Raw genomic sequence first — 42,837 nt, forward strand, 5'->3', positions numbered from 1 at the left:
CGAGCCCCACAAATCGCGTGAAAATCTCGGCCCTCTGTCGGATGTTCATATCGACACACTATCACTCATTTTGGACAATTCAAGTGTTCAAAGCGATAAACGATTGAACTTGACACTTGCCGCGATGAGTAATTAGATTGCTCATATGAACAATCCGGTCATCGAGTGGAGCGCCAGGGCAGTGCGAGACGCAATTGCCGATGCGGGGCGTTCCAAGCGTTCCGTCTCTGATGAGACGGGCATTCCATATCCGACCCTCAACCGCAAATTGGCTGCGAAGTCCGAGTTCAGCTTCACGGAACTACTGATGCTCGCCGATGCGCTCGGCGTGGCCCCAAAACAGTTCACGCCACCCGTATTCGCCTAGCCGCTGAGCGCGCGGACGCCCATCAGGGGCGCTATTTGTCGCGCCTAGAAAAGAGAGGAACAGCAATGACAGCCGGCACCAGTCTCGTCGCCATGAACGACGGTGAGCTAACCACCACCTCGCAGATCATCGCGGACGGGACGGGCATAGAGCACGCCTCCGTGCTCCGCACGATCGACGGCAACCGAGCCGATTTCGAGGATTTCGGCCCACTCCGATTTGAAATCCGAGAGGGTGCGCGTCTTCCACAAGGCGGTTTCGCGAAGGGGACGCGGATAGCGCTACTATCCGAGTCCCAGGCGACGCTTCTTATGACGTTCATGCGGAACATTGGCCCCGTAAAGGCCTTCAAGAAGGCGCTGGTGAAGGCATTCTATGAGCTCGCACGCCACGGGATGGCGCTTCCGCAGACGCGGGCCGAAGCACTCCGCGAACTGGCTTCCCAGATCGAAGCCAACGAGGCCCTCGAAGCCAAGGCAGCGCTTGACGCACCGAAGGTGCTATTCGCAGATGCGGTCGCAACGTCCAAGACCACAGTCCTTGTCGGCGAGTTGGCGAAAGTGCTTCGCGGCAACGGCATCGAACTCGGTCAGAACCGACTGTTCGAACGGCTCCGCGAGGACGGATACCTGATCCGTCGAGCAGGCTCCGACTGGAACATGCCGACGCAGCGTGCGATGGAACTCGGCCTGTTCGAGATCAAGGAGACCGCTGTAACCCACTCCGATGGTCACGTGACCGTGAACAAGACCCCGAAGGTCACGGGCAAGGGGCAGGCGTACTTCGTGAACAGGTACTCCGCATGAGCGGGGGAGTGGTTTGGATGACCGAGTTTGAGGCATCCGAGCACTGCAATATCCCCGTCAACACCTTGCGTGCGTGGCGGCAAAAGGAAGCCAAGGAGGCGGGATCGAGCCCGCTGCGCTTCCACCGAATTGGCCGGCTCGTCCGGTACGTCCAGTCCGAGCTGGACCACGACATGGCGCACGGACGTCGTGCGGCTTAGGCGAACAAAAGGAAACGCCTCGGGGGCAACCGAGGCGAATCAAGAGAAAGGCACCAGTAATGCCCGAAGCAATTGTACCCAAGACGTCGGGAGGTCGGCCGAGCACCTTCGCCGACCTCGACGACTACACCGTTGCGCCGCACGAATTCATCAAGGCTGACTCGCAGTTCCTCATGCGTGACATCGCGGTGGGCCACGCATTCCTCGCGCTTCTCGAAGCACTTCGCGCGTCGGCGGAGTTCGACCTCACCGAGGACGGCGAAATCAAAGCGACCGTCGCGCTCGCGGAGGAAGAGAAGACGGCCAGGCTCCGTTCGGCCCAGTCTTCGTGGGATGTGTCCAAAGCCTGGTATGAGGAGGCGGAGGAGAAAGTCATCGAATCGTGGAAGCGCTATTCGGTCAACGCGTGGGCTAGGCGCGAGGGTCGCGAGCCCATCGATTGGGAACAGCACGACGCGCAGCACGAGCGGGTGTCCGCATGAGCGCCGACATTGTCCCGTTCGCGTTCGAGGGGGTGGAAGTACGCACCCTCACCATCAACGGTGAGACATGGTTCGTACTTGCTGACCTGTGCAACTACCTCGGGATCTCGAATCCGTCCAACGTCGCGGCGAGGCTCGACCCGACCACAACGGATACCCTCCGCCTGACAGAGGGTAATCGCGGCAACCCGAACGTGACCATCGTCAACGAGTCGGGCATGTACGAAGCGGTCATCAGATCGGACAAGCCGGAAGCGGTCAGATTCCGCCATTGGCTCACAGGCACGGTTCTTCCCGAGATCAGGAGAACTGGATCGTACGGTCACCCGGCCGACGATCTCGCGCTCCCCACCGACTACCTGTCCGCGCTGAAAGCGTTGGTGCAGCGTGAAGAGCAGAACGTCGAACTCGCGCAGCAGAACGCCGAGCTCACGCCGCGTGCGATCGCGTGGGATGCGATCGCTTCGGCTGAGGGTGACTACTCGGTCGGTGAGGCGGCGAAGATGCTCGCCCACGCAGGCATCTCGAACATGGGTCCGCAGCGGTTGTTTTCCCGGCTGGCGGACATTGGTTGGACTTTCCGTGCTGGCGCGGCATGGCAGGCGAAAGCAGACCGGGTGGAGAAGGGGTTCCTCTCGATCAAGCCGCAGTTCCACTACCACCCGGGCACCGGAGCGCGCGTAGTTGACCCGCCTCAGGTGCGGGTGACGCTCAAGGGTGTCGAGCAACTGCGGCGGCGGCTCGGTGGCGGCAACGGCGCCATTCAGGTGGTGCCGTCGTGAGCCGTCATGCCGCGGTGGTGCTGCCCCTCAACCACCGGAAGTCGTTCATCATCCCGATCCCGGCCGAACCGGTGGAGGATCCCGAGGTTCTGGAGGTGACGTGCTGATGCACCCGGACACGTTCGATTACGAGTCGCATATGGACTGGGCGGAACGTGTGCCCGATCCGGTGCGACGTGAGCCGAAACGTCCGAATGGTGCAGCAGTCGCCGCGACGATCGTCGTCCTCGTGATCGGTGCCGTCGCCGCCTCATGGCTTGTCCTTGCGGTTGCGGGGGTGACGTTCCGATGAAACCGGTTCGCGTGTTCTTCATCGTCTGCCTCATCGCCGCGATCTTCGTCGGCTACTCCGCCGGTACCGCACACAACGACGACCTTCTCCGCCTTGCTGCGGTCCTCTCCATCATCTTCTTCGCTGGCGCCTGTCTCGCATGGGACATCGACCAGCCCACCAACCCGAAAGGCAACACCCATGAGTGAACTCCACGCGTTCAAAGGCTTCAACGAGGACCTGACATGCCGGGGCTTCCAATACGTCGAAGGTGAGACGTACGAACAGGATGCGCCCGCCCGTCTCTGCAGCACAGGTTTCCACGCTGTGACCAGCCCTCTCGACGTGTTCTCCTACTACCCGCCAGCGGGTTCGGTGTATCACGCCGTGACGTTGGATGATGTCGACGGCAAGCGCGAGGACGATTCGAAGGTTGCTGGACGTCGCATCAAGGTCGGTGCACGCCTTTCCATCCCAGCATTGGTGAAGGCTCACATCGACTTCGTGTGGGAGAACGTCAAGAAGGATGACGTTCCGGCGGCGTCCAACACCGGCTACCGGTCGGCGGCGTCCAACACCGGCGACTACTCGGCGGCGTCCAACACCGGCTACCGGTCGGCGGCGTCCAACACCGGCAACTACTCGGCGGCGTCCAACACCGGCAACTACTCGGCGGCGTCCAACACCGGCGACCGGTCGGCGGCGTCCAACACCGGCGACCGGTCGGCGGCGTCCAACACCGGCGACTACTCGGCGGCGTCCAACACCGGCTACCGGTCGGCGGCGTCCAACACCGGCGACCGGTCGGCGGCGTCCAACACCGGCGACTACTCGGCGGCGTCCAACACCGGCTACCGGTCGGCGGCGTCCAACACCGGCAACTACTCGGCGGCGTCCAACACCGGCAACTACTCGGCGGCGTCCAACACCGGCTACCAGTCGGCGGCGTCCAACACCGGCTACCAGTCGGCGGCGTCGGTCGAAGGTGCCGAGTCTGTCGCGATCGTCACCGGCAAAGACTCCAAAGCCTCCGGGGCGCTCGGCTGCTGGCTGGTCCTCACAGAGCGTGACGACGACTACCGCATCGTCTCCGTCCAGTCGGTGAAGGTCGACGGCAAGAAGGTCAAGGCGGGCGTGTTCTACACCCTCCGCGACGGGAAGGTCGTGACCGCATGAGCGACCCGATGCCCACTGTCAGAGACATCCTCTACCCGGACTTCTCCGGAAACGTCACCCCGATCAGACCCCCGGCACCGTCGACCCCGACGCTCGTGCAGTTCACCGCCCCCGACCCACTCGAGGGAAACCCCTACGACCTGATCGAGGGCGAAGACTACGAGGTCGACCTGTGACCGCCACACTTGCCGGGATCATCCCGGACCTTCCCGACGATGAGTATCACCGTCGCCCTGAGCTCAGCAGCACCGGCGTCCGGAAGATCCTCGAAGCGCCAGCGATCTACCGGCACTACATGGACACCACGCAGCCGGGAAAGAGGGCGTTCGATGTTGGCCATGTTGCTCACGCGAAAGTCCTCGGAGTCGGAACCGGTGTGATCGAGTACCCGCCCGAGCACCTGACGCCAAGCGGCAACGTGTCCACCAAGAAGGCGACCGAAGAGTGGGCTGCCGCGCAGCGCGCCCTGGGCTTCGCACCTGTCAGCCCTGACGACGTTGGCAAGGTCGACGCCATGGCGGAAGCCGTGCTTGCTCATCCTGACGCTCGGTCGGTTCTTGAGACTGTCGCCGGCCGCGAGGTGAGCTTGTTCGCCACCATCGACGGCGTACCAATGCGTGCCCGGTTCGACATCTACGACGGGATCAACGGCGGCGACCTGAAAACAGCCCGAGATGCGTCCCCGAGGGGGTTCAACGCTGCGGTCGGACGGCTCGGCTACCACATCCAGGACCGCTGGTATGCGGAGGCGCACACGGCGATCACTGGCACCGAGCTTGAGTCGTTCAAGTTCATCGTCGTGGAAACGGCGGCCCCTCACCTGGTGGGTGTGTATGACCTCGACTTCATGTGGGAAGACCTCGCCAAAGAACGAACCAAGCGAGCGCGCGAACTGTACGCGCGCTGCACCGAAACGAACACATGGCCCGGCTATCAGAGCGCAACGCTGACACCGCCGACCTGGGCCCTGTACGAGAACGAGGAAGAGGAGATCCAGGTCTGATGAATATCGCATCGACAACAGAACCAAAATCGGACCAGCAGAACTACGACGACTACATCGACGGCCCCAAAACAGTCACCGTCAGCCAGGTCAAGGCCGGGTCTGCTGAGCAGCCTGTGGAGGTTCACCTGGTCGAGTTCCCCGGGCGGCCCTTCAAGCCCTCCAAGTCCATGAGACGCGTCCTCGTCACCTGCTGGGGCAGCGACTCGTCCGCCTACGCCGGCCGCAAGTTGACCCTATTCGGCGACCCGGGTGTGACGTTCGGCGGGCAGGCTGTCGGTGGCATCAGGATCAGCGCCCTGTCGCACCTCGAAAACCCGGTCACAGTGTCTCTCACCGTCACCCGGGGGAAACGGGCACCGTTCGTCGTGCAGCCCATCGAAACACCCAGACCGAAGGACACGTCCGGGCGGGACTGGTTGACCGAGCTCGCAGACACCAACGGCGACCGCGGCCTGATCGAAGCGCTTGGACATGCAGCCAGCGAAGCCAACGCGCTACCCACCGTCCTCACGATCATCCGTCAGGCATACCAGGACGCGAAGGCCGGGGCTGTCACGGTCACACAGACAGACGGTGACGACGCATGAGCGCGTCATCGTACACCGAGTTCCTTGCGCGCAAGGCTCAGTTGGTGAACGCCGGTGGGTTCGAGCCCGTGGTGATGCCCGACCATCTGTTCGACTATCAGCGGTCCCTGGTCGAGTGGGCGGTGCGCATCGGGCGCGGAGGCATCTTCGCTGACTGCGGCCTCGGGAAGACACCCATGGAGCTCGCCTGGGCGCAGAACGTATTCGAGCACACCGGTAAGCCTGTGCTGCTGGTGACACCTCTGGCAGTGGGATTCCAAATCGTTACCGAAGCGGAGAAGTTCGGCCACGACGCCGCCCTGTCCCGTGAAGGCAAGGTGACGGCGCCGATCACCGTGACGAACTACGAGCAGCTGAACAAGTTCGACTGGTCCCGGTTCGGTGGCGTCGTCTGCGACGAGTCCTCAGCGATCAAGTCATTCGACGGCGCACGCCGAGCAGAGGTCACGGAGTTCATGCGGCGGGTGCAATACCGGCTTCTCGGCACGGCGACAGCGGCGCCGAATGACTACATCGAGCTGGGCACCTCCTCGGAAGCGCTCGGTGATCTCGGGTACATGGACATGTTGACCCGGTTCTTTGTGAACGACAACCGCACTAGTACGAGCCGTGCCAAATTCGCGGCCGCGAGCCGTGAGGTGGGGTGGCGGCTGAAGGGGCATGCCTCGGGACCGTTCTGGCAGTGGGTCGCGACCTGGGCTCGAGCTATTCGCCGGCCTTCGGACTTCGGCTTCTCGGACGCCGGCCACATACTCCCCGAACTCATCGAGCGCGTGTCTGTCGTTGAGGCTCGGGAAGCTCGCCCGGACACTCTCTTTGATATGCCGGCCGTGGGGCTGCAGGAAGAACGCGAAGAGAACCGGCGCACGCTCGTGGAGCGCTGCGAAGCGGCGGCCTCCGCCGTGGCGGACGCCGAGCACGCCGTGTCCTGGTGCCATCTGAACGACGAATCTGCCCTACTCACCCGCCTGATCGATGGAGCGGTGGAAGTGTCCGGCTCAGATTCCCCCGATGCGAAGGAAGAGAAGCTCGCCGCGTTTACCCGCGGAGAGATTCGCGTGCTCGTCACCAAGCCCTCGATCGGTGCCTGGGGACTCAACTGGCAGCACTGCAACCGGATGACCTACTTCCCCTCCCACTCGTACGAGCAGATGTACCAGGCCGTCCGGAGGGTGTGGAGGTTCGGCCAGAAGCTGCCCGTGACTGTCGATCTGATCACCACCGAAGGCGGCCTCAACGTCTTGGCGAACCTGCAGCGGAAGGCTGCCCAGGCCGACGAAATGTTCAGCGAGCTGGTCACCCATATGAACGCTGCGCGCGCCGTCGACCGGCACGTGTACGACAAAGAACTGGAGGTGCCGGCATGGCTGGCGTCCTGAATCAGCAGATCACCGACCGGTGGGCGATCTACAACGCCGACTCGATGGATGTCATGGCAGCCATGCCAGACGAGTCCATTCACGCATCGATCTACTCGCCCCCATTCGCTGGCCTGTACATCTACTCGTCCAACGACCGCGACGTTTCGAACGCTCGCAGCTACGACGAGTTCGCAGAGCACTACGGGCTCTTCATCGATGAGCTCTACCGGATCACCAAGCCGGGCCGCCTCACAGCCGTGCATGCCGCACCGGTCCCGTCCGGCAACAGCGGCAAGGACTCATACCGAGACTTCCCTGGCGACGTGATCCGTTGGCACCAGGCGCGCGGCTGGGAGTGGGTATCGCGACACGTGATCTGGAAGGAACCCCTTGCGGTTCGTAACCGAACCATGGCGAAGAACCTCGCGCACAAGACCATCGTCACGGATGCCGCATATGGCGGCGTCGCGTCCGCCGATGAACTGCTCGTGTTCCGCAAGCCCGGAGAATCGGTCGAGCCGATCACCCACCCCGTGGGTCTCACCTCGAACTACGCAGGCTCAGAACGGATGCCCGCCGAATTGTTGAGATTCAGAGGGTGGGACGGCGACCAGAAACTCAATCGGTACTCACACTGGATCTGGCGCCGCTACGCATCGTCGGTTTGGGACGACGTTCGCATCGACCGCGTACTTCCCTTCCGCGATGCGAAAGACGAAGACGACGAGAAGCACGTTCACCCGCTGCAACTCGATGTCATCGAACGGTTCATCGACCTCCGCACCAAGCCCGGCGAGACAGTGTTCACCCCGTTCATGGGCGTTGGCTCGGAAGTATTCGCCGCTGTTCAAATGGACCGCTATGGGATCGGCTCCGAACTCAAGCCGTCGTATTTCGAGCAGGCTCTGCGCAACATGGCTGCGGTCGACTCCGAGAATGTCGACGACGAAGCACTCGACTTCGACTCCATCTCCTCAGATCCAGCAGACGCGGACTGGGACGGTGCGGCGTGACCCGGCAGGAGCACGCCGCCGCAGCGCGTCTCGCCCGCCAACCTCGGCCCGGTTCGGCTGCGGAGTATCGCGCGAGGTTCAACGGGAACGCTGCGTTCACGTACCCGTCTGAAGTGTTGGCGTTCGAGGCTGCTGTAGGACCGGAGAACCCTCTGAAGGAACAGCTGATCAGGACCACGTTCAACGTGGATGCCACCCGCTACTTCCAACGTCTGTCGTTCCTGATCACTGAGGACTTGGAGAACTCGTTGAAGATCGACCCGGTTCTGGTGCATCGTCTCGTGGATCGTGCGCAGAGGAAAGCCTCCGCCCGTGTTGCACGCGGCACCTCGGAGTGGGGTGAGTTCTGATGGGTCGCACGTACAAGGACGGCCGGATGAGTCCGGCGGAGGTTCTCGAGGAGGTGCGTTGGTTCCTCGATGGCGGCATCAACCCGCGCATGATCACAACCCAGTTGGGGCGTACCGCTGAGGCGATCAGTACTGCTGCACACCGTGCGGGAGATCGTGGACGCGTTCAAGCCGTATGTGACCGAGGAACGGTGGGAGCGGGAACAAGCCCACGGCACCCGCCCACACCGACGCCCACTCAAAGCGGCGAGCGCAGCATGAGCGCCGCCAAGCGCTACAGGGTTCGTTCCTACGCGGATGATGTGGCTGAGACCACGGTGGATCTCGACGAGGCCCAGCTTGCCGCCGTCATGGGAGTTCTCAACGGGCTCGGCAATCAGGGCAGCTACACGGCGAGCTTCACCGTGTACGAGGTCGACTCACAGGGCAACGAGATCGCGGGAGTGATGCCGCTGTGAACGCGCTACTCACGAAATCAGTCGGCTACAAGCACCCGGACATCGCATGGAACGGCCTCACCGTAACAGACCTATTCTGCGGCGCTGGCGGATCATCCTCCGGCCTGGTAGCCGCAGGCTATCGCGTCGTGATCGCCGCGAACCACTGGGCGCGCGCGATCGAGTCGCACCAGCTCAACCACCCGGAGACCGATCACAGCTCGGCGGACATCTCGCAGGTGAACCCGGCCTACTTCCCGCGCACGGACGTCCTGTGGGCGTCGCCGGAGTGCACGAACCATTCGGTCGCGAAGGGCGTCAAACGGCAACGAGCCGAGAACGCCGCCCTCTTCGACCTCGACGGTACCCGACCGCTCTCCGACGACGCCGCAAACCGGTCCCGCGCGACCATGTGGGACGTGCCCCGGTTCGCCGAGCACCACCAGTACCGGGCGATCATCATCGAGAACGTCGTCGACGCCTACCGGTGGGTTCAATTCCCCGCCTGGCTGCTGGCAATGGAGCTCCTCGGCTACAAGCACGAGATCGTCTGGCTGAACTCGATGCACGCGCAGGGCGGCGGGCTGCCGGCCCCACAGTCGCGTGACCGGATGTACATCGTCTTCTGGCGCAAGGACCTCGCGACGGCGAAGAACCCGCGCCCCCGCCTCGAACGGTGGACGCGCCCGCACGCGGTCTGCGCCGAACACGGCGAGATCCGCGCGGTGCAGGCGTTCAAGAAGGCCGAGCCGTGGGGCCGCTACCGCGCCCAGTACGTCTACCGCTGCCCGAAGTGCGCCCTCGTTGTGGAGCCTGCGTGGCTGCCGGCGGCGTCCGCGATCGACTGGTCCATCCGCGGTGAACGGATCGGCGACCGGAAGAAGCCGCTGGCGGAGAAGACGCGCCTGCGGATCGAGAAGGGCATCGAGCGGTACTGGAAGCCGCTCGTCGTCGCGGCAGCCGGGAACACGTACGACTCGGCGTCGGGCAAGGGCGGCAGCTACATCCGCGCCTACCCCGCCGACGAGACGATGCCGACCCAATCGACCACTGTGCAGCACGGCGTCGCGGTCCCTCCGCTCGTCGTCAACAACGTGTCAGGTGCCGACAACTCGCGGTCGACCACCGTCGGCGAAGTTCTGCCCGCGCTGGTCGCCGGCGGCACGCACGCCTCGCTGCTGATCCCAGTGGAAGGCCGCGAGGGCAAGGCTGCGGCGTCGGTGATGGACCCTATGCGGACGCAGTCGACGCGCGCCGAGACCGCCCTCATGGTCCCCGCCGGCGGCACCTGGCGCACGGATGCGACGCCCGTCTCAGCCGTCATGGCCACGCGCACGACAACGGAGACTGATGCCCTCGTGATCCCGCTGCGCAACCACGGCGTCGCGAAGAGCGCCGCCCACCCGATCGACACCGTCGCGGCGAACGGCAACCACCACGCACTCGTGATGCGCAACAACCAGGGCGGCGCCGAGATGAGCACGCCCGTCGCCGAACCGCTGCGGACGCTGACCACAGGCGGCCACCAGTCACTCCTTGTGCCCTACTACGGGACGGGAACGGCGAGCACAACGAGTGAGCCCGTCGGCACGTTGACGACAACCGACCGCTTCGGGTTCGCCGAGGGTATCTCGCTCGACGTCGATGACGTCGAGTTCCGGATGCTCGAGCCCGACGAGATCAAGCGCGGCATGGCGTTCCCGGACGACTACGTGCTCCTCGGGACGAAGCGTGAGCAGGTCAAACAGTCCGGCAACGCGGTGACGCCGCCGGCTGCCCGAGACCTGGGGCGCGCGGTCGCGGAATACCTTCTGGAGGTGGCGGCGTGACTCAGTCAGCGACCCGTGATCGAGTGGTCGGTGTCGAAGTACAGGTGGATGTCGGCGTCCTCTTCGGGAGTCGCATCAAGAACATGCTCATATCGGTCGTTGAGCCACACGTAGGCGGAGCCATTCCCTCGATCGCTGCCTCGGGGCCGACGCGCGGCCCTGAGCAGTTCACCGTTGGCCGGGTTGATCTTCGTAGTTGCCATGCTCTCAGCCTGCCACCGTTTCCACCCTCAATCTCAGGAGCGGTCGCGTGATCCGGCCAAAATACGAGTCCCCGAGACCGTCCAAGGCCGCGGAGGCCGACGCGTACGAGATCGCCACGCTGCGCGACATGGGGGTGTGTCAACGGTGCCGGCGCGACTGCGGCCCGTTCAACCGCGACCATCGGCAGAACCGCCGCCCGGGCAACACGCGTGCGTCGAACCTGCAAGGTCTCGGCGGGTCGGGGACGACCGGGTGTCACGGATGGAAGACGTCTCACCCGAAGGACGCGATCGAGCAGGGGTGGGCATGCCCGTCATGGGCTGACCCCGCCGAATGGCCAGCACGCCGGTACCTGCCGACGTCTTGGGGTTCCCTCCGTCTCGGGTGGGTGCTGTACGGGGACGACGGCAGCATCACCGAGATAAGCGAGGCCGAAGCGCGTCGGCGGATGGGGCTGGAGGACAGCGACTGATGGCGGGCCTGAACTGGGCGCGTCTCGACGCGAACTTCTCCTCGAATCACAAAACACTCGCCCTTTTGGGCACGAAAGGAGGCGATCATGCCGCACTTGTCTACGTTTTCAGCCTCGGATATTGCGCCTTCAACGGCACCGACGGATTCATCCCGAAAGCAGCCCCGGGAACCTTCCACGGGACCGCGAAAGACGCCACCCTGCTCGTCGAGGTCGGGCTGTGGAAACCGATCGATGGGGGCTGGGATGTCAATGACTGGGCGGAGTACCAGCCCACGACGGAGGAATCCCGAGCCCGAAGTGACCGCGCCAGGAAGGCAGCCGCGAAGAGGTGGGGCACCGATGGATAGCACTGCTCAAAGCAATGCGTCCGGCATTGCGCCGAGCATGCGGAATGCCATGCACGCAACGCAACGCAACGCGACTAACGCAACGCGGTCAAGCCAACCACAGAGAATCCTCGCCTTTCAAACCGTGCGAGTGGCCTTGTGGATAACTCAAATCTCGCGTCCGAAAGCGGTGACCTCATGACCGAGTTCGACGTCGAAGTACGCACAAGGATCCCCGCCGCCCGATTCAAAACACTGGTCGCGATCGCTGCGAGACACAACACCACTGTCGGCGCCCTCGTTGCCGAGATCACCCGACGTGCCGTCACCGGGGATGCGGTCGCACCGAAACGTAAAGGCCGCCCGTCGAAGTACACGCGACATCTCGGGGAACGCATCCTCGACGCCCGCCGCTTCGGACGCCCGTACACGGCGATCGGTGTGGAAGAGCACTTGTCCGTCGAAACGGTCAAACGGTACGCCCAACGTGCCGCCGAGGAGGGGCTGTGAACGCGGCAACGCTCCACGAGTCCGACGTCGATATGGCCCGGTTCCTCTCCGACGCCACCCACGACGCAGCCGCGTGCCCGTGGCTGTTCAAACCCCTCACCCTCCCGACGGACGAACTCGACCGCCGCACGTACGACCACGAGACAGAACGGCAGCGCAGATTCCTCCGCGGCCAACACCACCACCAGAAGGAGAACACCCAACCATGACCACCACACTGACCAGGCTCGCGTACACCGGGACGCTTGAGATCGTCGAGTGCGCCAACTGCCACATGCATTTCGGCGTCTTGCCGCGCTTCCAGAAGGACCGCCGTGACGATCACAAGATGTTCTACTGCCCCAGCGGACACAGCAACTACTACTCCGGGAAATCCGAAGCCGAGAAGCTCAGCGATCAGCTCGCTGTTGAGAAGCGCCGACGCGGCTACTCGGAAACAGCCCTGCAGGCGCAGCGCGATCAGACTCGTGCGACTGAGCGTTCCCTGGCCGCGTACAAGGGTCATCTGACCCGTGCCCGGAACAAGATCGCCGCCGGCAATTGCCCCGTCCCCGACTGCGGACAACATTTCTCGAACGTGCGTGAGCACATGAAGCACAAGCACGCCGACTGGCACCTCATCGACCCGGAGACCGGGAAGGCGGCGGAACTGTGATGCACGACCAGGAGAACACCCGAGACAAGGAGAGCATCTGATGGCCGGCGAGACCGTGATCACCGTGGTGGGCAACCTCACCAGCGACCCGGAGCTGCGTTACACGCAGTCGGGGACGGCGGTGGCGAACTTCATCATTGCATCGACATCGCGCGTGTTCGACAAACAGGCGGGCGAGACAAAGGACGGAGACGCCCTCTTCCTCCGGGCGAGCGTGTGGCGTGAGTTCGCTGAACATGTCGCTGGCAGCCTGACCAAAGGCACCCGCGTCATCGCTCAGGGACGGTTGAAGCAGCGGTCGTACGAGACGGAGACGGGCGACAAGCGCACGTCGATGGAACTCGAGATCGATTCGATCGGTCCTGACCTGCGATGGGCGACAGCGACCGTCACCCGGGCGACATCCTCCCGAACCGCTGGCGGACCCGTGGGCGCGCCAGTGGAGGAACCGTGGGCATCGGCCGCCTCGGACGCTCAAACGCCTGTCTACGACGACGACACGCCGTTTTGAACCGTTCACGATTCACCCCACGCACCGAATGGGCGCCAGCAGCATCGCCCCGCGAGCCGAAAGAGCACCGCTGCGGACTGTGCTGGACCCAATACGGGAAGTCGGCAATCCCGTGCCCGAATGAACCCAAGAAGACCACGAAGGAGAAGCCATGAGCACCACAACGAGGGACTTCCACATCGGAACGATCCTGACGATCACAAGCGGGAAGCTCATCTCGCCCATCGGCACGGTATACGAAATCTGCGACTGGATGACTGGCGAGTCCACCATGACGCACCAGCTGCCGCGTGTCTCACGAGAGATCGAAGGCACACTGCGCGGACAGCACCCCGACCTCGCCGCCGAGGCGGTCATCGAGTGGCGCATCCGGTTCTCTCGTTTTCACATCGAAGCCCACCGGGAAGGCCTGGCGCGCTCGCTCGAAATTCTGATCCGGGATAAGCAAGCCGAAGCGCTCGAAGAGGCGGCGCGCGGCATGGATGACTTCGATGACTATGCCGCCCTCGCGCCCTGGACGATGGCGGATCGATTCGCTGCGGTCGCGAACAGCGGAGCTTGGTCTGATTGGCTCCGGGCTCGCGCAGCCGAGTACCGGGATGGCGGCAACACCGAGCCGAAGGGCGGTCAGTGATGGGTAAGCACATCCCAGTTGTCGAAGAGGGTTGGACGGTCGAGTGCGTCGAGGGCGAGTGCGAGCACGAGACTCCCGACGAGTGCCTAATCGGTGTGGTGGCGTGCTCAGGGTGCCTCGAAACCGTCGAGCTCGACCCGAGCGACGACACCTACGCGATCCCGGAATGGCCGTGCGTCCATTCCACTCACTACCCCGAACCGATGATGCGTGACCTGAAAGCGCAGCTACTGCGCGAGTGGGCCGAGGGTCGCCCCACAACCCCAGACCACCTGAACAGGAGCGAACAATGAGCCATACTCGCTGGCTGGTGAAGATCGATAGATCGGGTGAGCGCATCATCGCCATCCGCGATTCGGAGGACGCCTGCCGGACGCTGGCGTCCTCACTGAACGAGAAGTATCAGACCGACGAGTACTACGCCGAACAGTGGGACACCGGCCGCGGAAGCTGGACCACAGGCCACCAGAACAGGAGCGAACGATGAGCGTGAAAGTCACGACCGAGCAGGAAGCCGCTGGCCTGCCCCTCGGGGCGGTCGTCCGCGACGGGATGGGCGACATCTTCCAAAAGGTCAGCGATACAGGGTTCGAGATGACCGGCGTTGGGGGGCGTTGGGGGCCGTCATGGATCGCGTACCCGGCGGTCGTGCTCTGGCCGGTCAACACCGAAGAGAGCGACCATGACTGACCCTGAAACCGAGCGTCGCCCTGAGTGGTGGGAGTACGCAGACGCCCGCAACACCCCGATCAACCCCGACTGTCGTGACGGGAAACATGACGCCTGCAACGACGACGCCTGGGACGCCGTCCGTGACGCAGCCACTGACTGCACATGCACTTGCCACCCGCCGAAGGAGACCACCGAATGACCATCCGCCAGTTCTTCGACGCGCTTGCCTCCGTGATCGAGCTCCGCGCGGCCGAAGCCAGCAAGGGCGTGCTTCTCGTTGAGGCGATTGCCGCAGACGAATTCGAGACCCAGTTGCGAACCCTCACAGCGAACGCCGACGAGCGTGCGGCACTACGCCGCATGGCGATCCAGCTAGCTCAGCTTGGAATACGAGAAGAGCAAATCGAGCCGATGGCGCGCGACTGGTACACCCAGCCCGCGCGACGCGAGTACGAGCTCGAAGCCCTCCGCCACACAATCAACACCCGTATCGACGTAATGCAGGGAAAGGGAACAACCGCATGAAGGAACAGACCGACCCGCTCCTCGACGCCATCGAAGCACTCACCAAACCGATCCGGGTGAAGGTGCCCCAAATCGACGACGCCGGCCAGCACATCAAAACGTGGACAATCACCCACGACTCGCTCCTCGATCAGTTCCGTGCCGCAGTGATCCCCTCAACAAACACCGCCGCCGGATCATCGGCGCTCGCATCAACCAGAAACATGCTCGACTCCACTGCCCTGTACGAGTACAGCAAGATCGCGTCAGCGACAGGTGACTGGTGCCGCCTCGTGGGACGAACAGCAACACGCGACGCGAAGGAGAACCTCACCCACTGGTACCCGGCCTTCCAAGCGGAGTACCCCGAACCGGATGTGACCAAGTGGTACCTGACCGAGCTTCGCCAGTGGGCCAACCTCATCCGCGAACACCTCGACCCGCCCCGGCGCCGCAGTATCACCTACCCGTGCCCCGTCTGCGGCAAGACATCATGGATCGGTGCCGACGGCGACGGCGGAACATGGCCCCTCGAATTGCAATACAGGGTCGACGACTCCAACGAACCAGTCATCGAACGGGTCATCTGCCGCGCCTGCGAACCACACACCATCTGGCCGACACGTGACGCCGCCCGCGAGCTCCTCGAAGAGCTCACGGAAAGACACGCCGGATAACCACAGACCGAACGGCACAGATGTGTTAATCTGTGAGTGCCTTCCAGAAGTCCGTCAAAAACCGGACGGGAAGCCACACAACTTCGAGAAGCCCCGACCGGAACACCCGGCACGGGGCTTCTCGCACGAACGGGGGCACGCAACCATGCCACTCCCCATCGACCCCCAACTCGAAGCCGCCATCCTCGACCTCGCCGGCATCGACCCCGCCACCATCGACCCCGGCACCGTGGACATAGCCCTCATCAACCCCGCCGGACCAACCACCGTCCGCGCCACCCTCGTACTCTCCATCGACACCGACGAACTCAGACAGCGCATCACCGCAGCACTGGCACCGTAAGCGCCGAGCATGAGTAGCACGCCACGCAACACCGCCCAACGAGACCGGGACCGGGCCCGCATCAAAGCAACACGAGCGAACTGTCACATCTGCGGCAAGAAGATCGACTACACACTCCCGCACCTGGACCCCAACGCCTTCGTCGTGGACCACATCATCCCCCTCGCCAAGGGCGGAGCAGACACACTAGCCAACAAAGCCGCAGCACATCGCGAGTGCAACAGCAAGAAGCGCGCACGAATCGTCGCACCAATCATTCGTCGCAGTGGTTCATTGACCTGACAGCCGGTCCCATCAAACCCCAGGGGGAGGCCCCCCGGGCCGCCTTCAGCCGTACCTCCGGGGCTAGGCAGAATCTCCCCCTGACATTTTTTCCACACGAGGCGGTGCCTGCGATGACTTCTCGCACCGGTGCGCTGAGGGCGGTTGAGCCCGGTGAGACGCCTGCTGTCAAGCCTCCGGTGACGATCGAGGAAGCTGCTGAGCGGGATGACGACTTGGGCCAGCTGCGCCTGACGCGGCGCGCGATCGCTCGGAAGCTCGACGACGTGAACTGTCCTGCTCGGGACATGGCCGCATTGTCGAAGCGGTTGATGGAGATCGGCAAGGAGATCGCGTCTATCGAGGCTCGTGCCGCGCAGGAGGATGACCAGCATGCCGAAGTCGAAGACGGCGTCTTCGACGCCTCGGCTGTCTGAGTACGCGAGGACCTTCGCCTTTCCGGACGGGATCAAGAAGACGGTCTGGCCGCGTGTTGAGGCGAAAGGCAAGGAGCTCGGTCTCGGATTCGACTGGTGGCAAGCGCAGTTGGGCACCGTGTGTCTCGGATACGGCGCCGACGGCCTGTACGTGGCCACGGTCGGCGGTATCGGTCTCTCGATCCCTCGACAGGTCGGCAAGACCTACTTCGTTCTGGCGCTGATCTTCCTGCTGTGCATCATCTTCCCCGGCTACCAGGTGGTGTGGACTTCGCATCACTTGCGGACGACGAACAAGACGCTGATGACGGCTCGCGGGATGGCACGCCGCAAGAAGATCGATCCGCACGTCGCCGCTGTCCGCACCTCGCACGGCGAAGGTCAGGTCGAGTTCAAGAACGGCTCGATGATCATGTTCGGAGCCCGCTCGCAGGGCTTCGGCCGCGGGTTCGACAAGATCGACGCGGAAGTGTTCGACGAGTCGCAGATCCTCGACACGAGCGCGCTTGAGGACATGGTCGCAGCAGCCGCGCAGTCACAGCACGAGCATGGTGCGCTTCTGTTCTTCATGGGGACGCCGCCGCGTCCGAAGGATCCGTCTGAGGCGTTCGAGCAGCGCCGCCAGAAGGCTCTGGAGGGCAAGGCGAAGAACGCGATCTGGTTGGAGATTGGCGCGGATCCGAAGTCCGATCCTGACGACGAGTCGCAGTATCCGCTGATGAATCCGTCGTACCCGAAGCGGACGCCGCCGGCGTCGCTGCAGCGGTTGCGGGAGAACCTCGCAGATGAGGACTCGTGGAACCGTGAGGGCCGTGGGATTTGGGATGCGGCCGATGGCAACCGCGTCATCGACGAGGATGCGTGGAACCGTGTAGCTGACGCGTCGTCGATGGCGATTGAGCGTCTCACGTTGGCGATCGATGTGGCGCCGAATCGCTCGGTCGCGTCGGTGAGCTTCGCTGGCAAACGGGCGGACGGGCGTTGGCACGTCGAGCTCGACCAGCAGCGCACGGGTACCGCCTGGGTGATCCCGTGGATCAGGGAGCGGGCGGAGAAGAACCACCTGCATTCGGTCGTTGCCGACGAGATGTCGGGACTGGTTGAAGAGAAGAACGGCCGTCACTACCTGACGGGGACGCGCATTCACGTGACTCTCGCTGCCGCTGAAGGCCGGGACATGGCGATCGCGTGTGGAAAGTTCTTCGACGGTGTCATGGACGGCTCCCTGAAGCACACGAACCAGCCGCAGGTGAACGTCGCCCTTTCAGTTGCTCGGAAGCGTCCACTGGCGGGTGCGTGGGCGTGGAACCGGAAAGACCCCGATTCAGATATCACCCCGATCGTGGCGGAAACGCTCGCGTTCTGGGGTGCACAGAGCGAGAACGTGAAGCGGCCCGGAGCGGGTCGATCGAGATCGAGGACGGCGGTGGTGATGTGATCGACACTGCCCTGAATCTCAGCGACCTCTCGGGCGACGAGAACATCATCCTGAACCTTCTTATCGAGCAGTTGAACCAACGGTCCCGCCGTAACGGTCTCCGTTCGGCGCACTACGACGGGAAGCGGGCAGTCAAGCAGGTCGGCTCGGTCATCCCGCCGCAGTACGAGAACCTGGCGCTCGCGCTGGGGTGGGCGGCCAAGGGTGTCGACGGGCTCGCACGCCGATGCAACATCGACCGGATGGTGTGGACCGGCGGCGACCTCGATTCGCTGGGCATGCCCGAGCTTGAGGACTCGAACTTCCTGTTCTCCGAGCTCGCTCAGGGCCGCACGGATTCGCTCATTCACGGCGTCTCGTACCTGATCACGACGCGCGGGAACACGGCCGATGACGAGCCGGCGTCGCTCGTGCATTCGAAGACCGCACTGGACGCGACCGGAGAGTGGAACACCCGCCGCCGCGCTCTCGACAACCTGCTTTCAATCACGAGCAGGGAAGACAACCAGATCACCGGATTCGTGTTGTACCTGGACAACCTCACGATCAGCGCTGACAAGATCGACGGCAAGTGGGCGGTGGAGCGTTCATCGCACACCTTCCATGTGCCGGTTGATCCGCTCGTGTACCGGCCGCGGACGTCGAAGCGAATGGGACGCTCCCGCATCACCCGCCCGGTGATGTCGCATGTCAACAGTGCACTGCGTGCCCTGATGCGCCTGGAAGCGCACATGGACATCTATGCCATTCCGAAGTTCATCCTTCTTGGCGCCGACGAGTCGATCTTCAAGAACGCTGACGGCTCGATGAAGACCTCCTGGCAGGTGGTCATGGGGCGTGCGTTCGGGATCCCGGACGACGACGAGGCAGCGCAGCCGCGGGCGGATGTGAAGCAGTTCTCCGCCGAATCACCGGAACCGCACATCGCGGATCTCAACGTGCTCGCGAAACTGATGGCGCGTGAAACGGACCTGCCGGACACGGACTTCGCCTTGTCGGACATGGCGAACCCCACGTCGGATGCCTCGTACACGGCGTCACGCGAGAACCTGATCGCTGAGGCGGAAGGGTCGATGGACGACTGGTCTGTTGCGACCCGCCGCACGGTGACCCGTGCGCTGGCGATGCAGAACGGGCTGTCAGCGGTTCCGAAGGAGTGGCGTTCGATCGCGCCGAAATGGCGGTCACCGATCTACCTCTCCAGAGCGGCTGCAGCAGATGCTGGTTCTAAGCAGCTCAGTGTCGTTCCATGGCTTGCGGAGACGGAGGTCGGCCTCGAGCTACTCGGTCTCGACGAGCAACAGATCCAGCGGGCTCTCGCGGAGAAGAAGCGCATGGCAGGGCGCGCGGTCCTCGCCGCGTTGAAGCCACAGGCCAATGCCGTCGTCGTCTGAGACGCGGGCGGCGCTGCAACTGGTCACGGGTGAGGCGGTCACGACTGGCGTCGACCTGCTGCAACGACTGCAGGGCACACCGGAGGTGCAGCGTCTCGCTCTGCTCGATTCTGTGCCCGGTCTGATCGGCTACTACGCCGACGGGTCGGCCGCACTCGCCGCGGACTACTACGACGAGACACGCGCCCTCGCCGGCGTTCGAGTGCCGTACACGTCGGAGCTCGTGATCGCTGACCGCACGGTGAAGATCCGTCGCGCGATCGCATGGTCTGCTGAACCGCTCTTCACCGGCGACGGCGACGCAGGTGGCCGGCTCGCAGAAGTGATCCAGATCGAAACGGCTCGACCGTTCCGGGACACGATCACCACGAATCGTCAACGCGACCCAGAAGCGGTCGGCTGGCGTCGCGTCACCTCCGGTGGGTGCAAGTTCTGCCGGATGCTCGCCGACAAGGGCGCCGTGTACCGGGAGGGAACGGCGAGGTTCGCAGCCCACCCGCACTGCCACTGCACCGCCGAGCCAGTGTTCGGGCCGAATGACACCGGCGAATCGGTGTCCGCGATGCAGTACCTCGGCAGCAAGAGGCGTCGCACGCCGGAGCAGCAGGCGACCCTCCGCGACTACCTCGACACCTACTACTGAGACTTCCCCACCACGGGGTGAGAACGCTACGGCCGCGTTTCAAGGCCGGTCTGATGTCCGACGGGACAGAAACGGAGATACCGATATGACTGACGCCACCGATACCACCAACGTGGACGCTGACACCGCCGCGAAGGGTGATGACGAGCAGAAGCCAGAGCAGAAGTTCACTCAGGCCGACATCGACAAGGCCGTCAAGGACCGCCTCGCCCGTGAGAAGGCGAAGTACGCGGACTACGACGACCTCAAGACGAAGGCCGAAGGCGCGAAGACGGTCGAGCAGAAGCTCGCCGAGCTCGAGAAGAAGACCGCCGACGCGGAAGCCCGGGCGCTGCGCTCGGACATCGCAGCGCGGTTCCAGATCAGCGCCGAAGACCGTGACCTGTTCCTCACCGGTACCGACGAGGACACGCTGACCGCTCAGGCAACCCGCCTGACCGAGCGCGAAGCAGACCGGAAGAACAAAGGCAACGTCGCCCGCAAAGAGGGCGACACCAAGCAGACCGGCAAAGCCAACGGCGACATGCGCGACTTCGCGCGACAGCTGTTCGGCAACGCCGACTAACCGAAAGGGGCAGCTATGCCTGCACTGAACACGGGAAGCCTGAACCTTCCCGACCACATCCTGGACCCGTGGCTGCAGAAGGTGCAGTTCGGTTCAACCGTCGCCTCGCTCTCGGGTGCGATCCCGATGAAGTTCGGCACCGGACACGCGATGACGTTCGACATCGGCGAGGCCGAGTACGTCGGAGAGGGGGCGAACAAGGGGCCCTCCACCGTCACGCCGACGACCGTAACGGCGAAGCCATACAAGTTCCACAAGACCGTGCGCATGACGCAGGAGGTCAAGTGGGCCGACGAGGACTACCAGCTGCAGGCGATCGATCAGATCCTGTCCAAGATTCGGCCGTCTCTGTCGCGCGCGATCGACTACGGGGTCTTCCACGGCATCAACCCGACCGGCGGCGCGCCCGTTGCGGCAATGACCGCCTACCTGTCGCAGACCACGCAGCAGGTCGAGGTCGTCGGGACCGACAAGCCGTATGTTGCACTCGATGCGGCTGACACGGCCGTCCTGGCCGCGAGCTACATCCCTGGCGATGTCGCACTCGACCCCGCGTGGGCGTCGAAGTTCTCCAGCGCCCGGGCGACCCAGACCGAGCAGAAGCTCTACCCGAACTTCAAGCTGTCGACGGAGGTCTCCGAGCTCGAGAACCACCGGGCGTCGGTGTCGAAGACTGTTGCAGCGCTCGGGGTTGCGGCGACAGCGACGAAGGTCCTCGGTTTCGTCGGGGACTTCTCGACCGTCGGCTGGGGCATCCAGCGCGAGATCGGCCTCGAGCTGATCGAGTATGGCGACCCGGACGGGCAGGGCGACCTCAAGCGGAACAACCAGATCGCGTTCCGCGCCGAGATCGTCTACGGCTGGGGCATCGCCGACCTGAACGCGATCGCCGCCGTCGTCGACAAGGTCGCCGGCTGATGCCCCGGCTCCGCAACGCGGGGACCGGCGCAGTGATGTCCGTCTCCGACGAGATCGCTGAGCGCCTCGGTCCGGAATGGGTTGACGCCGACAAGGCGGAGACGCCGCGGTCCGATACGCCGGATGCGTCGTGGAAGGTGTCGGAGCTCAAGGCGTACGCCGACGAGCACGGCATCGACCTCGGCAAGGCGAAGTCGAAGCCCGAGATCCTCGCCGCCGTCGCCGGTCACACCGGAGACGACGACACCACCGACGGTGACGACGACTCGGACGACCAGTCCGACGACGACACCAACGAGTAACGGAAACGGGGGCGGTCATGGCCGTAACACCAGACATGCTCGCGGTTGCCCTAGGGCAGGCCGCCCCCGTACCCGGCTCGGTCACCGAGCAGCAGTGGCAGATGTGGATTGATGACGCGCTCATGCTCATCGACACCCGGCAGGCGCAGCTGAACGCGGCCGGGCCGATCGATGAAGCGAAACTCGACTACGTCGTCCGTGAAGCCGTCGTCGCACACATCAAACGTCCCGAAGACGCCACCCAGGTCACTGTCTCGATCGATGACGCGTCGTCGTCGAAGACATACAAGTCCGGCAAAGGTCGCGTCAACATCATCGACGAGTGGTGGACGCTTCTGGGGCTCACCGACCCGAAGGGCGCGTTCTCGCTCGACATGGCGGGCACCGCGAGTCGGCACCTTCCCTGGTGCTCGCTCTCCCTCGGCGCCCTGTACTGCTCCTGCGGTGTCGATATTGCCGGCCGCCCCATCTTCGAGGGCGGCGACGACCTGTGAACCTCGGGGCTGACGTCGCCGCGTACCTTCCCGGGTTTCGTGAGGCCGCGGAATCACTCATGGTCGACACCGCCGAGGTGTACGGCCTGGCAGTGAAGACGTGGAACGAAGACACCGCCTCCTATGACCTCGTTGCCCCGCTCGTGCACACCGGGCTGTGCCGAATAAGAGTCGCCGACACTCTCGTCCAAGAGATCGAGGCGCAGTCTCAACCGCTCATCGTCGGACGACTCACCGTCTCCTTCCCCGTCGCCGCCGAGACGGTGTTCCCCGAGAACTTCACTATCAAGATCACCGCATCCCCGTTCGACCAGACCAACGTCGGCCGAACCTTCCGCATCCAGGGCCCGCACGCGCAGACGCTCGCGACGGCGCACCGATACCCGGTCGAGGAGACGACATGAGCGACTCGATGAACTTCGACTTCTCCGAGCTCAATACACTCGCCGCAGACCTTGGCGATGTCGCCGACGACGCCGGCAAGAACATCGTCCAGGCGGTCACTGGCAGTGCCCGACAGACGCAGAAGGAATGGCGTCGAAACGTTGGCAGCTCGAAACACTTCCCCAGGCTCGCCGGCGCGGTCACCTACGACGTTGAGAGCAACGCAGCCGTCACCGGGTCAAGCGTCAGCGCCGAAATTGGCTACGACCGATCGCGACCGCAAGGCCCGCTCGGCCATATTGCCGAGTACGGCGACCTCGGAAGTGCTCCCAGGAGTGACGGCCAGCACGCGCTTGAGGCCACACAGGAGGACTTCGTGCGCGGCTTGATCAAGGCCACAGCGGACGCGGAGAAACGGAACAACCTGTGATCCGGGCGCACGTAAACGCGATCCTCGCCCGGCTCCGCGAGGACACCGTCCTCCAGGGGTTCACGTTCGAGGGTGTGGTGCTCCCTGATGTGCAGGAGAACCGGCCGCAACGGTATTGCACGATCTTCACGAACTCCGGCTACCGGACCGTGGAACGACTTTCCGGCCCCTCCGCGACAGCCACCTTCACGTACACGATCCACTCGGTGGGGACTGATCCGCAGCAGGCGCAGGCGGTCGCTGAGCGTGTGTTCGCGCAACTCCTCGACTACACACCCACCGTGGTCGGCCGACAGTGCGGCCGGCTCCGCCATGCCGCCTCACAGCCCGTCCAGGTCGACACGGACGTGAAGCCACCCCTGTACTACTGCGTCGACCAATTCGACCTCACCAGCGACCCCATCTGAGCCGGTCGCATCACCCACTCCCTTCGGTCTCTCCGGAGGGCTAACAGAAGACCCCGATTGCCGGGGAGAAGACAAGGAGAACAACTATGGCTGATGTAGCCGAGTCCATTGTTCCGCCCCCGGCCGCGGACCAGACGGACAACCTGACCATCTGGTGGGTGCCATCCATCGCCGATGTCCTCGCCCCCAAGGTGACCGAGATCGGCGGGACCGGAGCATTCCGGGTCACGTACTCGTTCACCAACGACGGATGGTCGATCGCCGGGTCCCAGACGAAGACGAAGGACGAACGCCTCACCCTGAAGCAGCCGCTCGAGTCCCTCGGCGCTACCGATGTGGCGCTGAACACACTCAAGTACGTGGAGTCGTCCCAGGCCGGCTCCGCGAACGTCGTCCTCCTCGAAGGCACCGCCGGGTTCTTCGTCGAACGGCGTGGCATCCCAAACAAGACCCTCGCCGCCGCGGCGCAGAAGGTGCGGGTCATCCCCGCGATCCTCGGCGCGCAGCTCCCCGGCCCGACCGACGGCACCGGGAAGTTCACGATCGTGCAGGAGACCGCACTCACCGGCCTTCTCGGGCTCCCGGTCGCGCTCGTCTGACTCAAACCCCTGGCGGGGTGTCTCACCGGTCGCCCCGCCAGGTTCTGCCCCTTGCCGGTGAAGTAACCGGTGAAAGGAAACCCCGTGCCCACAATCGATGAGATCCTCGCAGCCCGTGCAGCGTCGAAGCCGAAACCTGTTCAGGTGACGGTCCTGCTCGACGCCGACCAGTCGGAGAAGATCGAAGGACTCGAAGCGGAACTTCGTTCCCTCGCCGCATCCACCGACAAACGGCTGTCGAAAGCGGACGGTTCCGCCGAGCTCGAAGCACAGCTCGAAGAGATCAAATCGGCACCAGCGGATGCGCTGGTCACGTTCGCGTTCGAGAAACTCCCCGGCGACATGTGGACCGACCTCACCTCACGGAACCCGGCCCGCCCTGACGCGCTGATCGACCTGAACTACGGGTACAACCTCGACGCGGTCGTGCAGGAAGCCGCGAAAGCCGCTCGTGGTGGGCACCACTTCGCCTGGCAGGTCGACGGCGACACGAACATCGTCCTGACCGACGAGCAGTGGGATGCGATCTTCGAGTCACTCTACGGGCATGACATGTCGGCGGTCCGGGACGCCGTGTGGAACGTCAACGAGTGGCAGCCGTCGCAGCGCCTCGCCGCCGCAAAAAAAGCACGGGCCGGGATCGACACCGGCTCGAACTAGCCCTCGCGTTCGGGATATCCCCACGCCGACTCACCGGGTGGGAACCCGCGGAGATCATCGACTACGAGTACGACGACGCCGGCCGGGTCTCACGGGCCATCGTCACCCGCGAGCCTGAGTTCACTGACGACGATGTCACGGATCTCGTCGGGGCTCGGACGCTCGAGCGTGAGACCGGACGCTACGGCGAATCGCTCCCGGAGGCATTCTCAGATGAGGCGGCGCCCGAGTACTACGGACGCGGAGCGATTCGCTACCTGCCGAAGTACCGCGTCAACCAGGCGGAAGCCGCGGTCGAACGGCTCCGCAAAGAGCACAAAGACGACCTACCAGACGGTGCAAGCTTCTACATCGAGCGCGTCACGTACGACTGAGCGCTTAGCGGAATCGAACCCGTGTGAGCGCCAAGACGCCGCCGATGAGAGCAACGACGACTGTGGCACCCAGGAGCGCCCAAGTCAGCGCACCCGCGCCTGCGGAAACGGCCGCAACGACGGTGGCGACAAGTAGCACCCCAGCGACGATGAGCGCATTTGCCCATGCGGGGCGCGTGGACCGAGCCGCCTTGTAGATCGAGGCATCGCGCGGTTCCGGCTCATCTGTCATGACTCGCACTCTACAACTCCACACCGACTTGACGGGAGGTTCTCGTGACCGATCGCACCGTCAAGGTCAGCCTCGTTGCTCAGGTTACCGGCTACATCCAGGGCATGGAGAAGGCCGCCAAGGCCACCCGGGAAACGGGTACTGAGGCCGAGAAGCTGGCGCAGAAGAAGGAAGCGCTCCAGCAGATCGGCACCGCGGCATTGGCAATGGGTACCGTTGCTGCTGCTGGCGTGGCGCTCGCAATCAAGAAGTTCGCTGACTTCGATGCCCAGATGTCGCAGGTGCAAACCCTGTCACACGCGACCGCTGGCGAAATGGACCAGCTGCGCGACTCCGCATTGAACATGGGTCAGGCGATTGGGTTCTCCGCGAACCAGGTGGCTGACGCGGAGACTGAGCTTGTCAAGGCCGGTGTATCAGTCAAGGACATCATCGGCGGCGGTCTCACTGGTGCCCTCAACCTCGCGGCGGCCGGTCAAATCAACGTCGCGCAGGCAACCGAGATCGCCGCAGTCGCTCTCACCCAGTTCGGCCTCAAAGGCAAGGACGTCCCTCACGTCGCCGACCTCCTCGCGGCTGGCGCCGACAAAGCACTCGGCGGCGTCGACCAGCTCGGACAGGCGCTCAACCAGGGCGGTCTAGTCGCTTCTCAGTTCGGCCTCTCGATCGACGACACCGTCGGCACCCTGTCGGCGTTCGCGAACGCTGGCCTTCTAGGTTCGGACGCGGGCACCAGCTTCAAGCAGATGCTCCTCTCGCTCGCCTCACCGTCGCAAAAAGCGGCGGAGACGATGAAGCAATACAACATCCAGGCATACGACGCACAGGGCAACTTCGTCGGCATCACCAACCTTGCCGGCCAGCTTCAGACGAATCTGAGTGGGGTCTCCCAGGCGCAGCGTGACTCGGCTCTCTCGATCATCTTCGGTTCCGACGCCATCCGCACGGCGAACGTGCTCTACAAGGAGGGCTCGAAGGGCATCCGTGGCTGGATTGACAGCGTCAACGACACTGGATTCGCCGCCGAACAGGCAAACGGCAAGATGGACAACCTCAATGGAGATCTGTCCAAGCTCGGCGCCGCATTTGACACTGCACTGATCAAAACTGGATCAGGGGCCAACGGAATCCTCCGCGACATCGTTCAGAACCTGACCTCTGCAGCCGCGGCGGTTGGCGAGCTCCCTGAGCCGGTTCTCGCGACTGGACTCGCGCTAACCGGCCTGGTCGCCGTGATCGGCCTTGTTGGCGGAGGGGCGCTGGTTGCGGTTCCAAAGATCGTGCAGTTCAAAATTGCTCTGGAGACGTTGACCGAGACTGGACCAAAGGCGGCCGCCGGCGTCTCCGCCGCAGGCTCAGCCGTTCGCGCGCTGCCATATGTGGCCGTTTTGCTGTGGCTTGCGCAGCTGTCCACTGGGTTCATTACAACCGCGCGCCAGGCACTCGGTCTTGAGCAATCGGTGAGCTCGATGACAAAGACCCTCACGGAATCGACGAAGCTCAGCAAGAAGACGATCGACCAACAGCTCAATGCAACCATCGTGGGCTTCAAGAGCGACATAAACGGCCTCTCTCAGCTCACCGACAGTGGCTGGCTAGCTGGGGCGATCAAGTCGTCGGAGGATTTCATCGGGTCCCTCGAGGACTGGATGCCCGTCCTCAAAGCTGTCGGTGCCGGCACTGGCGATACTTCACGCAAAGTCAGCGACTTGGACAAGTCATTGGCAGCGATGGTCAAAGCCGGCAATGGCGACAAAGCCGCAGAGGCGTTCGAGTACCTCAAGACGAAAACGGACGGCTCCAAAGAGGCTCTCCGCAATCTGAAGAACCTGTTCCCGGAATATGCGGCAGCGCAGAAGACTGCCGCGAAGGCGACCGACGATAGCTCTGGGAGCACGGACGACGCGACCCAGGCGTATCTGGACGCGGCGGGCGGCGTCAGTGACCTCACGAGTCAACTCGCCGATTTGATCACTGAAATCAACAAAGCCAACGGCGTAGGACAGGACGCCGTCTCCGCGAACGCCGCCTATCAGGGTGCGGTCGCCAAGGTTGACGACACCATCAAGAAGGCGAAGAAGGGTGCCGAGGGGTACTCGCTTTCACTTGACGGCAACACGCAGGCTGGCGCCGACAACCTCGCGATGTTGTCTGATATGGCAGAAAAGTCGCAAGCGTCCGCGAAGGCGACGTTCGACGCGGACAACAACTCGCAGGCCTACGTAGCCAATCTCCAGGCCGGCCGGCAGGCGTTGATCGACCGGATCACTGACATGGGTGCAACTGCCGCGCAGGCGAGCGCCATCGCGGATCAGGTCTATAGGATCCCGACGCAGCGAGAAGTCGACATCATCGCTAAGACCGCCGAGGCAGCTGCACTAGTGCAGCACTTCAAGGACATGCTCGATACGATCCCGGGTTCCCGGATGGTTTCGATTGGTGTCCAGGTGCCGGCATCGTCCAACCCGATCATCAATGCGCTCAAGGGCACGGGGAAAGCCACCGGTGGCGCAATCACCGGTCCGGGTGGGCCTCGGGATGACACGGCCGGTATCTACGCGCTGTCGAACGGTGAGCACGTCTTAACCGCATCCGACGTAGACGCGATGGGTGGTCAGCGCGGTGTGTACCAGTTCCGATCGCGCCTGCACGGCTACGCGGACGGCGGGGCAGTGCCACGCACGTACGTTCCCGCATCGTCGTATGCCGGCGGTTCCACGAACGTCTCGGTGTCACCACAGCTTTCGTTGCAGGGCGCTCGGATCGTTCTCGATGTCGGGGGTCAGCAGATCGAGGGTGTGATCCGCAATCAGATCGTCGCGAACGAGCAGAAGCAGGCTCGCAGAACACGGATGGGGTGACTGATGGCTTATGCGCCGACTCTGATTGTGTCGACGGATGCGGCGCCGTGTCCGCGCGCTGAGGTGTTGTTCACGTCGTTCGCGGCCGGTACCTCATCTGTGGATGTGTACCGTCTTGCTGCTGATCGTGAGTACCTTGTGCGTGGCGCGGTGAAGGCTGCTGTTGCCGGTGCGTTGTCGCGGATCGATTTCGAGATCCCGTTCGGTGTGCCGGTGCAGTACCGGGCGGAGATGTTCGACGCTGCGGGCCTGTCGCTCGGGTTCACGGACACTGCGACGGTCACGGTCGATGTGAGGGACACGTGGGTTCATAACCCGCTTGACCCGCAGGGGGCGACGACGGTTGCGTTCCGCGGCAATGCGGCACGGTCGCTTGTTCGCCCGATTGAGGGTGACCGGGTGTGGCCGATTGGTCGAACTGTCGCGGTCATCGTGGCCGGGCAGCGGCGTGGAATCCAGGATGCTGTTCTCGACGTGATCGTTGACAGTGTCAACCAGGCCGACCGGTTGCAGGCAATGTTCGGCAGTTACGGCACCCGCACCACACCGGTGCTCTGTTACCGGATTGGTTCCACCGACCGGGTGCGTCTCCCTCGCCCGTTCTTTGCGGGCATTCTCAGCCTGGACGAGCAGGACCAGACGTACGTGTTGGGTGGGGAGAAGATCGCGTTCGGGATCACCGGTGACGAAGTGTCCCCGCCGACGCCGGCGCTGGTGGTGCCTCTGCTGACCCGTGCGGACCTGAATGCGGCGTTCCCGACGAGGGCGGCGTTGAATGCGTTCTTCCTGACCCGTCTCGAGGCGAACCGGGCGTACCAGTTCGCGGGGACTTCCTGATGCGGGCACATACGACGGTTCTCGACAAGGTTCTGACGGGGTCGCACAACCGGCGGTTGATCGTTGATGTGTTTCACGGGTCCGACCGGGTGATGCGTGGGCTTGAGCTGACCGAGTGGGAGCTCGAAGGCGATCTGACTCGGGATGTGAAGTTCTCCGGGTCGGCGACGATCGCGTACCAGTCGGTGTCGGGTGAGTCGTTGGTGCCGGTGGAGACCGAAGGTGTGTTGTCGCCGTTCAAGGCGCGTCTGTTGTTGACGATGGAGATCACCGCTGGCAGTTTCACTGAGCTGATCACATTGGGGTGGGCGCGGGTCATCACCGTCCAGTCTGGTGTCGACTTTGTGGCCGATACCCGGTTCGGTCGGTTCGTTGTTGCGTCGGTGGTGCAGATCGTGTTCCTCGGTCTTGAGGAGAATGTGCGCCGGCGTGGGTTTCGTTCCCCGGAGCAGCCGCCGTCGCTGGTCTCCACGTATGCGGAGCTGCGGCGCATCACCGGGATGACGGTCGTCGCGACCGTTCCGGACAAGGCGATCCCGGCAGCGATCGTGTACGAGACGGCGCAGGGCGGCCGGCTGAACGGTGTGCAGGATCTGTGGGGGAACCTCGACTGCATCGGGGTGATCAACCAGTTCGGTGCGTGGGTGGGTGTCCCGAAAAGCCCCGGGTCTTCGGTTGGTGCGTTGACGATCGGCGCGGAGGGGACCGTTGTCGATATCGGGTATGAGGTCGACACGGACACTGTCTACAACTGCGTCGTCGGCACGTTCGAGGACGCCGACCGGAACCCGATCTATTCGGTTGCGGAGGAGACGGTCGGCCCGCTTGCAACGTCTGGGTATTACGAGGAGAACACCCGCTACTACTCGTCGCCGTTGGTGACGACGCAGGCCGGCGCGGACTCTGCGGTCAGGGCGATCCTCACTCAGTCGATCGGCGGGCAAACGTACGAGGTCCCCATTTCGTGCATTGCGAACCCGGTGATCGAGTCCGGTGATGTGCTGCGTGTCCACGGGCACACGCGCCCGCTCAAGGGTCGGATGATCCGCTGGCGGATGACGCAGGCGGCGCTGATGGACGTGACCTTGGAAGTGCAGAGGAGCCTCACGTGAGAACCGCGACCGACATCCTCGCCGACCGGGTCAAAGACCTCCCCGACGTGGACAGGCGCACCGCGATCTTCGCCCGCATGGACGGCAACCTCGCCGTCGTGAACACCGGCCCCACGACGATCAGCATCCCCTGTGTCGGGTTCTACCCGCCGATCCCTGGCATGGCCGTCCAGCTGGAACGCACCGCCGGACAATGGAAAGTGACCGGCCCTGCTGTGGCGCAACCAGCTATTGGGACGATCTCCGCCACCGGCACCCCGCAGGCGACTGTCACGATCGGCGGGAAGCAGTTCCAGCTGTACTACCGGTCCGGGTACACGCCCTCGATCGGTGACCAGGTCGAGGTGAACTGGGCAACCGGTGTCATCCAGGGTAAGATCACCGGGTCGAACACCGGCACCGACCCGGGCACCAACCCCGGCGGCGGCGCAACCCCACTGCCCACGTCCCCGATCCTTGCCTCCGACTCCGGCCAGTTCCGGTCGAGGTGGCAGGGCAACGACCCGCGCGCCTCCGACAGTGTGTCAGGGGCGTGGGTCTACAACGGCCGCGTCGCCGCAGCACTCACCGGCGCCACGGTCACGAAGAGCGAAATTTACCTCCCGCTGCGCGCCCAACTCGGCGTGTGCAACATCGGCGTCCACACCTCCGCGACCCTCCCCAGCGGATGGGTCGGTATGAGTCTCTCCACCCCGCTCAACCCGCGCGGCGGGTGGGTGACCCTCCCGCTGTCGTTCGCCGCGACACTCGCTGCCGGCGGTGGGATCTCGGTTGCGTCCGGCAACGGCGACAACCAATGGGCGGGTACCCAGTCCGACCCTCTCTCTGGCGCGCTGCGCTTCCAAGGAACCCGATAGGAGCCCCGATGTCCGCAGACAGATACGGCACGAAAGGTCAACCGCAGTTCGATGCCGTTGGTGCACCAGCGATCGACGTCGACCCCTCATCTGTCGCGGACTACGCGGCGACTGTCGGGAACCACATCGTCGGAACCACCGCGCAACGCAACGCGAACGTCGTGCCCGGCCCCTCCGGGAAAGCCGTGTGGGACGGCCTATATTGGTCCGACACCACAGACGGGTGCACGTACAAGAGGATCGCTGGTGCGTGGGTGCTCCAGCTGAAGGACACCGGGTGGTTGCCGTTGACCCTCGTCTCGTCGTGGGTCGATTACGGATCGTCCGCGTACGGGCCGCCCCGATACCGGGTTATGAATGGTCAGACCCATGTGTCGATCATGATGAAGTCGGGAACGATCGCGTCGTCCACGCTCTTCACCACCCTGCCTGCCGGGCTACCGGGCACAACAGTCCTCAAGTGGGGTATTGGCTCCGGTGGTGTCCTCGTCGGCATCTCGGTCACACCTGACGGCAGGATGACCTTCGTCACCACTGCCAACGGAACGTACACAAACGTGTGCATCAGCTTCCCGGCTGATCAGTAGGCAGACGCTTAGCCTCTGCCCGTTCGAACACTCTCCGGCCCTGCAAGTGCGGGGCCTTTCGCATGTGAGGAAGCGCGAGCCGATGCCCGAGTACATTTACCCCACCTACGCGCACACTGCGTCCGATCAGGACGGCACATGGCAGGGCCACAAGGACCGCACACCGCCGAGCGTGAATCCGGGCATGGACTACGCCTGCGCGTACGGGTCGGTTGTCGTCGCCGCGAAAGCTGGGGTGATCCGCGTCGCCGATTCGACGATGGGCGGCAGCGGCGGACGGCTGGTGTACATCACCCATCCCGATGGCGACGAAACCCAGTACCTGCACCTGTCCCGGATCGACGTGACCGCAGGCCAGACGGTGACCCAGGGGCAGCAGATTGCCCTGTCGGGTGCGTCCGGGTTCGGCTCAGACCGCTATTACGGCCCGCACTGCCACGTGTCCCTGTATCTGCACGGGGTGAACGTCGATTTTCAGAAGTACGTCAACATCACCGACTCTCACGGTGGGGGCGGATCGAACAAGGAGGACGAATTGTCTGCAGCAGAAGTGGCGGAGATCAAAGCGCACGTCACCGCCGAAACCAACCGGCTTGCCGAGTATGTGCGGCGGGAGTCCCGGATGCGCCTGTACAAGAACAGCGCCACCGGCCAGTTCATGGCTGCGTCGATCCTGTCGGGCCGGTACGAGATCCTTTCCGGTCAGTCGGAGGTCGACTCGCTCGTGAAGAACGGGTATCTGGAGATCGCGAACGGTGACGCCGCGACCCCGCAGATCGTCGACGACCTGCGCTGGCGCAACATCATCGCCAAGTGCCCGGTGAACATCAAAGCCATCGCCGGCTGATCCCTCTCTCAACCCTGAGAGGGGGTCCTAGATGAATCTGCCCGGATGGTTCATCGACTGGGCGGGGGATGTCACTCTCGCTCAGGTCGTGATCTGGATTGCGATCATCGTTTTCCTGATCTGGATTCTGCGGAAGTCGTGGCCCGGTCTCCGAGCCGCGATCAAACTCACCGACATCTTGTCTGCGCTCCCGGCGTTCATGGAGCAGACGAAGAACACGCTCAGCGAGCAGGACCAGAAGATCGCCGAGATCCACCACGAGACCCACAACAACAACGGGTCGTCGATCAAGGACTCCACCGACCGTATCGAGCTCGGTGTGAGGGGACTGTTCGACCGGGTCGGGATTCTCGAGGAGACGACACGTTCCCTGATCACCAGCGACGCCGAACTGCGCAAAGACACTGCCAACCTTCGCCGTGAATTCGACGACACCCACCCGCGGTCTGCAATCGAGCACCTCCGTGACAACCCCACCCAGCAAGGAGAATCATGAGTAAACACACCGCCGTCTCCGGCGCCATCTGGTTCCCGAACCAGCGCGTCATCCGCACCGTCCTGTCCGGCATCATCGCCGCGATCCCGACTCTCGTCGTCATTGCGGGTGTCCTCGCCGACCAGTGGCCGGTGCAGTGGCTCCTCGCCACCGTCGCCGCTCTCGTCGCGATCCAGGGTGTCCTCACCCGGGTCATGGCGATCCCGGGCGTGAACGCGTGGCTGACTGGGCTCGGTGCCGGGTCCGCACCTCGCGAGGCGGCACTGAATGTTGACGGTTCGTACGTGGTCACCACTGTTCCCCAGTCGGTCACGGACGCGGTCCTCGCTGCGCATGCGGACAAGACGCCGGAGCAGAAGTCCGCGGACGAACAGTTCGCGGCTGGGCGGCTGGCTTCCGGTAACGCGTAATCCACCCAGCGACTTGAACGAGGAGGACTCATGCCCCAGGTGACCATCGGCGCCGACGATCTCGCCCAGGCCGGCCTCACCCCGGCCGAGGGTGATCGGTTCATGTTCCGGTTCGCGCAGGTCGCTGTCGGCGAGACGCGTGTGACCTCGACCGACACATGGACGGTCACCCTCGACGAGGCGGGTAACGCCAGCACGAGTGTTCCGCAGACGCCTCCCGGCAACGCGGTCGTGGTGTCGTCGTCTCTGCGCGGGTTCCGCACGACCTACGTGGCCGGGTACCCGAACACGGACACCACTCTCACCGAGCTCCTCACCGACTTCACCGTCAACCCGAGCACGCTCGCACCGACTCCGGCCACGGATGCGTGGTGGGTGGCTCTACGGACTCTGCAAGCGCAGGTCGACGCTATCGAGGGCGGCGGGCCGGGTGGGCCGGGCGATAAGGGTCCTACCGGTGACAAGGGCCCGGATGGGGACCGCGGCCCGCAAGGTTTCCCCGGGGACAAAGGTCCAGTCGGCGACCAGGGACCGATCGGAACGAAGGGTGCCACCGGCGATCTCGGTACCAAGGGTGCCACGGGCGATGCTGGCCCGGTCGGAGACAAAGGTCCGATCGGTGGTCGGGGCCCGGTTGGTGATGCCGGTACGAAGGGTGCAACGGGCGACAAGGGTCCGGCCGGGGACAAGGGGCCCACGGGTGATCAGGGGCCGACTGGCGCGGCCGGCACCATCACCGCGGCGGCGATCACCGACTCCACCGTGATCGGGCGCACGCTCATCACGGCGTCGACCGCGGCGGCCGTGAAGGCGGCGGCCGGGCTGGGGAGCGTGACCAACATCGCTGTGACTCTTCTCGGCCCGTCTGATCCGGTGCCAGGTGGTACGCCTCCGGGCCTGATCGCGCGAGGGTAGACATGAGCATCCGTCCCGCAATCGTCACCATTGGTGCGACGGCGGCAGCGACCAGCGCGAACAACATCGTGCTGGCGCGGCCCTCCGGTATCCAGGTCGGCGATCTCCTCATGGTGGAGGCGTCGAACTCGAACCAGCCGCCGTCCGACTGGACCATCCCGTCCGGGTGGACACGCGAGGGCACCCCGTTCGTGGTCAACGACGCCGACCAGCGCGGCACCGGCCTGTTCATCCTCAAGGTCGACACCGCCGGTGTGCTCGCCGCGCTGCCAGCGTCGTGGACGTTCACCTTCCCCGGAACAGCTCGCATCCTCGGCGGCATCCAGGTCGTGCGGTACGTCGACCTTGCCGCGCCCATCGGCGGGTTCCCGGCGAAGTCCACCACCTCCGGCCTGGCCCGGGTCATGCCGTCGTTCACGGTCGCCCGCAACAACTCGTTGCTGGTGCTCGCGGCAACGAATCAGGTCACCTCCCCGAACCCGGCGACGGCGACCGTCACCGACGGCACGGTCACGAGCGTTCTCGACCTTGCCACCCCGGGCGACACGACCGTTACCCGCACCGCGTTGAAGGTGTGGACGAAGCCCGTCGACGCCGGCGCATCCGGCAGCCAGACCGTCACCTGGACAGGTGCAGCCACCGGCGCCGCGGTCATGGGGTTCGCCCTCAACCCGCTGCCCGACCCCGGGTTCGCCTGGTCGATCTGGGACGGTACCACCGAACGCCCAGCGACCGTCACCATCTGGGACGGCGCGACCGAGAAGCCCGTCACCGGGGTCGGCTACGTTCCGAGAAACCAGACCGTCTCCCAAATGCTCGCAAGCTCCTCGTGGATCAGATGGGCGCACCGGTTCGGGTCCCGCAACTGGGTTGAGTTCTCCGCCCGCGCTGCCCGCGAGGCCGCCGTGTACTGGCAGGTCGACGCGCTCGAAGTGAGCGTCCACGTGTCCGCGTCACCCGACGGCGGCACCACGCCAGGCACGTTCTGGTGCTCCCACGACGCCTACCTGGACCGCATGGTCCTCGGTGTCCCGGGCGGCACCACCCTCCCAATCGTGTCCCTCACCGACACGCAGATCCGTACCTACACGCAGACCGCCGCATTCACGGATGTGCCCGGCCAACCGTCGGAGCCGTTGCTCACCCTCGACGAGGTCGACGCCCTCTACCCGGGCGTCATCCTCGTGATCGAGGACAAAACCTACGCGAATCAGGTGCGGTTGCGCGCATGGATCGACGCGCACGGTGGGGCTGCCCGCATCATCTGGAAACAGTCCGGGGCGGGCACACGCTCGCCCAGCTCAACCGGGCTCATCGCCTGGGGGTACTTCTTCGACACTGACATGGCGAGCTTCACGGCCAAGCAGGCGCAGTGGGACTACGTCGGCCTCGATTACCAGTCATCCGACGCGACAATCACGGCAGGCGTTACGGCCGCCGGCGCTTCGCGGTGCATCCACCACATCATCCCGAACACCGCCCAACGCGACAGGATGCTCGGCCTGGGCGCGCGCGGCCTCATGGTCGCGAACGTCCGGGACTGCGTCCCGCGCCCCTAGTCGACGAGGATCGCGTTGATGATGAACCCGGCAGGGATTCGTCGTCTCGCTTCGGCGATGCCCGCGACGTAGTCAGCACATTCGACCACGATCTCGTCACCGAGCTCGACCGGGTCTGAACCCTGTCTCTGCACCCGCAACCTGACCTTCACACCGCCAACGATACGGTGAGCTACCGTCATTGCCTGCCAAAGAGAAACCCCCAGGGTGGGTAAGTCCCCGGGGGTCAGTTCTCATTGCGGATGAGGTTGGGATGTTCGGTTCTTAGACGGCTGCCTTTCTCGGGCGTCCACCACTGGTGTTGCGGGTTTCAAGCCAACGCTCCACAGCATGCCGTCCCATCAACGGGCCCTGAGCGGTCTCAATGACCGGACTCGGGAATCCGTTGATGGAAGCGAACTGCCGTGCACGCTGACGAGAGACACCAGCCATATCTGCAATCTCCGCATAGCCGACAACCTCCGGAAACAGAGGCCGTTCGAGTTCTGCGTCGACTGCTGCTTCGGAAAGTACTTCCAGCCTGGTCACGTTGATCGAACCGAGTGTCGATTCGGCCGTGGTCGTGACGAGACGGGATGCTTCCGTGGCTGCGTCGAGAGGCGTCGCGGCCTCTACCGAGAGGACGACAGTTCCTCCGGTGAGGTCGTGCTCAACACTCATCGCCGCCCCGTGGTTGGTCAGCGCGTCAATGGTGTCGAAGGCCGCATCTTCCGTGAACGTAGTTGCGCTCACGAACGACACACTGGCCTGCCAACTAGTCATTGCTTTGTCCTCTCTGATGGGTGAAGTTGAGGGGTACTCCCAAAGGGATGTTGTGTTAGGTTGAGGGGAAAGCCGCCCTGTCAAGTGACTTTCCCCCCAACCTCATCCGCTTACTGGTTGTATCCGCGCTGTCTCAGCAGCGAGAGGGTATTTGCATACCATCTGTGGTCGGACGGTGTTCCATGAATCAGAACGGCCGTCAGGGTTTTGTTCGGTGGATAACACATCCATCCCTTTTTGGTGGGGACGATCCGCCAACCCTGTTCTTCCAGCGATTCGATAAGCGGTTTGATTCGCTTGTCGATCGGGGGTACCTCCTCTCTATTTAGTTGTCGATGACAATACTATCATAAAACTTGTCAATGACAAGAGCCCTGGCCTTGCCGCTCTTCGGAGTAGCAGGGCCGGGGCTTTTTCGTGGTTCTACGCCCTCTTCTGGGCCCGGTAGAAGCGCAGCAGCTCGGCTGGCGCAGGTTCCGGTGTCGTGTCCTGTCGGCCCGTGCCAGCGATATGCCGCTGCCAATCCGCGAGGGCGATACTGAAGTCACGCGCAGCGGACGCAGCATCATCGAGGGTGCGCCAATACCCGATGAGTACCCGGTCCTCGGATCGCGGCGCGGCGGTCACGACTCGGAACCATTCCTCGCGGGTCTTCCCGTCACCGACGACGAGACGGCGGATGATCGCATACGGTTGCAGACCACCGACCGCTGTCATCGCCCACTCAACCGGGGTGGCTTCGCTGGACGGTCTCCACTCTGCGGGCACGACGGATACTCCTCTCCAAGGGGTGGGGAGCAGCACCGGCCCGCTGCGGGGACGAGTCTACGACGGGACGCCGACAGCGACATGCCTGTCACCAAGCGTGGATTCATCACGATCCAGTATTTACTCGGTACTTTGGGTCACAAATCCTCACCAGTAGTCACCAATTGGGAGAGTGGTGGGGGAGTTCATCCCCGGTAATTCACTACTAGACATGAATCGATGCCACTCCGCGTTAGCGCGGCTCTGGAACAGTGGGTTCCGGGTTCAAGTCCCGGGGGGTGCACAATCAAGGCCCGGAATCTAGCGGATTCCGGGCCTTTTTCGTTGGCTACCGAGTCGAGGCGAATCGCGAATCCAGTATTTACCCATTACTTTGAAACATCGTCTCAATGACTTCTGCGAAGTCTGAGACCTGTTCAGCCCGCTCCAAGTAGTACGTCGTCGTGATCTCTTCGGACTCGTGCCCCAGCTGCGATTGAGCCGCCTTAATGCCCAGGGTCTGGTCCAGATGGGTGGCAATTGCCTTGCGGAAATCCCGGGGAGTCTTGCCGACGTACGGGGACCCTTTCAGAGCCTCGCGCCAATGCCGACGTGTATTCGCCGGCCATCGGTACGTCCCAGTGCTTGACGGGAAGACCATCTCAAAGTGAGCGTTGATACGACGCTCGGTGAGCATCTGAACTGCTGTTGCCGGGAGCATCAGTCCGCGCTGTCCAGCCTCCGATTTGGGGTGATCTTGGCGGAAGAGCTTGCCGGTATCCGGGTCGGTGGAGAGCGTGCCGCAGATTCGCAACAGCCCTCGATCCAGGGCAACATCTTGCTCCCATCGTGGCGCCAAGCCTTCGCCGGTCCTCGCTCCGGTGGACATGATGAGCATCGATATCTCAGACAGTTCCGATGTGTGGGTTTCGTCGTACGCCGCGAAAAGCTCTCGCATCCGGTGGATGTGATTGATGGCGATGACCTTGACAACATTCTTGACCGCCGGCACGGGCATCGTCTCTGTCACGGGGTTCTTGCCGATCGCTCCTTGCCTCACGGCCAGGGCAAACATCTGAAGCATGACCGTCCGCGCGGTCCGGGCGATTGCCGGCGTAGCGAGCATGGACTTGATGAATCGATCAACCCGAGGCACTGATGCCTCGTTCAGCCGCAAGCTTCCGATTCCCGGCTTGATTCTCGACTGAATCGAGTTCCTGTACGTGTTGAATGTCCCTGCGACGGTCTTCTTGAGTCGCAGTTCTTCAAGCCACTTATCAGCGAGCTCGCTAACCGACGAAGTGGGGGAGAGGAGGTCAGCGTCGGTCCCCTCCGCGAGCTTAGATTTGAGCGCCTTGATGAGGTTCTGCTCCGCATTCGCTTCGGTTCTTCCGTTGCGCTGCATCTGTCGACGCCTCCCGCTTGCGTCGCGGAAATACGCGTATGCGATCGGTTGGCCGTCGATCGTGGTTCGCCGAATCGATCCCCACGTCTCGAGTACCAGTGGTGGTCTAGCCATACCGAATCCTCTCAGGAGAGCGCTCGCGCGAGCGTGTTCGTAAATCGTCCAAGTGGGCGCGTGCTGTACGTGCGGGCGCCGAGCCGTTGCAGGCAATGCGTCCGGTAGTGGTCGAGCAAGTCGATGGTGATGCCGAGCTCGTCGGCGATGTAGAACCGGTCAGTGCTGACCTGTTCGAGGGCGGCGTACTCGGCCGGGTCGATCAAGAGCTCCGCAGCGAACGTATCGGCCTGGCGTTCGGCGGTGAGCGAGTCGCAGGTGTGGCCGTGGTGGGCGTGCCGAGTTCGTGGGCGATCGTGCAGCGGCGCTCGTCGGGGGTGAGCGACAGGTCGAAGTAGATGCGCCCCTCGCTGGGGAGTAGTACCCCAGGCCGCCATCGTCGAGATGGACTCCGTGCACCCTGACCCCCATCTCCGCCGCCCTCCGGAGCAAAACCTTCACCGCATCCTCCATCTACTCCGCGTGAGGCTGGTCGGCCTTCTTTCGCCCTTTCTTCGCCACCAGGTCGACGTCCTTTTTGGTCACGTCCTCGTGTGTCACATCCCAATCCTCACCGATGAGATCGTCATCCGTGAGAGAACTCTCAGTATCGGGGGAGGGTGCGACATCCAGGATCGGCGTGAGCTTTGGAACCGCCCTTCCAGAGGCGGGTGGAATCATGGGAAGGCGGTCATCTTCGGGGTAGGTTGACCCGTCGCGTTCGCCTAGTTCGACAGCGAGGCGGCTATATGCGGTTTCGACTATCACCTGCGGATCAATGTCGATTACTTCGCACGCCTCACAGACGACGGAAAGCGGAATCTCGGTCTTCCCGTTGAGCCACCGGTTGAAAGCGGCGGGAGAGCGATTGATCGCTTCGGCTACGGCCGAGGCTGTAAAGCCCATGGCTGTGATCTTCCCCTTCAACTCGAGCCCCACAAATCGCGTGAAAATCTCGGCCCTCTGTCGGATGTTCATATCGACACACTATCACTCATTTTGGACAATTCAAGTGTTCAAAGCGATAAACGATTGAACTTGACACTTGCCGCGATGAGTAATTAGATTGCTCATATGAACAATCCGGTCATCGAGTGGAGCGCCAGGGCAGTGCGAGACGCAATTGCCGATGCGGGGCGTTCCAAGCGTTCCGTCTCTGATGAGACGGGCATTCCATATCCGACCCTCAACCGCAAATTGGCTGCGAAGTCCGAGTTCAGCTTCACGGAACTACTGATGCTCGCCGATGCGCTCGGCGTGGCCCCAAAACAGTTCACGCCACCCGTATTCGCCTAGCCGCTGAGCGCGCGGACGCCCATCAGGGGCGCTATTTGTCGCGCCTAGAAAAGAGAGGAACAGCAATGACAGCCGGCACCAGTCTCGTCGCCATGAACGACGGTGAGCTAACCACCACCTCGCAGATCATCGCGGACGGGACGGGCATAGAGCACGCCTCCGTGCTCCGCACGATCGACGGCAACCGAGCCGATTTCGAGGATTTCGGCCCACTCCGATTTGAAATCCGAGAGGGTGCGCGTCTTCCACAAGGCGGTTTCGCGAAGGGGACGCGGATAGCGCTACTATCCGAGTCCCAGGCGACGCTTCTTATGACGTTCATGCGGAACATTGGCCCCGTAAAGGCCTTCAAGAAGGCGCTGGTGAAGGCATTCTATGAGCTCGCACGCCACGGGATGGCGCTTCCGCAGACGCGGGCCGAAGCACTCCGCGAACTGGCTTCCCAGATCGAAGCCAACGAGGCCCTCGAAGCCAAGGCAGCGCTTGACGCACCGAAGGTGCTATTCGCAGATGCGGTCGCAACGTCCAAGACCACAGTCCTTGTCGGCGAGTTGGCGAAAGTGCTTCGCGGCAACGGCATCGAACTCGGTCAGAACCGACTGTTCGAACGGCTCCGCGAGGACGGATACCTGATCCGTCGAGCAGGCTCCGACTGGAACATGCCGACGCAGCGTGCGATGGAACTCGGCCTGTTCGAGATCAAGGAGACCGCTGTAACCCACTCCGATGGTCACGTGACCGTGAACAAGACCCCGAAGGTCACGGGCAAGGGGCAGGCGTACTTCGTGAACAGGTACTCCGCATGAGCGGGGGAGTGGTTTGGATGACCGAGTTTGAGGCATCCGAGCACTGCAATATCCCCGTCAACACCTTGCGTGCGTGGCGGCAAAAGGAAGCCAAGGAGGCGGGATCGAGCCCGCTGCGCTTCCACCGAATTGGCCGGCTCGTCCGGTACGTCCAGTCCGAGCTGGACCACGACATGGCGCACGGACGTCGTGCGGCTTAGGCGAACAAAAGGAAACGCCTCGGGGGCAACCGAGGCGAATCAAGAGAAAGGCACCAGTAATGCCCGAAGCAATTGTACCCAAGACGTCGGGAGGTCGGCCGAGCACCTTCGCCGACCTCGACGACTACACCGTTGCGCCGCACGAATTCATCAAGGCTGACTCGCAGTTCCTCATGCGTGACATCGCGGTGGGCCACGCATTCCTCGCGCTTCTCGAAGCACTTCGCGCGTCGGCGGAGTTCGACCTCACCGAGGACGGCGAAATCAAAGCGACCGTCGCGCTCGCGGAGGAAGAGAAGACGGCCAGGCTCCGTTCGGCCCAGTCTTCGTGGGATGTGTCCAAAGCCTGGTATGAGGAGGCGGAGGAGAAAGTCATCGAATCGTGGAAGCGCTATTCGGTCAACGCGTGGGCTAGGCGCGAGGGTCGCGAGCCCATCGATTGGGAACAGCACGACGCGCAGCACGAGCGGGTGTCCGCATGAGCGCCGACATTGTCCCGTTCGCGTTCGAGGGGGTGGAAGTACGCACCCTCACCATCAACGGTGAGACATGGTTCGTACTTGCTGACCTGTGCAACTACCTCGGGATCTCGAATCCGTCCAACGTCGCGGCGAGGCTCGACCCGACCACAACGGATACCCTCCGCCTGACAGAGGGTAATCGCGGCAACCCGAACGTGACCATCGTCAACGAGTCGGGCATGTACGAAGCGGTCATCAGATCGGACAAGCCGGAAGCGGTCAGATTCCGCCATTGGCTCACAGGCACGGTTCTTCCCGAGATCAGGAGAACTGGATCGTACGGTCACCCGGCCGACGATCTCGCGCTCCCCACCGACTACCTGTCCGCGCTGAAAGCGTTGGTGCAGCGTGAAGAGCAGAACGTCGAACTCGCGCAGCAGAACGCCGAGCTCACGCCGCGTGCGATCGCGTGGGATGCGATCGCTTCGGCTGAGGGTGACTACTCGGTCGGTGAGGCGGCGAAGATGCTCGCCCACGCAGGCATCTCGAACATGGGTCCGCAGCGGTTGTTTTCCCGGCTGGCGGACATTGGTTGGACTTTCCGTGCTGGCGCGGCATGGCAGGCGAAAGCAGACCGGGTGGAGAAGGGGTTCCTCTCGATCAAGCCGCAGTTCCACTACCACCGGGCACCGGAGCGCGCGTAGTTGACCCGCCTCAGGTGCGGGTGACGCTCAAGGGTGTCGAGCAACTGCGGCGGCGGCTCGGTGGCGGCAACGGCGCCATTCAGGTGGTGCCGTCGTGAGCCGTCATGCCGCGGTGGTGCTGCCCCTCAACCACCGGAAGTCGTTCATCATCCCGATCCCGCCGCCG

66 protein-coding genes (1 of these 66 cut by a window edge) are annotated in these 42,837 nt (G+C 63.6%); 58 read left to right on the forward strand and 8 right to left on the reverse strand.

Going from position 1 to position 42,837, the window contains the following annotated elements:
• Positions 1–49 carry the beginning of a helix-turn-helix domain-containing protein gene (locus K5L49_RS00315; RefSeq protein WP_223690068.1) on the reverse strand. 455 nt of this gene lie to the left of the window's left edge, so only the first 49 of its 504 coding nucleotides appear in the window; its start codon is at positions 47–49; the stop codon falls past the left edge of the window.
• 96 nt (positions 50–145) lie between these two features.
• On the opposite strand from K5L49_RS00315, the gene K5L49_RS00320 reads away from it, so the two are divergent.
• The 16 genes from K5L49_RS00320 (at position 146) to K5L49_RS20320 (ending at position 10,667) form a co-directional block, all read left to right on the forward strand.
• Entirely contained in the window at positions 146–367 is a 222-nt protein-coding gene (locus tag K5L49_RS00320) for a helix-turn-helix domain-containing protein (protein ID WP_223690069.1), read from the forward strand.
• Positions 368–432: 65 nt separating this feature from the next.
• Positions 433–1,173 carry a phage regulatory protein/antirepressor Ant gene (locus K5L49_RS00325; RefSeq protein WP_223690070.1) on the forward strand — a complete coding sequence of 247 codons (741 nt, stop codon included), beginning with the start codon at positions 433–435 and terminating at the stop codon, positions 1,171–1,173.
• 17 nt (positions 1,174–1,190) lie between these two features.
• On the forward strand, positions 1,191–1,373 hold the full coding sequence (locus K5L49_RS00330) for a helix-turn-helix domain-containing protein (protein ID WP_223690071.1): 183 nt from the start codon (positions 1,191–1,193) through the stop codon (positions 1,371–1,373).
• Between the two features lie 59 nt (positions 1,374–1,432).
• Complete coding sequence (locus K5L49_RS00335) at positions 1,433–1,855, forward strand: DUF7432 family protein (protein ID WP_223690072.1); 423 nt, start codon at positions 1,433–1,435, stop codon at positions 1,853–1,855.
• Entirely contained in the window at positions 1,852–2,637 is a 786-nt protein-coding gene (locus tag K5L49_RS00340; RefSeq protein ID WP_223690073.1) for a phage antirepressor KilAC domain-containing protein, read from the forward strand. The genes K5L49_RS00335 and K5L49_RS00340 overlap by 4 nt, the downstream gene beginning before the upstream one ends.
• Positions 2,638–2,743: 106 nt before the next feature.
• Complete coding sequence (locus tag K5L49_RS00345) at positions 2,744–2,929, forward strand: hypothetical protein (protein ID WP_223690074.1); 186 nt, start codon at positions 2,744–2,746, stop codon at positions 2,927–2,929.
• Positions 2,926–3,117 carry a hypothetical protein gene (locus K5L49_RS00350; RefSeq protein WP_223690075.1) on the forward strand — a complete coding sequence of 64 codons (192 nt, stop codon included), beginning with the start codon at positions 2,926–2,928 and terminating at the stop codon, positions 3,115–3,117. Before K5L49_RS00345 ends, K5L49_RS00350 begins: the two co-directional genes overlap by 4 nt.
• Positions 3,110–4,084, forward strand: a complete 975-nt coding sequence (locus K5L49_RS00355; RefSeq protein WP_223690076.1) for a DUF7666 domain-containing protein — start codon at positions 3,110–3,112, stop codon at positions 4,082–4,084. Before K5L49_RS00350 ends, K5L49_RS00355 begins: the two co-directional genes overlap by 8 nt.
• A gap of 8 nt (positions 4,085–4,092) precedes the next feature.
• The gene (locus K5L49_RS00360) at positions 4,093–4,260 is read left to right on the forward strand and encodes a hypothetical protein (protein ID WP_223690077.1); all 168 of its coding nucleotides are present in this window, start codon (positions 4,093–4,095) and stop codon (positions 4,258–4,260) included.
• The gene (locus K5L49_RS00365) at positions 4,257–5,087 is read left to right on the forward strand and encodes a PD-(D/E)XK nuclease-like domain-containing protein (protein ID WP_223690078.1); all 831 of its coding nucleotides are present in this window, start codon (positions 4,257–4,259) and stop codon (positions 5,085–5,087) included. Before K5L49_RS00360 ends, K5L49_RS00365 begins: the two co-directional genes overlap by 4 nt.
• On the forward strand, positions 5,087–5,677 hold the full coding sequence (locus K5L49_RS00370; protein ID WP_223690079.1) for a hypothetical protein: 591 nt from the start codon (positions 5,087–5,089) through the stop codon (positions 5,675–5,677). Before K5L49_RS00365 ends, K5L49_RS00370 begins: the two co-directional genes overlap by 1 nt.
• The gene (locus K5L49_RS00375; protein WP_223690080.1) at positions 5,674–7,056 is read left to right on the forward strand and encodes a DEAD/DEAH box helicase; all 1,383 of its coding nucleotides are present in this window, start codon (positions 5,674–5,676) and stop codon (positions 7,054–7,056) included. The genes K5L49_RS00370 and K5L49_RS00375 overlap by 4 nt, the downstream gene beginning before the upstream one ends.
• Complete coding sequence (locus K5L49_RS00380; RefSeq protein WP_223690081.1) at positions 7,041–8,051, forward strand: DNA-methyltransferase; 1,011 nt, start codon at positions 7,041–7,043, stop codon at positions 8,049–8,051. Before K5L49_RS00375 ends, K5L49_RS00380 begins: the two co-directional genes overlap by 16 nt.
• The gene (locus tag K5L49_RS00385; protein ID WP_223690082.1) at positions 8,048–8,401 is read left to right on the forward strand and encodes a DUF3263 domain-containing protein; all 354 of its coding nucleotides are present in this window, start codon (positions 8,048–8,050) and stop codon (positions 8,399–8,401) included. Before K5L49_RS00380 ends, K5L49_RS00385 begins: the two co-directional genes overlap by 4 nt.
• 302 nt (positions 8,402–8,703) lie before the next feature.
• Entirely contained in the window at positions 8,704–8,859 is a 156-nt protein-coding gene (locus K5L49_RS00390; RefSeq protein WP_223690083.1) for a hypothetical protein, read from the forward strand.
• On the forward strand, positions 8,856–10,667 hold the full coding sequence (locus K5L49_RS20320; protein ID WP_223690084.1) for a DNA cytosine methyltransferase: 1,812 nt from the start codon (positions 8,856–8,858) through the stop codon (positions 10,665–10,667). Before K5L49_RS00390 ends, K5L49_RS20320 begins: the two co-directional genes overlap by 4 nt.
• A gap of 5 nt (positions 10,668–10,672) precedes the next feature.
• Here K5L49_RS20320 and K5L49_RS00400 read toward each other — a convergent pair whose 3' ends face one another.
• Entirely contained in the window at positions 10,673–10,870 is a 198-nt protein-coding gene (locus tag K5L49_RS00400; protein ID WP_223690085.1) for a hypothetical protein, read from the reverse strand.
• A gap of 472 nt (positions 10,871–11,342) precedes the next feature.
• Between K5L49_RS00400 and K5L49_RS00405 the strand changes: the two genes are divergently transcribed.
• The 37 genes from K5L49_RS00405 (at position 11,343) to K5L49_RS00585 (ending at position 36,197) form a co-directional block, all read left to right on the forward strand.
• Complete coding sequence (locus K5L49_RS00405; protein ID WP_223690086.1) at positions 11,343–11,693, forward strand: hypothetical protein; 351 nt, start codon at positions 11,343–11,345, stop codon at positions 11,691–11,693.
• 177 nt (positions 11,694–11,870) lie between these two features.
• Positions 11,871–12,182 (forward strand): hypothetical protein, encoded by a 312-nt coding sequence (locus K5L49_RS00410; RefSeq protein WP_223690087.1) that lies wholly within the window; start codon positions 11,871–11,873, stop codon positions 12,180–12,182.
• Positions 12,179–12,391 carry a hypothetical protein gene (locus K5L49_RS00415; RefSeq protein ID WP_223690088.1) on the forward strand — a complete coding sequence of 71 codons (213 nt, stop codon included), beginning with the start codon at positions 12,179–12,181 and terminating at the stop codon, positions 12,389–12,391. The genes K5L49_RS00410 and K5L49_RS00415 overlap by 4 nt, the downstream gene beginning before the upstream one ends.
• The gene (locus K5L49_RS00420; RefSeq protein WP_223690089.1) at positions 12,388–12,837 is read left to right on the forward strand and encodes a hypothetical protein; all 450 of its coding nucleotides are present in this window, start codon (positions 12,388–12,390) and stop codon (positions 12,835–12,837) included. The genes K5L49_RS00415 and K5L49_RS00420 overlap by 4 nt, the downstream gene beginning before the upstream one ends.
• Before the next feature lie 40 nt (positions 12,838–12,877).
• Complete coding sequence (locus K5L49_RS00425) at positions 12,878–13,348, forward strand: single-stranded DNA-binding protein (RefSeq protein ID WP_223690090.1); 471 nt, start codon at positions 12,878–12,880, stop codon at positions 13,346–13,348.
• 151 nt (positions 13,349–13,499) lie between these two features.
• Complete coding sequence (locus K5L49_RS00430; protein ID WP_223690091.1) at positions 13,500–13,982, forward strand: DUF7736 domain-containing protein; 483 nt, start codon at positions 13,500–13,502, stop codon at positions 13,980–13,982.
• The gene (locus tag K5L49_RS00435; RefSeq protein ID WP_223690092.1) at positions 13,982–14,275 is read left to right on the forward strand and encodes a hypothetical protein; all 294 of its coding nucleotides are present in this window, start codon (positions 13,982–13,984) and stop codon (positions 14,273–14,275) included. The genes K5L49_RS00430 and K5L49_RS00435 overlap by 1 nt, the downstream gene beginning before the upstream one ends.
• Complete coding sequence (locus K5L49_RS00440; protein ID WP_223690093.1) at positions 14,272–14,469, forward strand: hypothetical protein; 198 nt, start codon at positions 14,272–14,274, stop codon at positions 14,467–14,469. Before K5L49_RS00435 ends, K5L49_RS00440 begins: the two co-directional genes overlap by 4 nt.
• Positions 14,466–14,672, forward strand: coding sequence for a hypothetical protein (locus tag K5L49_RS00445; protein WP_223690094.1), 207 nt, complete (start codon positions 14,466–14,468; stop codon positions 14,670–14,672). Before K5L49_RS00440 ends, K5L49_RS00445 begins: the two co-directional genes overlap by 4 nt.
• A gap of 177 nt (positions 14,673–14,849) precedes the next feature.
• Positions 14,850–15,179: a hypothetical protein gene (locus K5L49_RS00450; RefSeq protein WP_223690095.1), complete on the forward strand. Its 330-nt coding sequence runs from the start codon at positions 14,850–14,852 to the stop codon at positions 15,177–15,179.
• On the forward strand, positions 15,176–15,835 hold the full coding sequence (locus K5L49_RS00455; RefSeq protein WP_223690096.1) for a DUF7341 domain-containing protein: 660 nt from the start codon (positions 15,176–15,178) through the stop codon (positions 15,833–15,835). Before K5L49_RS00450 ends, K5L49_RS00455 begins: the two co-directional genes overlap by 4 nt.
• A gap of 145 nt (positions 15,836–15,980) precedes the next feature.
• Positions 15,981–16,178, forward strand: coding sequence for a hypothetical protein (locus tag K5L49_RS00460; RefSeq protein WP_223690097.1), 198 nt, complete (start codon positions 15,981–15,983; stop codon positions 16,176–16,178).
• A gap of 9 nt (positions 16,179–16,187) precedes the next feature.
• A complete protein-coding gene (locus K5L49_RS00465; RefSeq protein WP_223690098.1) occupies positions 16,188–16,460 on the forward strand; it encodes an HNH endonuclease in 273 nt (90 codons plus the stop codon).
• Positions 16,461–16,573: 113 nt separating this feature from the next.
• Positions 16,574–16,876, forward strand: a complete 303-nt coding sequence (locus tag K5L49_RS00470; RefSeq protein WP_223690099.1) for a hypothetical protein — start codon at positions 16,574–16,576, stop codon at positions 16,874–16,876.
• Between the two features lie 151 nt (positions 16,877–17,027).
• Positions 17,028–18,314 carry a hypothetical protein gene (locus K5L49_RS00475; protein WP_223690100.1) on the forward strand — a complete coding sequence of 429 codons (1,287 nt, stop codon included), beginning with the start codon at positions 17,028–17,030 and terminating at the stop codon, positions 18,312–18,314.
• A complete protein-coding gene (locus K5L49_RS00480) occupies positions 18,311–19,708 on the forward strand; it encodes a phage portal protein (RefSeq protein ID WP_223690101.1) in 1,398 nt (465 codons plus the stop codon). The genes K5L49_RS00475 and K5L49_RS00480 overlap by 4 nt, the downstream gene beginning before the upstream one ends.
• Positions 19,692–20,351 carry a VG15 protein gene (locus K5L49_RS00485; RefSeq protein ID WP_223690102.1) on the forward strand — a complete coding sequence of 220 codons (660 nt, stop codon included), beginning with the start codon at positions 19,692–19,694 and terminating at the stop codon, positions 20,349–20,351. Before K5L49_RS00480 ends, K5L49_RS00485 begins: the two co-directional genes overlap by 17 nt.
• 85 nt (positions 20,352–20,436) lie before the next feature.
• Positions 20,437–20,916 (forward strand): hypothetical protein, encoded by a 480-nt coding sequence (locus K5L49_RS00490; protein WP_223690103.1) that lies wholly within the window; start codon positions 20,437–20,439, stop codon positions 20,914–20,916.
• A gap of 15 nt (positions 20,917–20,931) precedes the next feature.
• Positions 20,932–21,834: a phage major capsid protein gene (locus K5L49_RS00495; protein ID WP_223690104.1), complete on the forward strand. Its 903-nt coding sequence runs from the start codon at positions 20,932–20,934 to the stop codon at positions 21,832–21,834.
• Positions 21,834–22,136, forward strand: coding sequence for a DUF7302 family protein (locus K5L49_RS00500; RefSeq protein WP_223690105.1), 303 nt, complete (start codon positions 21,834–21,836; stop codon positions 22,134–22,136). The genes K5L49_RS00495 and K5L49_RS00500 overlap by 1 nt, the downstream gene beginning before the upstream one ends.
• A gap of 17 nt (positions 22,137–22,153) precedes the next feature.
• Complete coding sequence (locus tag K5L49_RS00505) at positions 22,154–22,630, forward strand: hypothetical protein (protein ID WP_223690106.1); 477 nt, start codon at positions 22,154–22,156, stop codon at positions 22,628–22,630.
• Positions 22,627–23,034: a DUF6093 family protein gene (locus K5L49_RS00510; RefSeq protein ID WP_223690107.1), complete on the forward strand. Its 408-nt coding sequence runs from the start codon at positions 22,627–22,629 to the stop codon at positions 23,032–23,034. Before K5L49_RS00505 ends, K5L49_RS00510 begins: the two co-directional genes overlap by 4 nt.
• A complete protein-coding gene (locus tag K5L49_RS00515) occupies positions 23,031–23,444 on the forward strand; it encodes a hypothetical protein (RefSeq protein WP_223690108.1) in 414 nt (137 codons plus the stop codon). Before K5L49_RS00510 ends, K5L49_RS00515 begins: the two co-directional genes overlap by 4 nt.
• Complete coding sequence (locus tag K5L49_RS00520) at positions 23,441–23,851, forward strand: DUF3168 domain-containing protein (protein WP_223690109.1); 411 nt, start codon at positions 23,441–23,443, stop codon at positions 23,849–23,851. The genes K5L49_RS00515 and K5L49_RS00520 overlap by 4 nt, the downstream gene beginning before the upstream one ends.
• An 86-nt stretch (positions 23,852–23,937) precedes the next feature.
• Positions 23,938–24,450, forward strand: a complete 513-nt coding sequence (locus tag K5L49_RS00525; RefSeq protein WP_223690110.1) for a phage tail tube protein — start codon at positions 23,938–23,940, stop codon at positions 24,448–24,450.
• Positions 24,451–24,534: 84 nt separating this feature from the next.
• Complete coding sequence (locus K5L49_RS00530; protein ID WP_223690111.1) at positions 24,535–25,110, forward strand: hypothetical protein; 576 nt, start codon at positions 24,535–24,537, stop codon at positions 25,108–25,110.
• Positions 25,041–25,484 carry a hypothetical protein gene (locus K5L49_RS00535; protein ID WP_223690112.1) on the forward strand — a complete coding sequence of 148 codons (444 nt, stop codon included), beginning with the start codon at positions 25,041–25,043 and terminating at the stop codon, positions 25,482–25,484. The genes K5L49_RS00530 and K5L49_RS00535 overlap by 70 nt, the downstream gene beginning before the upstream one ends.
• A 276-nt stretch (positions 25,485–25,760) precedes the next feature.
• Positions 25,761–28,577: a phage tail tape measure protein gene (locus K5L49_RS00540; protein ID WP_223690113.1), complete on the forward strand. Its 2,817-nt coding sequence runs from the start codon at positions 25,761–25,763 to the stop codon at positions 28,575–28,577.
• Between the two features lie 3 nt (positions 28,578–28,580).
• Positions 28,581–29,414 carry a hypothetical protein gene (locus K5L49_RS00545; protein WP_223690114.1) on the forward strand — a complete coding sequence of 278 codons (834 nt, stop codon included), beginning with the start codon at positions 28,581–28,583 and terminating at the stop codon, positions 29,412–29,414.
• Positions 29,414–30,526, forward strand: coding sequence for a hypothetical protein (locus K5L49_RS00550; protein WP_223690115.1), 1,113 nt, complete (start codon positions 29,414–29,416; stop codon positions 30,524–30,526). Before K5L49_RS00545 ends, K5L49_RS00550 begins: the two co-directional genes overlap by 1 nt.
• Positions 30,523–31,383, forward strand: a complete 861-nt coding sequence (locus K5L49_RS00555) for a hypothetical protein (RefSeq protein ID WP_223690116.1) — start codon at positions 30,523–30,525, stop codon at positions 31,381–31,383. The genes K5L49_RS00550 and K5L49_RS00555 overlap by 4 nt, the downstream gene beginning before the upstream one ends.
• A gap of 8 nt (positions 31,384–31,391) precedes the next feature.
• Positions 31,392–31,970, forward strand: a complete 579-nt coding sequence (locus K5L49_RS00560; RefSeq protein ID WP_223690117.1) for a hypothetical protein — start codon at positions 31,392–31,394, stop codon at positions 31,968–31,970.
• A gap of 82 nt (positions 31,971–32,052) precedes the next feature.
• Positions 32,053–32,817 (forward strand): M23 family metallopeptidase, encoded by a 765-nt coding sequence (locus K5L49_RS00565; protein WP_223690118.1) that lies wholly within the window; start codon positions 32,053–32,055, stop codon positions 32,815–32,817.
• 31 nt (positions 32,818–32,848) lie between these two features.
• Complete coding sequence (locus tag K5L49_RS00570) at positions 32,849–33,313, forward strand: hypothetical protein (RefSeq protein ID WP_223690119.1); 465 nt, start codon at positions 32,849–32,851, stop codon at positions 33,311–33,313.
• Positions 33,310–33,723, forward strand: coding sequence for a hypothetical protein (locus K5L49_RS00575; protein WP_223690120.1), 414 nt, complete (start codon positions 33,310–33,312; stop codon positions 33,721–33,723). Before K5L49_RS00570 ends, K5L49_RS00575 begins: the two co-directional genes overlap by 4 nt.
• Before the next feature lie 30 nt (positions 33,724–33,753).
• A complete protein-coding gene (locus K5L49_RS00580) occupies positions 33,754–34,638 on the forward strand; it encodes a collagen-like protein (protein WP_223690121.1) in 885 nt (294 codons plus the stop codon).
• Positions 34,639–34,640: 2 nt separating this feature from the next.
• Positions 34,641–36,197 carry a hypothetical protein gene (locus K5L49_RS00585; protein WP_223690122.1) on the forward strand — a complete coding sequence of 519 codons (1,557 nt, stop codon included), beginning with the start codon at positions 34,641–34,643 and terminating at the stop codon, positions 36,195–36,197.
• On the opposite strand, the gene K5L49_RS00590 is transcribed toward K5L49_RS00585, so the two are convergent.
• From K5L49_RS00590 to K5L49_RS00615, 6 genes are all read right to left on the reverse strand, one after another.
• On the reverse strand, positions 36,194–36,331 hold the full coding sequence (locus K5L49_RS00590) for a hypothetical protein (protein WP_223690123.1): 138 nt from the start codon (positions 36,329–36,331) through the stop codon (positions 36,194–36,196). The genes K5L49_RS00585 and K5L49_RS00590 overlap by 4 nt on opposite strands.
• Positions 36,332–36,461: 130 nt before the next feature.
• Positions 36,462–36,959, reverse strand: coding sequence for a hypothetical protein (locus K5L49_RS00595; RefSeq protein WP_223690124.1), 498 nt, complete (start codon positions 36,957–36,959; stop codon positions 36,462–36,464).
• 423 nt (positions 36,960–37,382) lie between these two features.
• The gene (locus tag K5L49_RS00600) at positions 37,383–37,727 is read right to left on the reverse strand and encodes a hypothetical protein (RefSeq protein ID WP_223690125.1); all 345 of its coding nucleotides are present in this window, start codon (positions 37,725–37,727) and stop codon (positions 37,383–37,385) included.
• A gap of 361 nt (positions 37,728–38,088) precedes the next feature.
• Complete coding sequence (locus tag K5L49_RS00605) at positions 38,089–39,225, reverse strand: tyrosine-type recombinase/integrase (RefSeq protein WP_223690066.1); 1,137 nt, start codon at positions 39,223–39,225, stop codon at positions 38,089–38,091.
• Between the two features lie 11 nt (positions 39,226–39,236).
• Positions 39,237–39,431 (reverse strand): hypothetical protein, encoded by a 195-nt coding sequence (locus K5L49_RS00610; RefSeq protein WP_223690126.1) that lies wholly within the window; start codon positions 39,429–39,431, stop codon positions 39,237–39,239.
• 247 nt (positions 39,432–39,678) lie between these two features.
• Entirely contained in the window at positions 39,679–40,182 is a 504-nt protein-coding gene (locus K5L49_RS00615; protein ID WP_223690068.1) for a helix-turn-helix domain-containing protein, read from the reverse strand.
• A gap of 96 nt (positions 40,183–40,278) precedes the next feature.
• Here K5L49_RS00615 and K5L49_RS00620 point away from each other — a divergent pair, with 96 nt between their 5' ends.
• The 5 genes from K5L49_RS00620 to K5L49_RS00640 all read left to right on the forward strand — a co-directional run bounded on the left by K5L49_RS00620 (position 40,279) and on the right by K5L49_RS00640 (position 42,671).
• The gene (locus K5L49_RS00620; RefSeq protein WP_223690069.1) at positions 40,279–40,500 is read left to right on the forward strand and encodes a helix-turn-helix domain-containing protein; all 222 of its coding nucleotides are present in this window, start codon (positions 40,279–40,281) and stop codon (positions 40,498–40,500) included.
• A gap of 65 nt (positions 40,501–40,565) precedes the next feature.
• The gene (locus tag K5L49_RS00625; protein WP_223690070.1) at positions 40,566–41,306 is read left to right on the forward strand and encodes a phage regulatory protein/antirepressor Ant; all 741 of its coding nucleotides are present in this window, start codon (positions 40,566–40,568) and stop codon (positions 41,304–41,306) included.
• A 17-nt stretch (positions 41,307–41,323) separates the two neighbouring features.
• A complete protein-coding gene (locus K5L49_RS00630; RefSeq protein WP_223690071.1) occupies positions 41,324–41,506 on the forward strand; it encodes a helix-turn-helix domain-containing protein in 183 nt (60 codons plus the stop codon).
• Positions 41,507–41,565: 59 nt separating this feature from the next.
• Positions 41,566–41,988 carry a DUF7432 family protein gene (locus tag K5L49_RS00635; RefSeq protein ID WP_223690072.1) on the forward strand — a complete coding sequence of 141 codons (423 nt, stop codon included), beginning with the start codon at positions 41,566–41,568 and terminating at the stop codon, positions 41,986–41,988.
• Positions 41,985–42,671, forward strand: coding sequence for a phage antirepressor KilAC domain-containing protein (locus tag K5L49_RS00640; protein ID WP_223690127.1), 687 nt, complete (start codon positions 41,985–41,987; stop codon positions 42,669–42,671). The genes K5L49_RS00635 and K5L49_RS00640 overlap by 4 nt, the downstream gene beginning before the upstream one ends.
• Positions 42,672–42,837 lie beyond the last annotated feature (166 nt).

This window comes from Leifsonia poae (genome assembly GCF_020009625.1).
Taxonomy (GTDB): domain Bacteria; phylum Actinomycetota; class Actinomycetes; order Actinomycetales; family Microbacteriaceae; genus Leifsonia; species Leifsonia poae_A.

Excerpts from the sequence above, each read along its gene's own strand:
- K5L49_RS00370 (WP_223690079.1), top strand. The coding sequence starts at position 5,087 with ATGAATATCGCATCGACAACAGAACCAAAATCGGACCAGCAGAACTAC.
- K5L49_RS00580 (WP_223690121.1), top strand. The coding sequence starts at position 33,754 with ATGCCCCAGGTGACCATCGGCGCCGACGATCTCGCCCAGGCCGGCCTC.
- K5L49_RS00515 (WP_223690108.1), top strand. The coding sequence starts at position 23,031 with ATGAGCGACTCGATGAACTTCGACTTCTCCGAGCTCAATACACTCGCC.
- K5L49_RS00405 (WP_223690086.1), top strand. The coding sequence starts at position 11,343 with ATGGCGGGCCTGAACTGGGCGCGTCTCGACGCGAACTTCTCCTCGAAT.
- K5L49_RS00635 (WP_223690072.1), top strand. The coding sequence starts at position 41,566 with ATGCCCGAAGCAATTGTACCCAAGACGTCGGGAGGTCGGCCGAGCACC.
- K5L49_RS00490 (WP_223690103.1), top strand. The coding sequence starts at position 20,437 with ATGACTGACGCCACCGATACCACCAACGTGGACGCTGACACCGCCGCG.
- K5L49_RS00430 (WP_223690091.1), top strand. The coding sequence starts at position 13,500 with ATGAGCACCACAACGAGGGACTTCCACATCGGAACGATCCTGACGATC.
- K5L49_RS00470 (WP_223690099.1), top strand. The coding sequence starts at position 16,574 with ATGACTTCTCGCACCGGTGCGCTGAGGGCGGTTGAGCCCGGTGAGACG.
- K5L49_RS00360 (WP_223690077.1), top strand. The coding sequence starts at position 4,093 with ATGCCCACTGTCAGAGACATCCTCTACCCGGACTTCTCCGGAAACGTC.
- K5L49_RS00615 (WP_223690068.1), bottom strand. The coding sequence starts at position 40,182 with ATGAACATCCGACAGAGGGCCGAGATTTTCACGCGATTTGTGGGGCTC.
- K5L49_RS00375 (WP_223690080.1), top strand. The coding sequence starts at position 5,674 with ATGAGCGCGTCATCGTACACCGAGTTCCTTGCGCGCAAGGCTCAGTTG.
- K5L49_RS00575 (WP_223690120.1), top strand. The coding sequence starts at position 33,310 with ATGAGTAAACACACCGCCGTCTCCGGCGCCATCTGGTTCCCGAACCAG.
- K5L49_RS00495 (WP_223690104.1), top strand. The coding sequence starts at position 20,932 with ATGCCTGCACTGAACACGGGAAGCCTGAACCTTCCCGACCACATCCTG.
- K5L49_RS00465 (WP_223690098.1), top strand. The coding sequence starts at position 16,188 with ATGAGTAGCACGCCACGCAACACCGCCCAACGAGACCGGGACCGGGCC.
- K5L49_RS00570 (WP_223690119.1), top strand. The coding sequence starts at position 32,849 with ATGAATCTGCCCGGATGGTTCATCGACTGGGCGGGGGATGTCACTCTC.
- K5L49_RS00585 (WP_223690122.1), top strand. The coding sequence starts at position 34,641 with ATGAGCATCCGTCCCGCAATCGTCACCATTGGTGCGACGGCGGCAGCG.
- K5L49_RS00345 (WP_223690074.1), top strand. The coding sequence starts at position 2,744 with ATGCACCCGGACACGTTCGATTACGAGTCGCATATGGACTGGGCGGAA.
- K5L49_RS00325 (WP_223690070.1), top strand. The coding sequence starts at position 433 with ATGACAGCCGGCACCAGTCTCGTCGCCATGAACGACGGTGAGCTAACC.
- K5L49_RS00525 (WP_223690110.1), top strand. The coding sequence starts at position 23,938 with ATGGCTGATGTAGCCGAGTCCATTGTTCCGCCCCCGGCCGCGGACCAG.
- K5L49_RS00425 (WP_223690090.1), top strand. The coding sequence starts at position 12,878 with ATGGCCGGCGAGACCGTGATCACCGTGGTGGGCAACCTCACCAGCGAC.
- K5L49_RS00440 (WP_223690093.1), top strand. The coding sequence starts at position 14,272 with ATGAGCCATACTCGCTGGCTGGTGAAGATCGATAGATCGGGTGAGCGC.
- K5L49_RS00455 (WP_223690096.1), top strand. The coding sequence starts at position 15,176 with ATGAAGGAACAGACCGACCCGCTCCTCGACGCCATCGAAGCACTCACC.
- K5L49_RS00350 (WP_223690075.1), top strand. The coding sequence starts at position 2,926 with ATGAAACCGGTTCGCGTGTTCTTCATCGTCTGCCTCATCGCCGCGATC.
- K5L49_RS00330 (WP_223690071.1), top strand. The coding sequence starts at position 1,191 with ATGACCGAGTTTGAGGCATCCGAGCACTGCAATATCCCCGTCAACACC.
- K5L49_RS00505 (WP_223690106.1), top strand. The coding sequence starts at position 22,154 with ATGGCCGTAACACCAGACATGCTCGCGGTTGCCCTAGGGCAGGCCGCC.
- K5L49_RS00500 (WP_223690105.1), top strand. The coding sequence starts at position 21,834 with ATGCCCCGGCTCCGCAACGCGGGGACCGGCGCAGTGATGTCCGTCTCC.
- K5L49_RS00460 (WP_223690097.1), top strand. The coding sequence starts at position 15,981 with ATGCCACTCCCCATCGACCCCCAACTCGAAGCCGCCATCCTCGACCTC.
- K5L49_RS00450 (WP_223690095.1), top strand. The coding sequence starts at position 14,850 with ATGACCATCCGCCAGTTCTTCGACGCGCTTGCCTCCGTGATCGAGCTC.
- K5L49_RS00625 (WP_223690070.1), top strand. The coding sequence starts at position 40,566 with ATGACAGCCGGCACCAGTCTCGTCGCCATGAACGACGGTGAGCTAACC.
- K5L49_RS00595 (WP_223690124.1), bottom strand. The coding sequence starts at position 36,959 with ATGACTAGTTGGCAGGCCAGTGTGTCGTTCGTGAGCGCAACTACGTTC.
- K5L49_RS00380 (WP_223690081.1), top strand. The coding sequence starts at position 7,041 with ATGGCTGGCGTCCTGAATCAGCAGATCACCGACCGGTGGGCGATCTAC.
- K5L49_RS00335 (WP_223690072.1), top strand. The coding sequence starts at position 1,433 with ATGCCCGAAGCAATTGTACCCAAGACGTCGGGAGGTCGGCCGAGCACC.
- K5L49_RS00640 (WP_223690127.1), top strand. The coding sequence starts at position 41,985 with ATGAGCGCCGACATTGTCCCGTTCGCGTTCGAGGGGGTGGAAGTACGC.
- K5L49_RS00485 (WP_223690102.1), top strand. The coding sequence starts at position 19,692 with ATGCCGTCGTCGTCTGAGACGCGGGCGGCGCTGCAACTGGTCACGGGT.
- K5L49_RS00550 (WP_223690115.1), top strand. The coding sequence starts at position 29,414 with ATGCGGGCACATACGACGGTTCTCGACAAGGTTCTGACGGGGTCGCAC.
- K5L49_RS00340 (WP_223690073.1), top strand. The coding sequence starts at position 1,852 with ATGAGCGCCGACATTGTCCCGTTCGCGTTCGAGGGGGTGGAAGTACGC.
- K5L49_RS00605 (WP_223690066.1), bottom strand. The coding sequence starts at position 39,225 with ATGGCTAGACCACCACTGGTACTCGAGACGTGGGGATCGATTCGGCGA.
- K5L49_RS00435 (WP_223690092.1), top strand. The coding sequence starts at position 13,982 with ATGGGTAAGCACATCCCAGTTGTCGAAGAGGGTTGGACGGTCGAGTGC.
- K5L49_RS00410 (WP_223690087.1), top strand. The coding sequence starts at position 11,871 with ATGACCGAGTTCGACGTCGAAGTACGCACAAGGATCCCCGCCGCCCGA.
- K5L49_RS00630 (WP_223690071.1), top strand. The coding sequence starts at position 41,324 with ATGACCGAGTTTGAGGCATCCGAGCACTGCAATATCCCCGTCAACACC.
- K5L49_RS00355 (WP_223690076.1), top strand. The coding sequence starts at position 3,110 with ATGAGTGAACTCCACGCGTTCAAAGGCTTCAACGAGGACCTGACATGC.
- K5L49_RS00400 (WP_223690085.1), bottom strand. The coding sequence starts at position 10,870 with ATGGCAACTACGAAGATCAACCCGGCCAACGGTGAACTGCTCAGGGCC.
- K5L49_RS00560 (WP_223690117.1), top strand. The coding sequence starts at position 31,392 with ATGTCCGCAGACAGATACGGCACGAAAGGTCAACCGCAGTTCGATGCC.
- K5L49_RS00320 (WP_223690069.1), top strand. The coding sequence starts at position 146 with ATGAACAATCCGGTCATCGAGTGGAGCGCCAGGGCAGTGCGAGACGCA.
- K5L49_RS00620 (WP_223690069.1), top strand. The coding sequence starts at position 40,279 with ATGAACAATCCGGTCATCGAGTGGAGCGCCAGGGCAGTGCGAGACGCA.
- K5L49_RS00565 (WP_223690118.1), top strand. The coding sequence starts at position 32,053 with ATGCCCGAGTACATTTACCCCACCTACGCGCACACTGCGTCCGATCAG.
- K5L49_RS00445 (WP_223690094.1), top strand. The coding sequence starts at position 14,466 with ATGAGCGTGAAAGTCACGACCGAGCAGGAAGCCGCTGGCCTGCCCCTC.
- K5L49_RS00545 (WP_223690114.1), top strand. The coding sequence starts at position 28,581 with ATGGCTTATGCGCCGACTCTGATTGTGTCGACGGATGCGGCGCCGTGT.
- K5L49_RS00420 (WP_223690089.1), top strand. The coding sequence starts at position 12,388 with ATGACCACCACACTGACCAGGCTCGCGTACACCGGGACGCTTGAGATC.